This is a genomic window from uncultured Sphingomonas sp. (genome assembly GCF_964237335.1).
Taxonomy (GTDB): domain Bacteria; phylum Pseudomonadota; class Alphaproteobacteria; order Sphingomonadales; family Sphingomonadaceae; genus Sphingomonas.
On sequence record NZ_CAXSHM010000004.1, the window covers coordinates 1 to 56,616 of the forward strand.

The window sequence follows — 56,616 nt, forward strand, 5'->3', positions numbered from 1 at the left end:
CCTTCTCATCGTCAGAGCACGCCTCAACTGGCCTGCTTTTACTCCGCCCCGCTGGTCTGATTTTGCTCCGCCGTTGACAGGGATAGGCCGATATCAAATCCGACGCCCCTGTGGGTGTGGTAGGCTCCCCCGCACCCGCGGGGATAGGCCGGTACGTGCTGTCGCGGACGCTGACGGCCGTAAGGCTCCCCCGCACCCGCGGGGATAGGCCGCTGATCCGCCGCTTCGACACCGCGACCACCAAGGCTCCCCCGCACCCGCGGGGATAGGCCGGTCACAGCGGGGCTCAATCGCCTTGTAGACATGGCTCCCCCGCACCCGCGGGGATAGGCCGCACATCTGCAAATCGACATAGCAGCAAGCCGGCGGCTCCCCCGCACCCGCGGGGATAGGCCGTGTTTTGAGCAAGCTGGCCTTGATCGACACGCGGCTCCCCCGCACCCGCGGGGATAGGCCCTACTTCGATCGTCACGCCGCGCGCGTCGAGCGGGCTCCCCCGCACCCGCGGGGATAGGCCCCTTGCCGAGAGCCTTCAGCTCGGTCGCATACGGGCTCCCCCGCACCCGCGGGGATAGGCCTCAGCTTGCCGAGCGCCAGTTGCGTCAAACCAGGGCTCCCCCGCACCCGCGGGGATAGGCCGGTCACGACCGGGCTGTTCACCGCCGATCGCAAGGCTCCCCCGCACCCGCGGGGATAGGCCTTGTCGGGCGCGGGAGACACGGGTCGCCCCATCGGCTCCCCCGCACCCGCGGGGATAGGCCTCATTTGCGTAGATCATAAGGGGCGCCAGTTTGGGCTCCTGCGCACCCGCGGGGATAAGCCTCGTGAGCTTCGGGCGGGGTTCCTCCCTGCCCCGGCTCCCCCGCACCCGCGGGGATAGGCCCTCGACCTTGCCCGCGTCGACATCGCCGATCGTGGCTCCCCCGCACCCGCGGGGATAGGCCGTGTGACTTTCGCACGAAAGCTACATTCGTTCGGGCTCCCCCGCACCCGCGGGGATAGGCCGCCGAGCACCATCGGTGCCATGATCGCGGGCTGGGCTCCCCCGCACCCGCGGGGATAGGCCGTTGGGGTGATGCTCGTCACCACCGGCGCATCGGGCTCCCCCGCACCCGCGGGGATAGGCCGGGCGTCGCCGGGTTTGGCACGGTCACGCCCGCGGCTCCCCCGCACCCGCGGGGATAGGCCGTCGTTTACCGCGCCGATAACACGCCGATCCGCGGCTCCCCCGCACCCGCGGGGATAGGCCCGTTGGCGAGCGTCACTAGAGCGCCAGTAAGGGGGCTCCCCCGCACCCGCGGGGATAGGCCCAGTTTCGGCAGGCGGTGACCAAGCGCGGTTACGGCTCCCCCGCACCCGCGGGGATAGGCCGCTCGCCGCCTTCGCCGGGTTCATGCGCGGCTCGGCTCCCACGCAACCGCGGGGATAGGCCCGACGCAGGTCCGGCGCAGGTCGCGAAATTGCAGGCTCCCCCGCACCCGCGGTAATAGGCCTTTAATCCGGAGCAAGTCTTTGAGGTGCCCGACGGCTCCCCCGCACCCGCGGGGATAGGCCGGTAGCCCGCAACGTGGACCTCGCCAATCTCATGGCTCCCCCGCACCCGCGGGGATAGGCCGAACTTGGGTGGCATCCATGGCGGTTAGGGATGGGCTCCCCCGCACCCGCGGGGATAGGCCGCAAAACCCCCAGTCCGTCCGCTTGGGCATCCTGGCTCCCCCGCACCCGCGGGGATAGGCCGCTCCCGACCGACCGCACGAACGGCTGGGCCGAGGGCTCCCCCGCACCCGCGGGGATAGGCCCTGGGGCACCGGCATCCAGGAGGTCACGCTCGGGGCTCCCCCGCACCCGCGGGGATAGGCCGCTGGGCCAGCGCGGGCTCGGGTGCGAGCTCAAGGCTCCCCCGCACCCGCGGGGATAGGCCCCACGCAGCCACGCCGGGATCGGCAGGGGCCGAGGCTCCCCCGCACCCGCGGGGATAGGCCTTCTCTGAAGCTTCGCGTTCGGCGCGAACGTAAGGCTCCCCCGCACCCGCGGGGATAGGCCTTATCCTCGTGGCGAGATTTCCGATCGGCAGGGGGCTCCCCCGCACCCGCGGGGATAGGCCGCGCGACAAGGCGCCCTATGATCTCTGGATCAGGGCTCCCCCGCACCCGCGGGGATAGGCCCGCTTTCTTACCGCTGCCTCTTGCCGCCCGTTAGCAGGCCGACATCCGCTGTCCCCAACCCGGCCGCCGCTCAGCCAGCCGCCACGCCATAGTCCATGGCGCGGAGGTCCTCGAGCACGCCTGGCCCGGTCGGCGACCAGCCGAGCCGCTCGCGGGTCCATGCGCCCGACGCCGGCAGGTTCATGCCGACGAACGGGGCCATCGGACCGAAATGGCCGGTAGCTTCCTCGGGCGACAGCGACCGGATCGGGACGCCGAGCCCGGCGCCGATCACCTCGGCGATGGCGCGGACGGGCACGCCTTCCTCGGCGACCGCGTGCCAGCGTGCGCCGGGCTCGTGCCGGTCGAGCGCCAGCCGGTACAGCCGGGCGACGTCAGTGACGTGCGCCGCCGGCCAGCGGTTGGCGCCGTCGCCGACATAGGCCGATACGCCCGTCGCGCGCGCGATCTCGATCAGCGGTGAGATCAGCCCCTGTTTCACCGCGTCGTGGACCTGCGGCAACCGCACCGCCGCGACGGAGACGCCGCGCGCGGCGACCTTCTCGCCGGCCAGCTCCGACGCGCGGCGCGGATTGGGGTTGTTCCGATCGAAGCTTGTCTCGACAGCGATCTGGCCGGGTTCGAGGCTGCCCATGCCGGTGCCCGAGGTGATGATGAACGGTCGGTCCGAGCCCGCCAGCGCGGCGCCGATCGCCTCGATCACGCGGGCATCCTTCTGCGTGTTCTCGACGAAATGCGTGAAGTCGTGGTCGAAGGCGGTGTGGATCACCGCGTCGGCCGCGCCTGCGCCGCTCGCGATGCTGTCCGGCTCCTCGAGCGTGCCGCGATGCGCCTGGGCGCCGGCCCGCTCCAGCGCGCGGGCACCGGCGTCCGAGCGCGTCAGCCCGATCACATGATGGCCCGCGGCGAGCAGTTCGGGCACGATCCGGGAACCGATGAAGCCGGTCGCGCCGGTCAGGAATACGCGCATGGAGGGTCTCCGCTGTTGTCTGGCGGCAGGTATCGGCCTAATCGTCGTCCTGTTAAAGATGTGACCTTATCCAGGTATATTAGTCAACAGGATCGGCGATGACCGCAGACGCCACCACTCTGCTCGGCGCTTATCTGCGGGACCGGCGTACCCGCCTGGATCCCGCCGCGCTCGGCTTTCCGCCCAGCCGTCGCCGCACGCCCGGCCTGCGCCGCGAGGAGGTCGCGAGCCGCGCGAACATCAGCGCGACCTGGTACACCTGGCTGGAGCAGGGCAGAGGCGGCGCGCCGTCCGCCGATGCGCTCGACCGCATCGCCAGCGGGCTGATGCTCACCGAGCCCGAACGCGAGCACCTGTTCATGCTGGGGCTGGGGCGTCCGCCCGACGTCCGCTACCGCCGCGTCGACGGCGTGACGCCGCGGCTCCAGCGCGTGCTGGATGCGCTCACCGTCAGTCCCGCGATCATCAAGACTGCGACCTGGGACGTCGTCGCCTGGAACCGGGCCGCCGCGGCGCTGTTGACCGACTATGCCAGGCTGCCGCGCGAGGAGCGCAACATCATGCGGATGATGTTCGCCGGTCAGGACGTGCGGGCGCGGCAGGGCGACTGGGAGAGCGTCGCGCGGTTCGTCGTGGGCGCGTTCCGGGCCGACGCCACGCGGGCGGGCGCCAGCGCGGAGATCGCGACGCTGGTCGACGAGCTGTCCCGGACGAGCCCCGACTTCCACCGCCTGTGGCGCGAGAACGACGTGGTGGCCCAAGGCGGCGGGCTCAAGCGGCTGCACCATCCGGAGCTGGGCCTGCTCGAACTGGAGTTTTCCGCCTTCGCCGTCGACGGTCGGCCCGAGCTGGGGATGGTCGTATACAATCCTGCGACGGCCGCGGTGGCGGACCGGATCCGCGCACATCTCGATGCGGTTCGGGGTTGAAGGATGGCGGAACTATGCGGATGCCTGGCGCGCCCGGGTGGACTCGAACCACCGACCCCAAGCTTAGAAGGCTCGTGCTCTATCCGACTGAGCTACGGGCGCGCGCTTGGGGACAAATAGCGCGTAATCAGGAACGGCGGAACAGGGGAACGCTTGCCGGGCGCCGATATCGTGGGGGACGGATGAGCGGCGTCGTGCATTGCCCGCGCGCGCGTCCGCCATCATAACCGCGCGATGATCGATGAGGCCCCGCGCGCCGTCACCGCGAACGACGTGCGGCAGTTCCGCCATTACGATGTCGTCATGGCCGCGTTCGTGGCGGTGCTGCTGCTGTCCAACGTGCTCGGCGCAGGGAAGGTCGCGGTGGTGGACCTGCCGGTGATCGGGCCGTGGCCGTTCGGTGCCGGCATCCTGTTCTTCCCGGTCAGCTACGTCATCGGCGACGTACTGACCGAGGTCTACGGCTATGCCCGGGCCAGGCGCGTGGTGTGGACGGGGTTCGCCGCACTGGTGTTCATGGCGGGCATGGCGTGGGTGGTGGTGGCGCTGCCACCCGCGCCCGCCTGGGGGAACCAGGCGGCGTACGAGACGGTGTTTGGCCAGGTCGGCCGGATCGTCGCGGCCAGCATCGTCGCCTTCTGGGCGGGCGAATTCGTCAACTCCTATGTCATGGCGCGGATGAAGCTGTGGACGCGCGGGCGCCACCTGTGGACGCGCACGATCGGATCGACGGTGGTGGCGGAGGGCGTCGACAGCCTGTTGTTCTACCCGCTCGCCTTCTGGCACGCGTCGGGCTTCACCGACGCGCTGGTCGTCCAGGTGCTGCTGACGCAATGGGCGCTGAAGGTCGGGTGGGAGGTGCTGCTGACGCCGGCGACCTATTGGATCGTCGGCTGGCTGAAGCGCGCCGAGGGCGTGGACGTGTTCGACGAGGGCACCGATTTCTCCCCCTTTGCACGCCGCCGCGTCTAAGACCTTCGCATGCTGCACCACCTGTTCCCGTTCGCGCCCGCGAACCAACCTGTCTGGGCGTGGACGAAGGCGTGGTTGGGCCTCACGCTGGGCGCGTCGGACGACACGCTGCACATGACGACCGGGCTGCTGATCCTGACGCTGGCGGCGCTGGTCCTGCGCCGCCCGCCGTGGAGCCTGTTACCTTGGATGGCGGTGCTGATCGCCGAGACGCTGAACGAGGCGTACGACCTGACGCACGGCACCGACGAGGGCAATTGGCGCGACAGCTGGCACGATTTCTGGCTCACATTGCTGTGGCCGACGGTGGTGCTGTTGATATGGCGGCACTTCGCCACGCGGGAGCGGGGCGAGTCTGAAAACTCGCGAAAGAGCGAGTTTTGAAGCGGTACCGGCCCGCTCCCCCTCCCGGCCACCCATCAGGATACCATGTGGACGGCCGGGAGGGAGAGCGGGCCGATACCGCAAGCCTCTCAGGCGACGAGGTCGAGCAGCCCCTCGAATAGCCGCCGACCGTCGTCGCCGCCGTGCGCGGCCTCGATCCGGCGCTCGGGGTGGGGCATCATGCCGAGCACGTTGCCGCCCTCGCTCACCAGCCCGGCGATCGCGCGGGCGGAGCCGTTGACGGGCTCGGCATAGCGGAACGCGATCCGCCCCTCGCCCTCCAGCCGGTCGAGCGTGTCGGGATCGGCGACGTAATTGCCGTCGTGGTGCGCGACCGGCACGCGGATCGTCTCGCCCGCGTCGTAGCGGCGGGTGAAGGCCGAGCGCGCCTCGCCCACGGTCAGCGCGACGTCGCGGCACACGAACGAAAGTCCGGCGTTGCGGATCAGCGCGCCCGGCAGCAGCCCGGCCTCGGCGAGCAACTGGAACCCGTTGCACACGCCCAGCACCGGCAAGCCCCTGCCCGCTCCGTCAGCCACCGCGCGCATGATCGGCGAGCGTGCGGCGATCGCGCCGGTGCGCAGATAGTCGCCATAGGAGAAGCCGCCGGGCAGCCCGACGAGGTCGATCCCGGCGGGCAGCGCCGTCTCGCGGTGCCACACCATCACCGGCGCGGTGCCGGTCACCGCCTCCAGCGCGGTCGCAAGGTCCCGGTCGCAGTTGGAGCCGGGGAAGACGACGACGGCGGTCTTCATTCGGCCTCGATGCGATAGTTCTCGATCACCGGATTGGCGAGCAGCCGGCGGCACATCGCGTCGACCTGCGCCCCCACGTCGTCGGCGGCGACGTCATCGGACAACGTCAGCTCGATCAGCTTGCCGACCCGCGCCTCCTCGACGCTCGCGAACCCCAACCCCCCCAGCGCCTGCGCGATCGCCCGGCCCTGCGGATCGAGCACGCCGGGCTTGAGCGTCACGACCACCCTGACCTTCATGGACGCGCCCTCACGTCACTTCCCCCGCCGCTTGCGATGGCTGTCGAGGTCGAGCACCGAATGGTCGCCGCCTTCGGGCAGCAGCCCCAGCCGCCGCGCGACCTCCTGATACGCCTCCACCTCGCCGCCCAGGTCGCGGCGGAAGCGGTCCTTGTCGAGCTTCTCGTTGGTCTCGGCGTCCCACAGCCGGCAGCCGTCGGGGCTGATCTCGTCCGCCAGGATGATGCGGCCGAAGTCGTTGTCGAAGATGCGCCCGAACTCGAGCTTGAAGTCGACCAGCTTGATGCCGATGCCCGCGAACAGCCCGGACAGGAAATCGTTCACCCGGATCGCGAGATCGGAGATGTCGTGCATCTCCTCCTGGCTCGCCCAGCCGAACGCGGCGATATGCTCGTCCGAGATCATCGGATCGCCGAGCGCATCGTCCTTGTAGTAATATTCGATGATCGTGCGGGGCAGTTTGGTCCCCTCCTCGATCCCCAACCGCTTGGACAGCGATCCCGCGGCGATGTTGCGCACGACGACCTCGATCGGCACGATCTCGACCTGGCGGATCAACTGCTCGCGCATGTTCAGCCGGCGGATGAAGTGGTTGGGCACGCCGATCGCGTCGAGCATCGTGAAGATATGCTCGGAGATGCGGTTGTTGAGCACGCCCTTGCCGTTGATCGTGCCCTTCTTCTGGGCGTTGAACGCGGTCGCGTCGTCCTTGAAATACTGGATCAGCGTGCCGGGTTCGGGCCCCTCGTAGAGGATCTTGGCCTTGCCCTCGTAGATCTGGCGGCGGCGAGCCATGCGGGCATGTCCCTTCGGGAAACAGGAGGCCCCGGCGGCACGCGGGCGAAGGCTCGCGAGCGACGCCGGGGCTGGTCGCCGCGGCTATAGGCGACGGGGGGTGGGGGCGCAATCAGGGGGTGGGGATCAAGTCCGCACGCCGGCGCTGCCGCCGCATCCAGGCCTCTCGCGCCGCTCGCCACGCCAGGAACATAAGTCCTGCCGCGATGGCCGGGGGCCCAAGCACGGCCACGACGGCCAGTACGACGGTGAGCGTCGTCTGAACCGATGCGACCGCCAGGTCGGCCGCGCTGTGGATCGGTGCGCTGGGATCGAACCCGGTGACCGCTGGACCCGACTCATAGGTGAAGGTGACCGGTGTGCTCGCGAGCGACGCGGCCTGCACCGTACCGGCATCGATCGCGGCCGATGCCGTTTCGTTTGCGGTGGTCCGTTGCGCCTCCAGATCGGCGCGGACCGCCGCCGGCCGGCCGGTACGGGCGAGTTCGGCGTCGAGCCGTGCCCGATCGGCGGACGCGCGCGCCTGCGCCACGCCCAGCCGTGCGATCTCGGCCGCGGCATCCGTGCCGGTGATGGTGGCGTCCACCAGCGTGCCGTCTGCCGCCTTCACCGTTGCGATGCCATCACGGCCGAAGCCGCGCGCGAGTTCGGGAAGCAGCTTGAAGGTGATCGTGCCGGAGACGTCATTCTCGCCCGATACGTGGTAGCGCATCCCGGTGATCCGGCAGCGTGCGATGCCCAGGCGCTCACACGTCTGGGCGTGTGCTTCCTGCGTGGCGGCGACCCGTTGCGACGGCATTCGGAAACTATAGCCGTAGTCGAACGCCACACCTGGCGCCGCGGTAACGGCAACGCCGCCGCCATCCGCCACATTGTCGGCGGCAGCCGATGTGTCCTGCCCCCGCTCCTGCATCTTACTGCCGCAAGCCGCCAGCAACAGGCACGCCACACCGACATACAGCCGCCGCATCATCGATCTCCCGCTCCGTTGATTATCCTACCGTAACAGTATGACTTAACAAGGGGCCGTCGGCGATGTCTTGCTGCAGCGGACTTGATGCCTTCTGCTTGATGTTCTGATGACTCACCGTCAGTCGGAACGGTCGGTCGGCCTCACCGCATTCGCGATCACGCGAGTGCGGACCTGCTCGAACAGCCGGGCCGGAACCTGGCCGAAGAAGGGCGCGCCGCTGGGCAATGCGCGAATGTCCGGCCCGACCCAGATGAAGCGGTTCAGATCGTCGCACTTCACGCCGCACTCGCCGCTCAGCCCAAGATGGTGGACGACGCGGGGCGGCAGAGGAACCGTCTGCGCGGCATCGAAGCGACTGGTCGTGATCGGGGCGACGATCACCCGCAGCCCAGCCGGAGCAGCGGTGGCCGCAAGCACGAGGCAAGGCCGATCCTTTCGACCTGCGTCCTCGCCGCGCCGTGCTTCGTGCCGCCAAAGGTAGCTGTACAGGATGACGTCAGTCGGCTGCGGCCTAGTCCAGGAGATGGTCAAGCTCCCGCGCGCTCGCCGGCACCACGGCGTCGCGCAACGCCGACAAGTCCGCTTGTGATAGCTCCTCCGGAAGAAGCGCCATCTGGTCCAGCCTGGCCAGTCGCTCATATTCCGCGGCGGGCAGCATGACGATCCGGGCCGTTCCGTTCCGTTCGACGGCGACGGGATGGGTCATCGCCTCGTCGTAGTAATAGCCGAAGCGCTTCGACACGTCGCTCGACGAGGCACTTGTCAGGGTCGTCATCATCGATCCTCCCCGGCCGCTCGTACGCCACTCCGGATTATCCGTAAAGAGCGGGAGCAGCTGAGAATGGAGTCTTGTGATGTAGGATTGCTCGTGCAACTTTCGGACTCGCTCTTCAACATTTGTATGTCTCCCGTTACTAAGCGGCTCACTTAGTCGCTGTCGCCGCGGCCATGCTTTTGGTGTTACCTACTGTTACCTACTCGTTGGATTTGCCGCCCCGTTGCGTCCCGCCGCGCCGCCGCCTACTCCCCTGCCCCATGCGGCTCATCATCGGCAACAAGGCCTATTCGTCCTGGTCCCTGCGCGGCTGGCTCGCGTGTCGGCAGTCGGGCCTCGTGTTCGAGGAGGTGGTCGTTCCGATGTACGACGCCGATTGGGACCGGCGGCGGCAGGGCGACGAGTTCGCGCCCTCGTCGGGCAAGGTGCCGATCCTGTGGGACGGCGAGGCGGTGGTGTGGGACAGCCTGGCGATCGTCGACTATCTGGCCGACAAGGTAGGCCGCGACCGGTTCTGGCCCGCCGACGACGCCGCGCGCGCGATGGCGCGGTCGATGGCGGCGGAGATGCATTCAAGCTTCACCGCGCTGCGCCGCAAGCATTCGATGAACATCCGCCAGACCTTCCCCCCGGCCCGGCCGGACGACGATTTGCTCGCCGAGCTTTCCCGCATCATGGAACTGTGGGCGCAGGCGCGGGCTCGCTGGGGCGGGACGGGCGATTTCCTGTTCGGGGAGTTCGGCGCGGCCGACATCATGTACGCCCCCGTCTGCACGCGGATCGCGACCTATTCGCTGCCGGTCGCGCGCTTCGCGGTGCCCTATATCGAGGCGGTGCTGGGCCACCCCTTCATGCAGGACTGGATCGCGGGCGCGCAGGAGGAGGAGTGGGTGATCGAGCAGTACGAGCCGCCCGCGGTGACGCAGGGGTGATGCTTTCCGTCGTCACCCCGGGCTCGACCCGGGGCCCCGCTTCTTCGGTGGCCGGAAGCAGAGATTAAGCGGGGTCCCGGCTCAAGGCCGGGATTACGGAATGAGAGAGCCATGACCGATCCCGTCACCCTCACCCGATCGCTGCTCGCCTGCCCAAGCGTCACGCCCGCTGCCGGCGCGGTGTTCGATGTGGTCGCGGCCGCGCTCGCCCCGCTGGGCTTCGCGATCGACCGGTTCGTCACCGGCGAGGCGCCGGACGGTCCGGTCGAGAACCTGATCGCCTGGCGCGACGGACCCGGGCCGCATCTCGCCTTTGCCGGCCACCTCGACGTCGTGCCGCCGGGCGAGGGCTGGACGGGGGGCGGCTGGACGGGCGAGGGGCGCACGGGGGGGGCGTTCGAGCCGGCGGTCCGCGATGGCCTGCTTTACGGGCGGGGCGCGGTGGACATGAAGGGAGCGGTCGCGTGCTTCATCGCGGCGGCGAAGCAGGCGAACGGTGCGACCAGCCTGCTGCTGACCGGCGACGAGGAAGGCCCGGCGACGTACGGCACGCCGCTGATCCTCGAACGGCTCGCCGCCCGTGGCCTGAAGCCCGACCTGTGCCTGGTGGGAGAGCCCACGTCGGTCGCGCGGTTGGGCGACACGATGAAGATCGGCCGGCGCGGATCGGTCAACATAACCATCGACGTGCCCGGGCGGCAGGGCCATGTCGCCTACCCCCACCTCGCCGACAATCCGATCACCCGGCTGGTGGCGGCGCTGGCGGCGATCGACGCGCTGGTGCTGGATGGGGGCACCGACTGGTTCCAGCCGTCCAACATCGAGGTGACGGACCTGACCGTCGGCAACCCCGCCGCCAACGTCATCCCCGGCCAGGCGAGCGCGCGGCTGTCGATCCGCTTCAACGACCGGCATCGCGGGCCCGACCTGATCGAGCGGATCGCTGAGATCGTGCGAACCCACGCGCCCGCCGCCACCGTGACGGGGCGCGTGTCGGGGGAGGCGTTCCTGACCAGGCCCGGCGCCTTCTCCACGCTGGTGGCGGAGGCGGCGGCGGCGGTGACGGGCGTCGTGCCGGAGGCGTCCACCAGCGGCGGCACGTCGGACGCGCGGTTCCTGGCCAGGCTGTGCCCGACCGTCGAGCTGGGACTGGTCAACGCGACGATGCACCAGACGGACGAGGCGGTCGCGGTCGCCGATCTGGGCGCGCTGACCGCGATCTACGCCGGGCTGATCGCCCGCGTCGCCGCCCAGCCATCCGACGCGCCGGCCGCCGCCACGCCGGCCTGAGCGGCGGTCCAGGCGCGGAACGCGACGTCGTCCATCGGCTGGGCGATGCCGAACCCCTGCACCGTGTCGCAGCCGATGACGCGCAGCATCTCGGCCTGCGCCGCGGTCTCGACGCCTTCGCCCACCGCCTCGCAGCCCAATGCGTGGACGAGGGTGATCGTCGCCTGGGCGATGCTGCGCGCGCGGGCATCGTCGACGATGCCCGCGATGATCCGGCGATCGAGCTTGATGCGGTCGATCGGCAGCAGCCGCAGCCGGTGCGGGTTCGAGAAGCCCATGCCGAACCCGTCCACCGCGATCGTGGCGCCTTCGCCCCGCAAGCCACCCAGCGCAACGAGCGCGTCCGGCGACGCCTGCATCGCCAGCGTCTCGTTGATCTCGATCTCCAACAGCCGCGCCGGCGCACCCGCCTCGACCAGCGTCGCCGTCAGCCGTGGGAAGAAGTCCGGCTGGTCGATCTGCCGCCGGCTGAGGTTGATCGACACCCGCTCGTGCCGGCCCTCGCGACCCCAGCGCGCGATCGTTGCCGCCACGTCGGCGATCACCGCCTCGCCGATCGGACCGATCAGTCCGGTCGCCTCCGCCCGGTGCAGGAACGCGGCCGGCAGCAGCGCGCCGTCGACCGGGTGCCGCCAGCGGACGAGCGCCTCGGCGGCGACCGTCCGGCCGTCCCGAAGCGACAGCTGCGGCTGGAACACGAGCGTGAACTCGCGCGCGGCGACCGCGCGGTGGAGGTCGGCGTCGAGGTGATCCTGGTCGGCCAGCCGCCCGGCGAGCGCCTCGGTGTAGGTTTCGACGCGCCCGCGTCCGGCCGCCTTCGCCTCGTACATCGCGGCATCGGCGGCGCGCATCAGCTCGTGCAGCGTGGCGCCATGCGCGGGGCGAAGCGCGACGCCGATCGAGGCGCCGATGCGGACGCAGGCCCCGCCGATCTCGAACGGTTCGCTCAGGGCGTCGAGCACCGCGGCCCCCAGCGCCTGCGCCGCGCGCTCGGTCGCGTCGGGGAGGAACAGCGTGAACTCGTCACCCGCCAGACGGCCCACCAGCACGTCCGCGCCACCGTCCGTCCGATGCTGCGCGCCGCCATGCTCCGCGTCGACGCCGCCCGCCACCGCCCGCAACCGGCCCGCGACCTGTTCGAGCAGCTGGTCGCCCGCCGCATGGCCCCGCGTGTCGTTCACGGCCTTGAATCGATCGAGATCGATGAACAGCAGCGCGGCGGGCTGGTCGTGCGGCATCGCCCCCAGCCGCCGCTCCGCCTGCTGGCGGACCTGCAACCGGTTCGCGAGACCGGTGACCGGATCGTACATCGCAAGCTGCTCGATCTCGTCGATGCTCGCGCGCAATCGGCGGAACAGCGCATCCATCGATCGGGCGAGGGACGGGATGATCCGCTCGATCTCGGGCGGCATCGGACTGTCGAGGTCACCGTCGCCGGCCAGCGCGAGCCGGGCGATCGCCAGGTCCATCGCCGCGGCCGTGGACGATACCGTGCGCTCGGCGGAGGCCCAGCTGAACGCGCCGCAGATGATCGCCAGGATCAGCGCCTGACCGAGCGTGCCCGCGGTCAACGCCTGCGCGGTCACCAGGAAGGCGAGAAAGAAGGCCACCCCGCCGGCGCACAGCGCGAACACCAGCGCGCGTTTCCTGAGCGTCGTGTGCGGCATGGCGGCGGGTCGTCGGCTCCTGCGGCGCCGACTGAAGGCCGGCCTGCCGACAGCTTTGACCCGTTACGGGTTAAGATTTCGGGCAGGTCGGGGCCGCCGGAACACGAGGTACAGCGCGCCCGCGCCGCCGTGCCGCGGATGCGCGCCGCGGACGGCGGCGATCGCGCCGGCATGGCGGGATCCGGCCAGCCAGTCCGCCACCGCGGCGCGGATCGCCCCCCGTGCATGCGGCCGCTCGCTCTCGGGCCGTGGCGGACGCCCGGTCACGAGGAGCAGCACCCGATCCCCGCGGGCGATGGCGCGCTCAAGCCCGGTATCGAGCAGCGAATGTGCCGAGTGGAGCGTGTGGCCGTGCAGATCCAGCGTCGAATCCGGAACTACGACGCCCTTGGCGATCTGCCGGTCCCAGCTGCCGTCCAGCGTCACGCCGGGGGTTGGCGCCGACGATGTCTTTACCGGAACCGCTCGGCGCGGTGGCGGCGCAGGACGAACGGCACGCATCGGTACTGACGGTGGCAGTACGGACTCGGGACGCTCCGGCACCGGTCGGGCCGGCGGAGGGGCGATCGCGCGCAGCGGGCGGACGCTCGCCATCACCCGCGCCCATAGCGCGGCCTCGTCTCCGGTGAGACGGCGTTCCGCCTTCGGCCTATCGGGGCGCCGCTCCGCCATCGACGCTCCCTCCCGGCATGGCCGCGCCGGTGCGGGCCAGCGTGCCCAGCGGCAGCAGCAGGAACGCCGTCCCGTGCGCGCTCATGCCGCCGGCGATGGCGGTCGCCTCGTCGCCCGATCCCCAGAAGATGTCGAACCGGTTCGCGCCCTTGATCGCGCCGCCGGTGTCCTGCGCGATCCACAGCCGGCTGGCGTCGGCGCGGTCCATCGACAGGAAGACGGGCGCGCCGAGCGGCACGAACTTCGGGTCCACCGCCGCGCTGACCCCGCCGATCACCGGCAGGCCTAGCGAGCCGACCGGATCGCCCGTCAACACCCGGAAGAACACGAAGCTGCGGTTCTCGTCCATGATCCGCCGGCCCTCGTCGGGATTGTCGTGGAGGTAGCGGACGATGCCCTGCATACTCGACTGGCCAGGCGCGAGCAGGCCGCGCTGCTTCATCAGCGCGCCGATGCCGGTATAGTCGCGGCCGTTCTGCGTGTCGTAGCCGATCCGCATCACCATGCCGTCGGGCAGCCGCAGCAAGCCCGATCCTTGGACCTGGAGGAAGAACAGCTCGGCCGGGTCGGCCGCCCAGGCGAGCACGCGGGCATGGCCCTCGATCGCGCCGGCCTCGATCGCCGCGCGGTCGTAATAGGGGACGAGCGCGGTGCCGTTGACGCGACCCCTGATCTTCTTGCCTTTCAGCGCGTCCGAGAACTGGCCGAGGTCGACGTCGATCAGGTCGGTGGGCCGGGCATAGATCGGCTGGTCGTAGCCTGCACGGCGATCGAGCGAGGCGGCGATCTCCGGGATGTAATAGCCGGTGGCGAAGGCACGGCCGTCGCCGACCTGCACCGCCTCGAACCAGCGGGCGAAGAAGTCGGCGGCGTCGGCGGGATCGGTGCGCGCGGCCGCGTCGCACGCCGGCTGCCAGTCGGCAGGCTGCGTCAAGCCTGTCGCATCGGTGCGGCGGAGGAGCGAGGGGCAGCTCGCGCGGAACGACGCGAAAGCCGCGCCAGCGCCCGTCATCGCGAGGCTCGTCACGGGCGGGCCGGGCACGATGCCGGCAGCCGCAGCCGTCGTGGCCCCGGGGAGCGGAAGATACGGCGCCGATGCGATCGGTACCGCCGCGACCGGTTGGCGGGCGGGCGAGGGCGTGTGTCGGACCGATGCGGACCGGGGCCGTTCGGGCGCTGCACGGTCAGGCTGTTGGCCGGCCTCGCCTGGCGGGACCAGACGACCGCCACAGGCAGACAACAGTAGCGCCACGACAGCAGGCGCCGCCCGGCGCAGCCACCCGGCCGCTCCGCCTGACACAGGCCTCACGCTTCGTCGGTGTCGGCGAGCTTCCAGTTCGGATCGGCGCTCTTCAGCGTCCGCGCGAACGTCCACACATCGTGCGTCTCCACCGCGTCGGTGATGGAGCCGGCGATCACCTGCGCATCCACGTCCCGGGTCACTGCCGCGATGTCCGCGTCGAAGCGTACGGTGATCCGCGCATCGCGTCCCGACAGCGCGGCGTCGAGGATGGTCGTGCGCTCGATCGAGACGAGCCGGTTGTCGAGCCGATGCCCGGCGGTGTCGCGCGCCTCGATCGCTTGGACGAAGGCCGCCTGCACGTCGGGCTCGACGAGCCAGCCGAGCTGATCCGCATCGCCTTTCCAGAACGCGTCCAGGACCATGCGATAGGCGGACTGCGCGCCGGCGACGAACTGGCCGACGTCGAACGCTGGCTCCGCGGCGACGATCGCGCGCAGGCCCGGCTCGGCCGCCGGATCGATCGGCCGTGCGGCGACATCGCGCTGATCGACGATCGGCTCGGCCGTGCGTGGCACCGCCATCAGCGGCGCCGGCTTGTCCGCGGCCTTGGGCAGCGGCTGCTGTTCGTGGCCGGTACGCTTGCCGAGCACGGCATACAGGCGAAGCGCCGCGAAACCCGCAAGCATCAGGAGCAAGACGACGTAGGGCACCGAGCCTCCGAAATGCATGTTGGTGAAGACGCAACATAGGCACAACGCGACCGGAGTTCAAAGGTCGCACGCGCCGCGCGACATTGAAAGGGGGGGGCGCTCCTGCTAGGCGCGCCCATCGTCCGACGGGCCTTCCGTCGCGCCCTGCCCCATTGTGATCAAGGACCCACCCATGGCCGACGAGGTTTTCTCCCCCGCGATCGACCCGAACGGCTTTGGTCCCGGCAACGGCGAGGATACCGCGCCCGCCGTCGGCCTGATCTCGCAATATGTGAAGGACCTGTCGTTCGAGAACCCGAACGCGCCCGGCGTGTACCAGAACCAGACCGCGCCCGCGATCGACGTGCAGTTCAACATCGGCGCGAACCAGGTCGGCGAGGAAGTGCACGAGGTGTCGCTGAAGGTCGAGATCCGCGCGGAGACGGACGGCACCGTCGCGTTCATCGTCGACCTGACCTACGCAGGACTGTTCGGTTTCCGCAACGTGCCGGCCGAGCAGATCCAGCCCTATCTGCTCACCGAGGGCCCGCGCCTGATCTTCCCGTTCGCGCGCCGGGTCGTCGCCGACACGATCCGCGACGGCGGCTTCCCGCCGCTGTTGCTGGAGCCGATCGACTTCAACCAGTTGTTCCTCCAGCAGAGCCAGGCGCAGCAGGCCAACGTCCCCGACGCCGGCCACGCCTGACCGTTCGACCGCAGCCTCGCGCGGCATGAACGCCACTCCATGACCCTTCGCGCCTCATGAATCTCGGCAAGGCGCTTGGCTCGGTGGGCGGGCTGACGCTCGCCAGCCGAGTGCTGGGTTTGATCCGCGACGCGCTGTTCGCCCGTTTCATCGGCGCGAGCTTCGCGTCGGACGCATTCCTGGTCGCGTTCCGCCTGCCCAACATGTTTCGGGCGCTGTTCGCGGAAGGGGCCTTTTCGGCCGCGTTCATTCCGATGTTCAACCGCAAGGTCGGCGATCCCGAAGGGCGGGGGCTGGTCGACGGTGTCGCGTTCGCCGACGACGCCCTGTCGGTGCTTCTGCCGATACTGTTGCTCATGACGCTCGCCGTCGAACTCGCCGCATGGCCCGTCACTTGGCTGCTCACCTTTGGGTATAGCGACGCGACGCCGGCGCAATTCGCCTTTGTCGTGCAGCTCTGCCGGTGGACGTTTCCCTATCTGCTGCTCATCAGCGTGGTGTCGCTGCTCGGCGGCATCCTCAATTCGATGCATCGCTTCTGGGTCGCGGCAGCGGCGCCGATCCTGCTCAACCTGACGTTGATCGCCGCGCTGCTGTTGTTTCACACCCATGATCCGCAGGCGACGGCGCGCAACCAGGCAATCGCGGTGACCGTGTCGGGAGCGTTCCAGCTTGCTTGGCTTTGGCACAACTGCCGCAGGAACGGCATTCACCTGCGCCTGAAATGGCCGCGCATGAACCCGGACGTGCGCCGCCTGCTGGCGCTCGTCTGGCCCGCCGCCGCAGGCGCGGGCGCGGTGCAGATCAACCTCGTCGTCTCCACCGCGCTTGCCGCCAGCCTGCTGCCGCACGGTTCGGTGACGTACATCTACCTCGCCGATCGGCTGAACCAGTTGCCGCTCGGGCTGATCGGCATCGGGCTCGGCACCGTCCTCCTCCCGACCATCTCCGCGCAGCTCGGACGGGGCGCGCAGGCGGAGGCGATGACGACGCAGAACCGCGGCATGGAGCTTGCACTGCTGCTCACCCTGCCCGCCACCGCCGCGCTGATCACGGCCGGCAGCCCGATCACCGCGGCGCTGTTTCAGCACGGCAAGTTCGATCCGGTCGCCGCGATGAAGACCGCGCAGGCGCTAGCCGGCTACTCCATCGGCCTGCCGTCGTACATCCTCGTCAAGGTGCTCACCCCCGGCTATTACGCGCGCGCCGACACGCGCACGCCGGTGCGTTACGCCACCATCTCGATGGTCGTGAACCTGGTCCTCAACCTCGCCTTCATCGTGCCGCTGAAGCACGTCGGGCCGCCGCTCGCGACCGCGCTCGCCTCCACCGTCAACGTGGTGCTGCTTTATCGCACGCTCGTGAAGCGGGGCCATTTCGTGGCGGACGCGCGGCTGCGACGGCGCACGGTGCGATTGGCGGCGGCGGCGGTGCTGATGGGCGTGGTGCTGTACGTCCTGTCGGACCGATTCGCGCCGCACATGCACGCGATCGGCGCCGTGGAGCGCTGGGGCGCGCTGACCTTGCTCGTCGGGCTCGGCGCCGCCGTCTATGCCGGCGCGGCGCTCGCGTTCGGCGCTTTCCGCCTCGCCGACCTCACCGCGCTGGTGCGTCGGCCGGCGCGTCCCTGATCGCTCGCTAGGACCACTTCATGCGCGTCGTCTCCGGCATCCAGCCCACCGGCAACCTCCACCTCGGCAATTATCTCGGCGCGATCCGGCAATGGGTGGCGATGCAGGACACGATGGAAGCCGGGGACGAGTGCCTGTTCTTCCTCGCCGACCTCCACGCGCTGACCCAGCCCGTCGTGCCCGCCGAGCTGGCGGCGAACACGATCGAGATGGCGGCGACCTTGCTCGCCTGCGGGATCGATCCCGAGCGATCGGTGCTGTTCAACCAGGCGCGGGTGCCCGCGCATTCGGAGCTCGCCTGGCTGCTCGGCGGCACCGCGCGCGTCGGCTGGCTCAATCGCATGACGCAGTGGAAGGACAAGGCCGGCAAGAACCGCGAGGGCCAGTCGATCGGCCTGTTCACCTATCCCGTGCTGCAGGCGGCCGACGTGCTCGTCTACCAGGCGACGCACGTGCCGGTGGGTGACGACCAAAAGCAGCATCTGGAGCTCGCGCGCGACATCGCGGTCAAGTTCAACCAGGATTTCGGGCTAGAGCTGTTCACCGCGCCCGAGCCGTTCGTCTCCGCCGCCGCGCCGCGGATCATGAGCTTGCGCGACGGAACGGCCAAGATGAGCAAGTCCGACCCGTCGGACGCGTCGCGCATCAACCTGATCGACGGCGACGACGCGATCGCGCAGAAACTGCGCCGCGCCCGCACCGATGCCGAGCCGCTGCCCGAGACGATCGAGGGTCTCGCCTATCGAGCGGAGGCGCGCAACCTGGTGACGATCCGGGCCGCGCTCGCGGGCACGACGCCGCAGGCGGTGCTCGACGAGGTCGCGGGCCAGGGCTTCGGCACGTTCAAACCGGCGCTCGCGGACCTCGCCATCGCGGTGCTGGCGCCGATCCGGGACGAGCTGGCGCGCCGGATGGCCGATCGCGACGCGGTGGCGGCGGTGCTGGCGAAGGGGGCGGAGCGGGCACGGACGCTGGCGGCGCCGACGCTGCTGGCGGCACAGCGGGCGGTGGGGTTGCAGGTGTAAACCCCAACCTCCGTTCAGGCTGAGCTTGTCGAAGCCCTGCCTTTACTTGCCAAGAAGGACAGCCCTTCGACGAGCTCAGGGTGAACGGAAGGCGGGGACCGGTGTATTCTACCCCTCCAGCTCCCGCATCAGGACGCGCACCGCGTCGTCGATGTCGCGGTCCGTACCGCGCAGCTCCTCGATCCGGCGCACCGCGTGGATCACGGTCGAATGATCGCGGCCGCCGAACTTGCGGCCGATCTCGGGTAGCGACCGCGTCGTCAGCCGCTTCGCGAGATACATGGCGATCTGGCGAGGCCGCGCGATCGCGCGGGCGCGGCGTTCGGAGACGAGGTCGAGCGGCTTCAGCTCGAAATGGCGCGAGACGAGCTTCTGGATGTCGTCGATCGTCACGCGGCGCTGGCCACCACGCAGCGCCTCGCCCAGCGTGGCGACCGCGAAGTCGAGGTCGATCGGTTCGCCGGTCAGGTGCGAATAGGCGACGACGCGGTTGAGCGCCCCCTCCAGCTCGCGGATGTTGGCGTGGATCCGGTTGGCGAGCAGGTCCAGCACGTCGGCGGGCACACGCGCGTCCGTGCCATCACGTTGCAGGTCCGACAGCTTGCGGTCGAGGATCGTGCGGCGCAGCTCCGCGCTCGGCGCCTTGATGTCGGCGACCAGCCCCACCGCCATCCGGCCGAGGATGCGCGCCTCCACCCCGTCCAGCGCCTGCGGGCAGCGATCAGCGGAGATCACCAGCCGCTTGCCCGCCGCCATGATCTCGTTGACCGTGTGGAAGAACTCCTCCTGCGTCGCGTCCTTGCCGGCGATGAACTGCAGGTCGTCGATCAGCAGCAGGTCCGCCGAGCGCAGCCGCGCCTTGAACGCGAACGTATCGCGCGCGCGCAGGCCCTGGACGAACTCGAACATGAACCGCTCGGCGGACATGACGACGACGCTCGCGCCTGGCTCGGCGGCCAGGAAGGCGTGGCCGATCGCGTGCATCAGGTGGGTCTTGCCCTGCCCCGTGCCCGAATGGAGGAACAACGGGCTGAACCGCGGCACGCCCGGCTCGGCAAGCGCGCGCGCCGCGTTGCAGGCGACGCGGTTGGAGCCATCGACCACGAACCGGTCGAACGTCAGCCGCGCATCGAGCGCGGGACGCTCGGCGCACGGCCTCGCCGGCGACGCCGCGGGATTGACGGCCGCCGCCGCCGGCCGGGCGGGCGCGGGGCTTACGATGGCGGGGGCGGCGGGCTCGATCGCCAGCACCGGCGGTTCGGGAGCGGCGGTGCGGGTCTCGATGCAGACGCTGCGGACGTTGGGGACCAGCTGCCGGAACTCGTGGACCAGCCGGTCGGCGTAATGGTTGCGCACCCAGTTGGTCATGAACGCGGACGGCAGCGCCAGCCGGACGGTGTCGTAACCGCCCCTGCCCTGACCCTGGTCCGCGATCAGCTCGATGGGCTTGAGCCACTGGTCGAACAGCCGAGCGCCGGCGGAGTCGCGCAGGTTGGCGCGGACCTGGTTCCATGCGCGGGCAAGGATGCCGTCGGCGTCGTCCTCCCCTCGCAAAGCATTCACGCACATCTCTCCCGGGGCCGCGAACGCCGTCGTCGCGACCACCCCTGCCAGCGGCACAAACGTCCTCGTTCGCGGCCGAGGCCACGCCGACTCCGTCGATTTCAAAGCGACCGCAGCGGCGGGAGCCGGTGCGATGGGTTGGTTATGAAGCCTTCGGGTAAACGATCAAGGTCGGCCCGCGTCTCATTTTTGAAATAAAGCGGATTGACAGCCATTCAGCCGCAGAAATGCGTCATAATTCTTTTAAGTGGTTGTTATCGTTGAGTTTTGTTGATCCGATTGATGCGGCGGACTCGAATCAAATCAGGAATCGAGCGTTTTCAACGCCGTCGCCGCCCCGTTCACAGGGCACGAAAAAGCCCGCCGGAACCACCGGCGGGCTGGTCGATCGGTACTGAGATCGCCTGGCGTCAGGCCAGCGCGGAGAGCCGCTTGGTCAGGCGCGAGAACTTGCGCGCGGCCGTGTTGCGGTGGAGCACACCCTTGGACACGCCACGCGCCAGCTCGGGCTGGACTGCCAGCAGCGCAGTCTCCGCGGCGGCCTTGTCGCCCGACGCGAGCGCGGCCTCGACCTTCTTCACAAAGGTGCGGATCCGGCCGACTCGCGCGCCATTGACCTCGGCACGACGGTCGTTGCGACGGATTCGCTTCTTCGCTTGCGGCGTATTCGCCATGAAACTGCCTCTGACCTGATGGGACGGAAAAAGGAGCGGCGGAACCTGCCCGCCGCCCTTGCTGGAGCGCGCCTTAGCCAGACGCGCCCGACAGGTCAACCGCCCGTCAGCCGCGCTGGCAGGCCGGGCACCAGAAGGTGGAGCGCCCGCCCTCCGCGCGGCGGCGGACGGGCGAGGCGCACGCCGGGCACGCCTCTCCCTCCCGCCCGTAGACGCGCCACTGTTTCGAAAAATAGCCGAGCTCGCCGTCCGGCCGCGCATAGTCCCGCAACGTCGAGCCGCCCGCCTCGATCGCGGCGAGGAGCACGCTGCGGACGGCATCGACGAGACGATCGAGTCGGAACAGCGATATCCGTCCCGCCGCGCGGGACGGCGCGATCCGCGCGAGGTTCAGCGCCTCGCAGACATAGATGTTGCCCAGCCCCGCCACGATCCGCTGGTCGAGCAGCATCGCCTTGATCGGTGCGCGCCGGCCCTGAAACGCCGCTAGCAGCATCGCCCCGGTGAGACCAAGGCCCAGCGGCTCGGGGCCCAGCGCCCGGAACGCCGGAAAAGTGGCGAGGTCGGCGGTCGGCCACAGGTCCACCGAGCCGAACCGGCGCGGATCGTGCAGCGCGAGCCGCCGCCCCACTCCTGTCTCCAGCACCAGATGGTCGTGCGCCAAGAGCTCGCCCGGATCGACCCGCCAGCGGCCCGACATGCCGAGGTGGAAGATCATCGTGTCGCCGCGGTCGGTATCGATCAGGCCATATTTGGCGCGCCGCGACAGGCCGGTGACGGTCGCGCCGGTCAGCCGCTGGCGCAGGTCGACCGGGAACGCACGGCGCAGGTCCGCACGGCGCGGCTCGACGAGCGCCAGCCGCGCGCCCTCCAGCACGGGGCGCAGGCCGCGCACGGTCGTCTCGACTTCTGGCAGTTCGGGCATCGTATTCAGATAGTGCGAGGGCGGTGGCGTTGCGACCGCCGCACGGGTAGGACGCGCCGATGAGCGATACCGTGTCCTTCGGCTACGAAGACGTCTCCCCCGAGGAGAAGACCGCCCGCGTCGGCGGCGTGTTCAGGAACGTGGCGTCACGCTACGACCTGATGAACGATGCGATGTCGGGCGGCATGCACCGGCTGTGGAAGGACCGGTTCGTGCGCCGCGTGAAGCCACGCGCGGACGAGGCGATCCTCGACATGGCGGGCGGCACCGGCGATGTCGCGTTCCGGCTCGCCGTGTCGGGTGCGCAGGTTACGGTCGCGGACATCAACCCGGCGATGCTCGACGTCGGCGTGGCGCGCGCGGCCAAGCGCGGCGTCACCGGGCTCATCTGGACCGAGCAGAATGCCGAGACGCTGACGTTTCCCGATCGTTCGTTCGATGCGTACACGATCGCGTTCGGCATCCGGAACGTGACCGACATCCCGGCCGCGCTGAAGGAGGCACACCGGGTTCTGCGCCGCGGCGGGCGCTTCTATTGCCTCGAGTTCTCGACCACCCAATGGCCGGGGTTCAAAGAGGTGTACGACGCCTACTCCCACACGGTCGTGCCCAGGCTCGGCCGGATGCTGGCGGGCGACTCGGACAGCTATCGCTACCTGGTCGAGTCGATCCGACGCTTCCCGGACATGGACCGGTTCGAGGCGATGGTCGGCGAGGCAGGGTTCGTGCGGACGTCGGTGGAGCCGCTGCTGGGCGGGCTGGTCGCGATCCACAGCGGCTGGAAGATTTAGTGGTCCGGAGCGGGTAAGCAGATGACCGCGCCCGCCGTCCACCTGTGGCGGCTGATCCGCTGGGGCCGCATCCTCGCCCGCCATGGCGCGCTGCGCGGGATCGAGCGTGACCCGAACACGCCACCTGGCCTGCGCCGGCTCGTGCGGATCGCGCGGATCGGTGCCCGCGTCCCCAAGGTGCCGCGCTACGCCGATGCGCTGCAGGCGATCGGCCCGGCGGCGATCAAGCTCGGCCAGACGCTCGCGACCCGGCCCGACATCGTCGGCGAGGCCGCGGCGCAAGACCTGTTGCGGCTCCAGGACGCGCTGCCGCCCGTTCCCTACGACACGATCCGCGCGGCGATCGAGGCGAGCTTCGGCCGGCCGGTCAGCGAACTATACGCCCAGTTCGACGAGGTGCCGGTCGGCGCCGCCTCGATCGCGCAGGTCCACCGCGCGGTCACGCCCGACGGGCGCCGCGTCGCGGTGAAGGTGCTCCGCCCGCATGTCGAGGAGGAGTTCGCGCGCGACATCGACACCTATGAGTGGGCCGCCGCGCAGGTCGAGGGGATGGGCGGCGAGCTCGCCCGGCTGCGCCCCAGGCTGGTGATGGCGAACTTCCGCCGCTGGACCGCACGCGAGCTCGACCTGCGCCGCGAGGCGGCGTCGGCTTCGGAACTCGCCGAGACGATGGTGGCGGAACCCGGCTTCCACGTCCCCGCAATCGATTGGGCGCGCACCACCGGCAAGGTGCTGACGCTCGAATGGATCGACGGCATCAAGCTGTCGAACCGCGCCGCGCTCGTCGCCGCAGGCTACGACCTGCCCGCGCTCGCGACGACGCTCGTCCACGCGTTCCTGCGCCAGGCGATCGCCGACGGCTTCTTCCATGCCGACATGCACCAGGGCAACCTGTTCGCGGTCGCCGGCGCGAACGGCAGCGGTCGGATCGCCGCGATCGACTTCGGCATCATGGGCCGGATCGACCGGCGCGCGCGGCTGTGGCTGGCGGAGATCCTCTATGGGCTCATCACCGGCGACTACCGCCGCGTCGCCGAAATCCATTTCGAGGCGCAATACGTCCCCGCGCATCACAGCGTCGAGGAGTTCGCGACCGCCTTGCGCGCGGTCGGCGAGCCGATGCGCGGGCTGCCGGTGAAGGAGATGTCGATCGGAACGATGCTCGACTCGCTGTTCTCGATCACCCGCGACTTTGAGATGGAGACGCAGCCGCATCTGCTGCTGCTCCAGAAGACGATGGTGATGGTGGAGGGCGTCGCGACCACGCTCGATCCCGACATCAACCTGTGGGACGTCGCGCAGCCGTTCGTCGGCGAATGGATCAGGACCGAGCTGGGCCCGGAGGCAGCGCTGGCGGACGGCATCCGCGAGAACCTGCGCACGCTCGCCCGGCTGCCCGAGCTGGTGCGGCGGATCGAGGACCGCTTCCCCGCCCCGGGCGGCGCTCCGCCCGCGCCGCCGCTGCGCCAGATCGCGCTGCTGCGGCCCGGGAGCGGCTGGCGCACCGCGCTGATCGCGGCGGTGGGCGCCGCCGTCGGCGTGCTGGCGACCTGGGCGACGCTGCACCCATGACCACCGCCGTGCCCGCGACGCCTAGGCGTAAGGGACGGCCATGGCTCGCGTCGCCGGGCCGCTTCGCCGGCCTCGGTCGTCGTTCCGCGCAAGCCTGGCTCGCGATCGTCGCCGTGCTGATGCTGGTCGCGCTGATCGCAGCACGGGCGCCGACGGCGGACCCGATCGACGCCGCAGTGGACAGCGCGCTCGCGGACGGCGTTCGGCACGGCGGCGACTTCTACGCGGTCGCGACGGACACGGCCCAGGGTAGTGGGCTGCCCGCGTCGGTGCGGACGATACCGCTGCCCACCCTGTCGGTGATCGAAGGTCAAGCACCGGCGCCGCTCGCATCCGCGGCGATGATGCTGCTGGCGGTGCTCGTCGTCCTCGCCTGGTACGCCGGGTTCGGTGACAGGCTGACCGGCCGGCGCGCACGGGCCGGCGCGCTGCTGCTGATGCTTCTCGGCATGGCGATCACCCTGCGACCGGCGCTGGTGGCCGTGCCCGAGGGTTGGGCGGGGTTGCTCGTCGCGCTGTCGCTCGCCAGGGCGGCGCCGGGCCGCACGGTCGAGCCGGCGGCGCTGGGCCTCGCGGCGACGATGCTTACGCCGGCCGCGCTGCCCTATGCGCTCGTCATGCTGCTGGCCGCGTGGCGCACGCGGTCGAGGCAAGCGGCGGCTGGCTGGGCCGTCGTGATCCTGGCGGGCGTCGTCGCGGTCGCGCTAAACGCTCGGGCGTTGGGCATCGTCGTCCCGGCTGGAGCCGATCATGCCGCTCCCGACGGCCTCGGCGTGTACGCGTCGCTCGCGTCGTTCGGCTGGGCGACCGGCCTGCGTGCCCTGCCGTCAGGCCTCGCACTGCCGCTGGTCGTGCTGGCGATTGCCGGCTGGGCGACCCGCCGCGAGCCCGTCGCCCTGAGTGTGCTGGCACTGATCGTCCTCGAAGCGGCGCTGATCGCCGCGCTCGAAGCGCCGAACGCGGCGCTGATCGTTGCGCCGCTGCTGCCGCTCGGCCTGCTCGCCGTGCCGGACGCACTGCGCGCCCTGTCGACGGCCGCGCTCGACAGGCGGCGCATCACCGTGACAAGGGTCGAGCGGGGAGGACTGGTCCGATGAAGCGCATCCTGCTGATCGTCGGCGGCGGTATCGCGGCGTACAAGGCGTGCGAGCTGATCCGGCTGCTGCGGCGCGCCGGCCACGCCGTGCGCTGCGTGCTGACCGACGGCGGCGCGCGGTTCGTCACGCCGATGACGCTCGCGGCGCTCAGCGAGGATCAGGTGTTCACGAGCCTCTGGGATCTGAAGGACGAGGCGGAGATGGGCCATATCCAGCTCAGCCGCGAGGCGGACCTGGTGGTGGTCGCTCCCGCCACCGCGGACCTGATGGCGCGCATGGTGGCGGGCCTCGCCGGCGATCTCGCGACGACGCTGCTGCTCGCGACCGACAAGCCGGTGCTCGCTGCGCCGGCGATGAATGTGCGGATGTGGCGGCATCCCGCCACCGTCCGCAACGTCGCCCGGCTGCGCGCCGACGGCGTCACGGTCCTGGAACCCGACGACGGCGCGATGGCATGCGGCGAGTTCGGCCCGGGCCGCCTGCCCGAGCCCGCCGCCATCGCCGCCGCGATCGAGCGGATGCTCGCGCCCGCCGCTGCCTTTGTGGCGCAGGACCTCGTCGGCCGGCACGCGATCGTCACCGCCGGGCCGACGCACGAGCCGATCGATCCGGTCCGCTATCTCGCCAACCGCTCGTCGGGCAAGCAAGGCTTCGCGATCGCCGCCGAGCTTGCCAAACGCGGCGCGCGGGTGACGCTGGTGGCGGGGCCGGTGACACTGCCCACGCCTGGTGGCGTCGAGCGGATCGAGGTCGAGACCGCGCTCCAGATGGCCGCCGCCGTCGATGCCGCGCTACCCGCCGACATCGCGGTGCTGGTCGCCGCCGTCGCCGACTGGCGCGTCGAGACGGTCGGCCAAAAGATCAAGAAGGATGCCGCCAGCGCGCCCGAGCTGCGACTGATCGAGAATCCGGACATCCTCGCGCGCCTCGCCGCCGACCCGCGGCGGCCATCGCTGCTGATCGGGTTCGCGGCCGAGACCGAGCAGGTGATGGAACACGCCGTCGCCAAGCGGAGTCGCAAGGCCGTCGACTGGATCGTCGCCAACGACGTGTCCGGCCCCCCAGGTTCTGGCGTGATGGGCGGCGAGTGCAATGCCGTCCACCTCGTCACTTCCGCAGGCGTGGAGACCTGGGCGTCGCTGCCCAAGGCCGAGGTCGCCAACCGCCTCGCCGCCCGCATCGCCGCCGTCTTCGCCGGGCCTCGACCATGACCGGTTCCCTGCCCCCGATCCGCATCGCCGTTCTCCGCCTCGCGCACGGCGTGGACCTGCCGCTGCCCGGCTATGCCACCACCGGCGCGGCCGGGATGGACGTGGTCGCGGCCGAGGCCGTCACGATCCCGTCCGGCGCGCGTCATGCCGTCGCGACCGGCTTGTCGTTCGCGATCCCGGAGGGTTGGGAGGTGCAGGTCCGCCCGCGCTCGGGCCTCGCGCTGCGCCACGGCGTCACCTGCCTCAACACGCCGGGAACGATCGACAGCGACTATCGCGGCGAGGTGAAGGTTATCCTCATCAACCTGGGCGCCGAGCCGTTCGCGGTGCAGCGCGGCGAGCGCATCGCCCAGCTTGTTCCGGCCCCGGTCCAGCGCGCGACGCTGGACGAGGTCGACGCGCTGGATGACACGGAACGCGGTCTCAACGGATTCGGATCGACCGGTCGATGATCGCCGCCCTGCTGCTGACGCTCGCCACCACCCAGGCCGGGATCGCTTCGCCTCCGCTGCCCAGCGACTGGGCCGTGCTTCCGCCGCTCCGCTACGACCGGCGACCCGATCCACCTGCGGGCCTCGACGAGTTCGTCCGCGGCGAGGTGTCCGCGGGTCGCTGCGTGTTGGCCCATGGCGCGACGACGCTGCGCGTCGACTTGGTGGTGCTAGTCGACGGTGGCGTCGCCGTGCGCGTCGTGCCCCGCGCGATCGGGTGCGCGACGGTGGAGCAGTTCGCCGCGGGTCTGTTGTCGCGGCTGGCGCGCGATCACCTCGATCCTGCCAGTGCGGACGGCTGGTACCGCACGACGCTCAGCATCGCGTGGGCCGGGCCGAACCACGGGTGAGCTTTTCGGACGACGAGCTGAACCGCTATGCCAGGCAGATCGTGCTGCCGGACTTGGGCGGTGCCGGGCAGGCGCGTCTGGCGCGAGGCAGCGTCGGCATCGTCGGCGCGGGCGGGATCGGGTCGCCGGCGATCCAGTATCTCGCCGCCGCGGGCATCGGCCGGCTCGTGCTGATCGACGATGACCGGGTCGAGACCTCGAACCTCCAGCGCCAGACGATCTTCGCGACGAGCGACGAGGGCGCCGGCAAGGCGGCGGCAGCGGCGGCGGCGGTCGCGCGCCTGAACCCGCACGTGACGGTCGAGGCGCGCCATGATCGGCTGACCGCCGACAATGCGCGCGCGTTGCTGGCCGATGTCGACGTGATCCTCGACGGCAGCGACAGTTTCGCGACCCGGCTGGCGGTGTCGAATGCTTCCGTGTCGTTGCGGCTGCCGCTGGTTTCCGCCTCGGTGGCCCAGTTCGAGGGCCAGCTCGGCGTCTATCGCGGATGGCAGGGGGACCAGCCGTGCTACCGCTGCCTGGTCGGCGATCCGATCGACGAGCCGGGCCGCAGTTGCGCGGAGGCGGGCGTGCTTGGGGCCGTCGCCGGCGTCATGGGCAGCCTTGCGGCGGCCGAGACGATCCGCGCCCTCGCGCCGTTCGGCAGCGATCCCGTTGGGTCGCTGTTAATCGTCGATGTGGCAATGTTTCGGTTCAAGACGCTCAAACTGCCGAAAGACCCGACATGCTCCGGCTGTTCGGGCGTAATCTCGACCCGGTGACACACAGGTGCATTGAACCATGTTGCAATGCAATATAGAACCAATGTCAAGACGACCAGGCGATATGGATCATCGTGAGGGAGCGATGATATGGCACATAAGTTAGTTGTCATGACTGCGACGAACACGCCGGGGGGAGCGGTGCCAGCACCGATCCTTCCGCTTCCGACTGTTCCGGCACCGCGAACGCGCTGGCGCCCGCGCAGCTCAGTGTTGCGGGTGCGCTCCTTCGCGTACCTGCTGATGCTGGATTGTCTGGTGATCGCCGGCAGTTTCGTCGTCGCGGTGTTCGTGCGGCGGGGCGTCGCCTTCGACGACGAATGGTTCTCGGTCGTGTCCTGGCTGCTGCCGATCTATGCGCTGGTCGCGCTCAACATCCACGCCTATGCGCCTGTCGTGCTGCAGGATCCGTTCGCCGCGATCCGTCGGGGCGTGAAGGCGCTGGCCGCATCCTTGTGCGCGCTCCTGATTCTCGGCTTCTACCTGAAGACGAGCGACCGGTTTTCGCGTCTCGAGTTCGCGGCGGCCTCCAGCGCGGCCATCTTGCTGCTGGCCATCTGTCGGTACGCGTTCGTGCGCCACCTGCCCGCGATTGTCGGCGGCAATCCGTTCAGCAGCATCCTGATCATCGACGGCGACGAACCGCGTCCTGCCGGCGAGTTCTCGGTGGTGATGGCGGCGGACACCTATTTCGATCCCGATGGCCACGATCCCGTCATGTACGACCGGCTCGCCAAGTCCCTCGAAATGGCGGATCGCGTGGTGATCTCGTGTGCGCCCGAGCGGCGCGCGGCGTGGGCAGGCGCACTGCGCGGCGCGAACATCCAGGGAGAGATCGTCATCCCGGAGCTCGCCGATCTCGCGCCGGTGGGGCTCGGCGCGCGTGACGGCACGCCCTCGGTGATCGTCGCCACCGGTCCACTGAACCTCACCGATCGGTGCATCAAGCGTGTCTTCGACGTCGTGCTAGCCGGCAGCGTGCTGCTCTGCATCGCGCCGCTGATGGCGATCGTCGCCTTGTGGGTCCGGCTCGACAGCCCGGGACCGGTCCTGTTCCGGCAGACGCGGATCGGGCGCGGCAACCAGATGTTCAAGGTGCTCAAGTTCCGCAGCATGTCGGTCAGCGGGTCGGACGGCGCCGGCAATCGATCCGCTTCGCGCGACGATGACCGGATCACGCGCTGCGGACGCTTCATCCGCAAGACCAGCATCGACGAGTTGCCGCAGTTGCTCAACGTCCTGAAGGGCGACATGAGCATCGTCGGCCCACGCCCCCATGCGCTCGGATCGCGTGCGGCGGACAAGCTGTTCTGGGAAGTGGATCAGCGCTACTGGAACCGCCACGCCGCCAAGCCGGGGCTGACGGGCCTCGCACAGGTGCGCGGGTTCCGCGGCGCGACGCTGGTTGAGGACGATCTGCGCAACCGGCTGCACGCGGACCTGGAGTATCTCGAAAGCTGGTCGATCTGGCGCGATCTGAAGATCATCTTCCTGACCGTGCGCGTCATCTGGCACCGCAACGCGTTCTAGGGACTTCGGCCGCGATCTCAGCGGGGTACGGTCATAGTCGCGGATGGCCGGCCCGACATCGCCGCGGGCTAGCACCATTACCAAGCCCGCCTGAGCATACACCGTCTTGCCCCGGTAGTCGAAGCTATGGCAGCCGATGCTCGACCACCCGCCGACACACCACTCGCAAGGCGGAGCGCGATTGACCGGCCATTAATCGCATCAGGCTATCAGTCCATCATGTCCGATGCACGCCCAACCATCCTCGTCGTCTTTGGCACCCGGCCGGAGGCGATCAAGCTGTTCCCCGTCGTTCGCGCGCTGGCGGAACGGCCCGGCCTTCGTGTCCGCACCTGCGTCACCGCGCAGCACCGCGGCCTGCTCGATCAGGTGCTCGGCATCGCCGGGCTGACGCCCGACATCGACCTCGATCTGATGGAGCCCGGCCAGTCGCTCGACCGGCTCACCGCCCGGCTGCTAACCGGGCTCGGCGAGGTGATCGACGCGGAGGCGCCGGCCCGCGTCGTCGTCCAGGGCGATACGGCCACGGCGATGGCCGGCGCGCTCGCCGCTTATTACCGGCGCGTGCCGGTCGCGCATGTCGAGGCGGGGCTGCGATCGGGCGACATCTACCATCCCTGGCCCGAGGAGGTGAACCGCCGCATCGTCGCGCCGATCGCCGACCTGCACTTCGCTCCCACCGACACCGCGGCGGCGGCGCTCGCGCGCGAGAACGTGACAGCGGGCGTCCACGTCACCGGCAACACGGTCATCGACGCGCTGCACTGGACGCAGGCCCGCATCGCCGAGGACCCGGCGCTGGCAGTGGGCCTCGATCCGGTCGCCGAGCGGTTCGCCGGCAAGCGGATCGTGCTCGTCACCACCCATCGGCGCGAGAACTTCGGCGGCGGCATGGCGGCGATCGCGCGGGCGATCGCGCGGATCGCCGATCGACCGGACGTCGCGGTGCTGTTCCCGGTCCATCCCAACCCCAATGTTGGCCCCGTGATGGATTCGATCCTCAGCGGTTGCCCGAACGTCGCCCAAGTCGCGCCGCTCGACTATCCGCATTTCGTCCGTGCGCTGGGCCTGTGCCACCTCGCGCTGACCGACTCGGGCGGCGTGCAGGAGGAGGCGCCCGCGCTCGCCAAGCCGGTGCTGGTGATGCGCGAGACGACCGAGCGGCCCGAAGGCATCGCGGCGGGAACCGCGAAGCTGATCGGCGCGGACGAAGAGCGCATCGTTTCCGAAGTCTTCACCCTTCTGGACGACAAGGCCGCCTACGCCGCCATGGCCCGCGCCCATAATCCCTATGGCGACGGCCATGCCGCGGCACGGATAGCCGGGGTGATCGCGGATGCTGTCGGACGCTAGTCAAAAGGCCGTTGACCTGAAGGTCGTCGTGGTTGGCCTGGGCTATATCGGCCTGCCCACCGCCGCCGTGATCGCGCGCACGGGCGCGAGCGTGCTCGGCGTCGACGTGACGGCCTCGGTGGTCGACACCGTCAATTCGGGCCGCGTCCACATCGAGGAGGTCGATCTCGACGGCCTCGTCTCGGGCGTCGTCGCGCGCGGCTCGCTGCGCGCGTCGCTGCAGATCGAGCCCGCCGACGTCTTCGTCATCGCGGTGCCGACGCCGTTCGCGGACGATCACGCGCCCAACATCGGCTACGTCCTGCGCGCCGCCACGACGGTCGCAGCGGTGCTGAAGCCCGGCGACACCGTGATCCTCGAGTCGACGTCGCCTGTCGGCACCACCGAGAAGGTGCGCGATCTGCTCGCGAGCCTGCGCCCCGACCTGAAGGTGCCGGGTCGCGTCGCGGGCGGCGAGCAGGCGGACATCGCCATCGCCTATTGCCCCGAGCGCGTGCTGCCCGGCCGCATCCTGGTCGAACTGATCGACAACGACCGGGTGATCGGCGGCATCACGCCTCGCTGCGCGCGCAAGGCGCTGAGCTTCTATCGACGCTTCGTGCGCGGCGCCTGCGTGACGACCACCGCGCGCGCGGCCGAGATGACGAAGCTGACCGAGAACGCGTTCCGCGACGTCAACATCGCCTTCGCCAACGAACTGTCGCTGCTTGCCGACACGATGGGCGTCGACGTCTGGGAGGTGATCCGCCTCGCCAACCGTCATCCGCGCGTCAACATCCTGCAGCCGGGACCAGGCGTCGGCGGCCATTGCATCGCCGTCGATCCTTGGTTCCTCGTCCACGCCGATCCCGAGCACTCGCCGCTGATCCGCACCGCGCGCGAGGTCAACGACGGCAAGACTGACCATGTCGTGGCGCAGGCCACGGCGCTGGTGACGGCGGCACCGCCCGGCGCGCCGGTCGCGTGCCTGGGGCTCGCGTTCAAGGCAAACATCGACGACTTCCGCGAGAGCCCGGCGCTGCGGGTCGCAGAAACGCTCGCGGCGCGGTTCGGCGACCGGGTCCGGATCGTCGAACCCTACGCCCCCGCCCTACCCAAGACGCTTGCCGATGCGGGCGCGCGGCTGATCGACATCGACACCGCGCTCGAAACCTGTCCGGTGATGATCGTGCTGGTGGATCACGACGTCTTCCGCTCGGTCCCACTCGACGAGCGCGCCGGCAAGCGCGTGCTCGACACGCGCGGCATCTGGCCGGACCAGCCGCGCAGCATCGCCGGGCGCGAGCCGTTGCGGATGGCGAGCTGATCGCCGCAGGGAACCGCCTCCTCGCGATCGGGTCGTCGATCGCGAGGCAAGCGACCGGACGCCGATCTCGCGGGGTTACGGGCTCAAAAGTACCACTGACGCCGCGGAAATGCCATGCTACGGCGGGTGCCTTCATCGCTGAAGGTGTAGTTGCGTTTTCATGTTCAACCCGTTCAAATCCCGTCTGAAACCGTCGTCGGTATCGTTGCCGACCGGAGTGTCGGTCTATGCGGTCGGAGACGTCCACGGACGTATCGACCTGCTCGACCGGCTGATCGCGTCCATCGACGATGATGCCGAGGAGCGACGCATCCATGCCCCCACCATCATCTTCACCGGCGACCTGATCGATCGCGGTCCGGCATCGGCGGCGGTGGTCGCGCGGCTGCATGACTTGAAGGCGGCGCGCCCGGAAACCCGCTTTCTGATGGGCAATCACGAGGAGGTGTTCCTGGCAGCCCTCGAAGGCGGCTCCCGCGCCATGCGCGGCTTCTGCCGCATCGGCGGGCGCGAGACGGCGATCAGCTATGGCATCGAACCGGAATGCTACGAACGGATGGACTATGACGAACTTCGCGACGCACTCGTCGCGGCGGTCCCCGACTGCCATCGCCGGTTCCTGGCGAGCTTCGAGGACATGGTGGTGCTCGGGGATTATGCCTTCGTCCATGCCGGCGTTCATCCCGAGCGGTCGCTCGACGCGCAACGGCCCGAGGACCTGCGCTGGATCCGCACGCCGTTCCTCGATCACCGCGGCACATTGGAGAAGACGATCGTACACGGTCATACCGCAACGGACGAGGTGGAGTGGCGGCCGCACCGGATCGGCGTCGACACCGGCGCGTACCGGACGGGGCGGCTGACCGCGGTCGGCCTTCAGGACGACCGGCGCTGGCTGGTCCAGACCTGACCGGCGCCCGCGACGGTAGCGGGATGATGGCCTGACGCTGAGACGATCAAGGCACGTTACCGCGCAGCGCGAGGAGTTGTGCGGCGGTCGCGGCGGCGATCACCTCCGGCTCCTTGCCGACGATCCCGGGCAGCCCGATCGGGCAGGTCAACCGCGCCGCATCGACGCCCTCCCGCGCCAGCCGTGCGATGAACCGCGCGCGCTTGGTCGCCGATCCGATCAGCCCAACGAACGACGCACGGCTCTGCAGCGCGGCCAGCACCAGCGCATAGTCGAGCGCATGATCGTGGGTGAGGACCAGGACCGCCGCGCCCGCCGGCACGTCGCCGATACAGGCGGCGAGGTCATCCACCGGAGCGTGGACCGCGCCCGCGAGCGCCGCCTGATCCTCGCGCGTGTCGAACCAGGCGAGCGTGAACGGCAGCGCCGCCACCGCGGCCGCAATCGCCTTGCCGACATGCCCGGCGCCGAACAGGTAGAGCGGCCGCCGGTGCTCGCCGATCCGCTCGACGAGCACGGTGCCGATCGCGGGCCGCTCGCCCTGCGCCGCGAGCCGCACCGGCGCGGCCTCGTCCGTCACCGATCGCGCCACCCGGTCGTGGTCGAACCGGGAGATCAGCATCCGGCCGCTCGCCGCCCGGTCCAGCCAGCCGGCGTCGCCTGCGTCGACATGCTCGACCATCAGCCGCACCCGGCCGCCGCAGCATTGTCCCAGCATCGGGCCGAGCGGATAGTCCTGGATGCGCCAGCTACCCGCCGGTCGGGCAAGGATGGCGCGCGCCTGGTCGCTGGCCAGCAGCTCCAGCCGACCGCCGCCGATCGTCCCGTGCTGGCCTGTTGCCGTCACCAGCATCCGGGTGCCCGCCCCACGCGGCGCCGAGCCTTGCGTCGCGAGCACGCCGACCATCGCCACCGGCCCGGCGGTCAGCGCCGAGCGGAGCTCGCCGATCCAGTCAGGCGCCCCAATCAGACGACACGTCCGCGCAAGGCTCCGATCGCCGCGAGGATGCGCTCGGGCGTCGCCGGAGCATCGAGCGCAGGCAGGCCCACCCCGGGCACGGCGGCGGCCACCGCCTGTGTCAGCGCCGAGAACACCGAGATTGCCAGCATGAACGGCGGCTCGCCGACCGCCTTTGACCGGTGGATCGTCGGCTCGGCATTGCGGCCGGGTGTCCACAGCCGCACGTCCATCCGCGCCGGCCGGTCGCTCGCGGTCGGGATCTTGTAGGTGGACGGCGCGTGGGTCAGCAGGCGGCCGGCCGCGTCGAACACCAGTTCCTCGGTCGTCAGCCAGCCCATGCCCTGGATAAAGCCGCCCTCGATCTGGCCGAGGTCGATCGCCGGGTTGAGCGAGCGGCCGACATCGTGGAGGATGTCGACGCCAAACACCTTGTGCTCGCCGGTCAGCATGTCGATCGCGACCTCCGACACCGCCGCGCCATAGGCGAAGTAGAAGAACGGCCGCCCGGTGTGGCTCGCGCGATCATAGGCGATGCCCGGCGTCGCATAGAAGCCGGTGGCGCTGAGCGACACCCGGCCCAGATGCGCCAGCCGGCACAGATGCGCGAACGGCACCAGCTCCGCGCTGGCGAACACACCGTCGGGCGTGAACCGCACCGCCGCTTCGGCCACGCCGAAATGCCCCGCGGCGAAGGCGACAAGGCGCGCGCGGATCGTCTCTGCGGCATTATGGGCCGCCATGCCGTTGAGGTCGGTGCCCGACGAGGCGGCGGTGGCGGACGTGTTGGGCACCTTGTCCGTCCGCGTCGCGGTGATCCGGACGGTGTCGGTGGGCACGGCGAACACGTCGGCAACGATCTGCGCCACCTTGATGTACAGCCCCTGCCCCATCTCCGTCCCGCCATGGTTGAGCTGGATCGAGCCGTCCGCATATACCAGCACCAGCGCGCCTGCCTGGTTGAGGTGGGTGGTGGTGAAACTGATCCCGAACTTCACCGGGGTCAGAGCGATGCCCTTTTTAATGACGCAATGCGCGGTGTTCCAGGTCGCGATCTCGGCGCGACGCTCGGCATAGCGGCTGCGGGTCGCGAGTTCGGCGATCAGCTCGGGCGCGACATTGTCGGCGACCGTCATGCCATAGGGCGTCACGTCGCGACCAGGACCGTAGAGGTTCGCCGTCCGTACCGCGAGCGGGTCTACGCCCAAGTGCGCGGCGATCGCATCCATCGCGCGCTCGATCACCATCATCCCCTGCGGGCCGCCGAAGCCGCGAAAGGCGGTGTTCGACACGGTGTTGGTCCGCAGCCGATGCGAGACGATCTCGACCGCCGGCAAATGGTAGCAATTGTCGGCGTGGAACATCGCCCGGTCGTTGATCGCCGGCGACAGGTCGACGGTCGCGCCGCAGCGCGACGCGAGCTCCAGCCGGATGCCCGCGATCCGTCCCGCGCCGTCGAAGCCGACGTCGTACCGCGTCGCGAAATCGTGGCGCTTGCCGGTCATCACCATGTCGTCGTCGCGATCGACGCGGCATTTGGCGGCACGGCCGGTCTTCGCCGCGACGAGCGCCGCGCCGGCGGCGAACAGCGAGGCCTGCGTCTCCTTGCCGCCAAACCCGCCGCCCATCCGGCGAACCTCGACGGTCACGGCGGCGTGGTTCACCCCCAGAACGCGCGCGACGAGGTGCTGGATCTCGCTTGGATGCTGCGTCGAGGACAGGATGTGGACCTGGCCATCCTCGCCCGGCGTCGCGACCGCGATCTGGCCTTCCAGGTAGAAATGGTCCTGCCCGCCCATCTCGAGCGTGCCCGACAGGCGGTGCGGGGAGGCGGCGAGCGCGGCCTTCGCGTCGCCGCGCGCCATCCGCTGGCTCGCCTCGATCAGCGAGCCCGCGGCCTGCGCGTCGGCAATCGTGACGACATGCGGCAGCGGCTCGTAGTCGACGACGGCGAGCAGCGCCGCCCGGCGCGCGGCGATCGCGCTGGTCGCGGCGACGAGGAACAGCGACTGGCCGACGCACACCACCTCGCCGTCCGCGAACAGGCGATCGTCGTGCGCGACGGGGCTGACGTCGTTGTCGCCGGGGATGTCGCCGGCCGCGAACACCGCGACGACGCCGGGGGCGGCGCGCACCGGGGCGAGGTCGATCGATGCGACTCGCGCGTGCGCCATGACGCTCTGACCGAACGCGCAATGGAGCATCCCGGCGGGCTCCGACAGATCGTCGGCATAGCGGGCGAGGCCGGCGACATGGCCCTCCGCGCTGTCGTGCGGCAGCGAGCGCGAGACGGCGCGCGAGCGTCGCGGATCGCGGTCAGCCACCGGCCAGCGCCAGCACGCTGATCGGCTCGCCGGCCTGTTCCAGCCAAAGCCGCCTCAGCAGATTGCCGGCGACATCGCGTCGATAGCCCGCACTGCCGCGCACGTCGGTGAGCGGCCGATAATCGTCGGCGAGCGCCGCCACGGCCGCCTCGACCGTCGCCTCGTTCCAGCGCCGGCCGATCAGCGCCGTCTCGCAGGCGCGCGCCCGCTGCGGCGTGCCCGCCATGCCGCCGAACGCGATGCGGGCGCCGGCCACCCGTCCCTCCTCGATCCGCAGCGCGAACGCGCCGCAGACGGCGGAGATGTCGCTGTCGAACCGCTTCGACAGCTTGTCGACGCGGATCAGCGCGCCAGACGCCGGACGGGGGACGAAGACGCTCTCCACGAACTCGCCCGGACGGCGGTCCTGCCGGCCATAGGCGAGGAAGAAGTCCTCCAGCGGCAGCGTCCGACCTGCGTCGCCGCATCGCAGCGTCAGCTCCGCGCCGAGCGCAATCAGCGCGGGCGGCATGTCGCCGATCGGCGAGCCGTTGGCGATGTTGCCGCCGATCGTGCCGCTGTTGCGGACCTGCGTGCCGCCAATGCGGCGGACGAGCTCGCCGAGCGCGGGGTGTAGGCGGGCCAGCGCCGGCCATGCCTCGGAATAGCGGACACCCGCGCCCAGTCGCAGGCCCGCGTCGGTCTCCTCGATGCCGCGGAGATCGGCGACGTCGCCGATGAAGATGACCGTCGGCAGCACGCGGTGCTGCTTGGTCACCCACAGGCCGACGTCGGTCGCACCAGCGACGAGGCGCGCGTCCGGGTGATCGACCAGCAGCGCGGCGAGTTGGCCCTCCGTCCGCGCGACGAAGCCCAGGCGGGTCGTGCCCGACAGCGGGTCGGCATAGGACAGCGCCAGCGGCTCCGTCCGGGCGATCGCCCTCAGCGCCGCGATCGTCGCGCCGTCATCGCGCGGGGTCATCGGCACCGCCTCGCCGGCCGCCAGGATCGGGCCATAGCCGGTGCAGCGGCACAGATTGCCGGCGATCACGTCGGCGACCGGCAGGCCTTGCGTCCCCAGCGCGCCCATCGAGCGGCCGACCAGCGACATGACAATGCCGGGCGTGCAGAAGCCGCATTGCGAGCCGTGCCGTTCCACCATCTCGTGCTGGACCTGGTGGCTGCCGCCCAGGCTCTCGACGGTGAGCAGTGCCTTGCCGTCCAGCATCGGCACGAACAGGATGCACGCGTTGACCGCGCGCCAGACGACCGCGTTTCCAGCGAGCGCGCCGATGAGTACCGTGCAGGCGCCGCAGTCGCCCTCCGCGCATCCCTCTTTCGTCCCGGTGCGGCGCAGGCGATAGCGCAACAGTTCCAGGACCGTCATCGTCGGGTCGATGCCGGTCAGATCATGGACCTCACCGTCCAAAACAAAGCGCACGCCCACCCGTCAGCTTCCCCGGTAGGTCGAATAGGCGAACGGCGTCACGAGCAGCGGGACATGATAGTGGCCGGCGGGCTCTGCGATCCCGAAGTCGATCGTCACCTCGTCGAGGAACGGCGGGTCCGGCAAGTCATGCCCCTGCGCGTGGAAATAAGCCGCGACGCCGAACCGCAGCCGGTACCGGCCGGTCGCCCCGGCCAGGTCCTTTAGGGCCGGACAGCGGCCGTCGTCGTCGGTCACGCCGTCGAACAGCGTAACGCCGCCCTGCTCCAGAGCCAAGCGCAGCCCGGCCGCCGGGCGACCGACGGTGAGGTCCAGCGCGTGGGTCGACAGGCTCATGCGGCGGCCTCCGCCGGCTCGGTCAGCCCGACGAACTCGGGCTCGGCATAGGCCTCATAGGCGTCGAGCATTGCCGACTGATCGTCCCGAAACAGCTGCGCGGCCACCGCGTGCGCCAGCCTCGGCAACGCGAACCGCAGCCCGGACAGCGCCGCCGCGGCAAGCCCGAGCGAGATCAGTCCCGAATAGTTGAACGCGAACAGCCCATGCAGCCGCGCCGCGCCCGCCGCGTCTCGCGCCTGCAGCTCGAACCCGGCGCCAAGGTAGGGATGTGCGTCGATCACCGGATTGGCCTGCTCGGCGGGCACCGCCTGCCGCTCGCCCCAGCGCACGATATCGCCCGCGACCAGCCGCAGCTCCGGCCGAAGCGCGGGATCGGTCACCAGCCCGGTCGAGAGCACCAGGAAATCGAACAGATGCCGTCCCTGCGGCGTCGTCACCGCCACGCCGTCGCCCGTCTCCTCTACCCCTAGCCACGGCGCGCCCAAATGCAGGCGGAAGCCGGGCCAGGCGGCCGCGCGCCGGAACGTGTCGTTGGTGGGCGGCTGCACGCGCGCGAAAAAGCTCGCCATCACGCGGTACTTGGCCGCATCGTCCAGCCCGGCGAAGCGCCCGATCAGGCCCGACGTCTCCATGAAGCGGATCGGGTTCACCACCGGCAGCGTAGGCCGCCGCACGAACACATGCGCCTCCGCTACGCCCTGCCCAAGGACATGTTGCGCATTGTCGAACGACGACGCGCCGGCGCCGAGGATCGCGATCCGCTTGCCGGCATGCGCGGCATAGTCGATCGGCTCGGCGGTATGCGCATAGCGGGCCTTGGGCAGCGCCTTGACCATCTCGGGCACATGCCACCCGCCGCCACCCTGGATGCCGGTCGCCAGCACCACCTTGCGCGCCAGCAGCACGCCGGACGCTGGCGCGCCGTCACCCTCGACGTGGAGCCGGTGGAGGCCGTCCGCCGCCGGTTCGACCAGCGTCACCCTGGTGTCGTTGACCACCGGCAGGTCGAGCACGCGGCGATACCAGCGCAGATACGCCATCCAGTCGGCACGCGGGATCTTGTCGATCGCGTCCCACCCCTCGGGGCCATGCTGCGCCTCCCAATATTGGCGGAACGTCAGGCTGGGGATGCCGAGGTCGATCGAGATGACGCCCTTGGGCGTGCGCAGCGTGATCATCCGGGCATAGGTATCCCACGGCCCCTCATAGCCGGCCGGGTTCTCGTCGATGACCAGGATGTTGGTCACCCGCTCGCGCTGAAGCGCGAACGCCGCGCCCAGCCCGCTCTGCCCGCCGCCGACGATCACGACGTCGTATACGGCAGCTTCCGCATGGGCCCGGGGCGTGACCCAGGTCGCGGCCCCGTGGCCGATGCAGGCAAGGTCGTGCGCCACCCGCGCCTCGTGCTCCGTCAGCGTCATGCCTGCGCCTCCAACCTCAAGCGGACGATCCTGCCGATCTCGGCGAGCGCGGCCGCGATCTCCGTCTCGCGATCGTGGGTCAGGCGGATGCGCATCGCCGCCAATATGCCCGCCTTGTCGGTCAGCCGCACGCAGATGATGAACGGAAAGCCGAACCGCTCGCGATAGGCGGCGTTGAGCGCGTGGAACGCCGCGAACTCCTCGAGCGCCAGCCGGTCGAGCCCCGCCGACGCCTGCTCGGTCGCCGACGCCTCGGTCAGCGTGCGGTCGATCGCCGCCTTGCCGGCAAGTTCGGGATGCGCGCGGATCAGCGCGAGTCGCTCCTCGGGCGTAGCCTCCGCCACGACCGCCATCAGGTCGGCATGGCGATCGCCTGACGACGGCCGCGCATCGGCGCGCGCCTCGATCCAGGGGGAGTGTTCGAACAGCGCGATCGCCGTGGAGTCGTCGAGCGTCATGCGGGATGCTTCGCCAGCCAGTGGTGTGCGATGTCGATTCGGCGCGCGATCCACGCGTCCCCGCTCGCGAGCACGTGATCGACAAAGCGCGCGACCGCGGCAGCGCGCGCGGGGCGGCCGGCGATGCGGGCGTGGAGGCCGATCGACATCATCCGGCCGCCCTCCTGGCGCAACTGCTCGAACGTGTCGCGCAGATAGCGGAAGAACTGGTCGCCCTCGGTGAAGCCGTTGAGCGCGACGAACTTCATGTCGTTGGCATCGAGGCTGTAGGGCACGACGAGCTGCGCGCGCCCATGACGCCGGTCATAGTAAGGCAGGTCGTCGGCATAGCTGTCGGCATCGTACACGAACCCGCCCTCCTCCGCGACCAGCCGCGCGGTGCTGGGCGATGTGCGGCCCTGATACCAGCCGAGCGGGCGAGCCCCAGTCACCCGTTCGTGCAGCGCGATCGCCTCGCCGATGTGCGCACGCTCGGTATCCTCCGGGACCGCCTGGTAATCGATCCAGCGCAGGCCGTGGCTCGCGATCTCCCACCCCGCCGCCTGCATGGCCGCGACCGCGTCGGGATTGGCTTCCAGCGCCCGGGCGACGCCGAACACCGTCACCGGCACCCCGCGCCCGGTGAACAGCCGGTGCAGCCGCCAGAACCCCGCGCGCGAGCCATATTCGTAGAGGCTCTCCATCGCCATCGACCGCGCTCCGGCGTGGCTCTGCGCGCCGACCATCTCGGACAGGAACGCCTCCGATCCCGCGTCGCCGTTGAGGACGCTGTTCTCCGCGCCCTCCTCATAGTTGATGACGAACTGCACCGCGACGTGCGCGCCGCCCGGCCAGCGCGGATCGGGCGGGACGGCGCCGTAGCCGACCAGATCGCGCGGCGCCGTCACGCGGCCCAAGCCGCCAGCGCCGCGTCGACGCCCGCGCCCGCCGGCGTCCGGAAGCCCTCCGCCCGCAACACCGCCTCCAGCGCGCCCAGCGTCAGCAGCACCTTATGCTTGCGCGCGTTGTAGCCCATCGCGCCGAGCCGCCAGATACGCCCCGCCAGCGGGCCGAAGGCGGTGCCGATCTCGATCTCGAAATCGTCGCGCATCCGGCCACGGACCGACTCGCCGTCGACGCCGTCCGGGATGTGGACGCCGGTGACGTTGGTCATCCGATGCGCGTCGTCGCCAAAGACAATCAGTCCCATCGCACGCAGCCCCGCCGTCATCGCGCGACCCGCCGCCGCATGCCGGGCGAAGCATGCCGTCAGCCCCTCGCCCAGCACGACGCGCGCGCACTCGCGGGCGCCGTAGAGCATCGTGGTCGCCTCGGTATGATGGTTGAGGCGCTTGTCCGACCAATAGTCCATCACCATCGCAAGGTCGAAATAGTTGGAACCGATCCTCGCGGCCGCGCCGTCGGCTATGTCGTCGCGCCGGATGCCGCGCTCGACATGGCGGCGCGCAAAGATGCGCTCGGCGGCGACGTCGGAGATGGTGATCGGCGCCGATCCCGACGGGCCGCCTAGGCACTTCTGCAGGCCGGCGGTGACGACGTCCGCGTCCCAGCGATCCGCGGCGATCTCCATGCCGCCGACCGTCGCGGTCGCATCGACATAGAGCAGCGCGCCGGCGGCGTGGCACGACGCGCCCACGCCGTCGAGGGGCTGAGCCATCGTCGTGGACGTATCGCCGTGCACCGTCGCGACGAGGCTTGGGGAACAGCGCGCGATCGCCGCCGCGATCGCCTCCGGCGGCACGACTTCGCCCCAGGGCGCGTCAACCGTCTCGACGCTCGCGCCGATCCGCTCCAGTATCTCGGTCAGCAACAGCCCGAATCGGCCGAAGTTGACGACCAGCACCGTGTCGCCGGGCGCGACCAGCGATACGAGCGCCGCCTCGATCCCCGCGCGCGCGGTGCCGTCGACCAGGAACGTCCACGCGTTGCGCGTGCCGAAGATGGGCCGATACAGCGCCATCACCTGGTTCATATAGGCGGTCATCTCGGGATCGAACTGCCCGAGCAGATCTGCGGACATCGCGCGCAGCACGCGCGGGTGCGCGTTGACCGGCCCCGGCCCCATCAGCAGCCGCTGCGGCGGATCGATCTCGCCGAACAGATCGGGCAGGGGCAGGTCAGGCAACGGTTTCTTCCATAAGCTCGATGAAGCGCAGCATGGCGCGCGCTGCAAGCTCCACGTCGTTTGGATCGACCGACTCCGCCGGATTATGGCTGATGCCGCCCTTGCAACGAATGAACAGCATCGCGGTCGGGCAGAGCGCCGCCATCGCCATCGCGTCATGCCCCGCGCCGCTCGCGAGGCGGCGGACGGGCTGGCCGGTGGCGGTGACGGCACGGGCGAGCAGGTCCACGAGGGCGGGGTCACAGGGGCTGGCGGGCAGGTCGTGGACGCGCTCGATCGCGAGGTCGATCCCGCGCCTGTCGGCGATCGCGGCGATCTCGGCCAGAACGGTCTCCGCTACTCCATCGCGCGTCGCGTCGTCGGGCGCGCGCACGTCGAGGCTGAAGTTGGCGCGGCCGGGTATGACGTTGGCGACGCCGGGCCCGACGTCCAGCTTGCCGACGGTCGCGACGACCTCCCCGCCCGCGTCCCGCGCGATCCGCTCGACCGCCAGCACCGCCTCGGCCGCCGCGGCGAGCGCATCGCGGCGCAGGGTCATCGCGGTGGTGCCCGCGTGGCCGGCGGCGCCGGTGAGGGAGACGGCGTAGCGCAGTTGCGCGGCGATGCCGGTCACGATGCCGAGTGCCAGCCCTTCAGCCTCGAGCGCCGGCCCCTGCTCGATATGCGCTTCGAGATAGGCGAGAACGCTGCCGGGTGCGCGAGCGGCCTGCCCAAACGCCGTCACCCCAGCGAACGCTGTGGTCGCTTCGTTGGCGGCGGAAGCGCTTGCATCTGGGAGATGCCAGCGTCCGCTGGCATGACGGTGGTGCATTAGGGCTTCCGCCAGCGTCACGCCCTCCGCATCCGCCACATCCAGCGCCGCCGGATCGAGCGTCCCGGCCACCGCGCGGCTGGTCAGCATCGCGGCCGGGAAGCGCGAGCCCTCCTCGTCGCCGAACGCGATCACCTCGATCGGGAATCGCATCCGCCTTCCGGCAACCCGGAGCGCGGCGACGCATTCGATCCCCAGCATCACGCCGAGCGGCCCGTCGTACCGGCCCGCATCGCGCACCGAATCGAGATGGCTGCCGATCATCAGCACCGGGGCATCCGGCTCCGTCCCCTCGTAGCGGCCGACTAGGTTCGCCGCCGCATCGAGCCGCGCCGTCATCCCCGCCTCGACCATCCAGGCGCCGACCTGCTCCTGCGTGCGGGCGAAACCGGGGGTGAGATAGCCGCGGTACAGGCCATCCGCGGTATCGCTAAACGGCGGCAAGCCCAGCGCGTCGCAGCGCGTGACGGCCCGCGCCTCCGCGCCCGCGCTCACCACGCCGCCACCGCGCCGTCGCTGCGCGGATCGGTCGCGCCCTCGATCAGCCCCGACACATGGCGGACGATCGCGCCGGCATGGCCGACCGTGGAGGAGAAGGCAGGCAGCAGTTCGACGTCATGCCCCGCCGCCCGCAACGCCTCGATCAGCGCAGGGGGAAAGCGATCCTCCAGCTTCAGGCTGACGCTGTCCTCGCCCCATGTCCGCCCGAGCAGCCAGCGCGGCCGCGTTATCGCCTCCTGCAACGGCACACCGTAGCGCGCGTAGCGGGTGAGGATCGCCGCCTGCGTCTGCGGCTGCCCCTCGCCGCCCATCGTGCCATAGGCCATCACCCGCCCGTCGTCGAAGCGCGCGAGCGCCGGGTTGAGCGTGTGGAACGGCTTGCGCCCCGGCTCCAGCGCGTTCCAGCCGTCGCGCAGGCGGAAGCTCGCGCCGCGGTTCTGCCAGGTGATCCCGGTGCCGGGCAGGACGAGGCCCGAGCCGAACTCGAAATAGGTCGACTGGATGCAGCTGACGATCTGTCCTCGCGCATCGGCGGCGCCGAACCATACCGTATCGCCAGGCGCGTCGACATGCGGCCAGGCGAACGCGCGGGTCGGCGATATTCGCACGGCCATCGCATCGAGCGCAGTCGCATCATCGAGCAGCGCCTGCGGATCGATCGTCATCCAGGCGGGATCGCCGACATGCGCGTCGCGGACGAGGAACGCCTGTTTGGTCGCCTCGACCAGGCCGTGGACGTGGTCGAAGCCGTCGACCTCCCCTACCGCCAGCCGGTCGAACAGCGCGAGGATCAGCAGCGAGGCGAGGCCCTGCGTCGGTGGCGCGGTGTTGAACAGTTGTGCCCCGTGCACCCGAACCGTCAGCGGCGGCGGGGTGGTGGCGCGGTGGGCGGCGAGGTCTTGCCCCGTAATCGGGCTGCCAAGCGCAGCCAGATCGGCGGCGATCCCGGCGGCAAGCGTGCCGGTGTAGAAGTCGTCCAGGCCATCGTCGGCCAGCCGTTCCAGCGTGCGGGCGAGCGCGGGTTGGCGGAGGATGTCGCCCTCCGCCAGCGGACGACCTGCCGGTTCGAAGGTCGCCGCATAGCTTCCCGGCTGTGCGCAGAGCTCGGCGGACTTGGCCGCCGCGATCGCCGCGCCGCCCGCCGTCACCGCCACGCCGTGTCGCGCATGGTGGATGGCGTCGCGCAGCAGGCGCGCCAGCGGCGTACGGCTGCCGTCCCGTTCCAGCGCGATACGCCAGCCCGAGATGGTGCCGGCCACCGTGTTCGCCGCGAGCGGCCCGCGCCATGGAATGGTGTCGCTGTCGCCATAGAGCGAGCGGTCCGCATGCGCAGCCGCCGCCCCGCACGCATCGATCGCGTGGACGCGCCCGTCGGGCTCCGCGACGATCCAGAAGCCGTCGCCGCCGATCCCGGTCATGTGCGGATAGACGACCGCCAGTGCCGCCGCGGTCGCGACGCAGGCCTCGACCGCGCTGCCGCCGTCGGCGAGCACGTCGCGGCCGGCCTGCGCTGCCAGGTGGTGCGGCGCCGTCACCATGCCGCGGAGCGATCGGGCAGTGTACAGCATCAGCGTGGCCCCGGCGCGCTCACGCCGGTCAGCCCGGCCGTCTCCAGCCGCTCGGCGACTGCGAACAGCCGGTCCTCGCGCCCGGGTGCCGCGACGAGCTGGATGCCGAGCGGCAGCCGGCCGGGTCGGAGGAGGGGAACGGCCAGCACCGGGCAGCCCGCCAGGCTGATCGGCTGGGTAAACAGGCCGAGCTGCGCGCGCGCCGACATCATCGCGCCGTCGATCTCGATCAGCCCCTCGTCGATCCGCGGCGCGACGCAGGGCACGGTAGGCGCGATCGCCACGTCCACCGTGTCCCAGAACGCCGCCATCGCCCCCGAGAACCAGCCGGCGAAGCGCTGCGCCGCAACCAGCGCCGCCGCCGGCGTCGCGGCGCCCGCCAGCAGCCGATCGCGCACCGCCGGATCAAACGCATCGGGCTGCGCCCGCAAGTCGGCCAGGTGGCGCGCGCCGCCTTCCGCCGCCGTCAGGACATAGGCCGCCGAGCGCGCGCGCTCCGCCTCGGGCCAGGTCGCGACACCCGTGGCGCCCAGTTCAGCCGCGACCGCATCGATACCGCTCGCGAGCGCCGGGTCGACGTTGCGCGCAAACCAGCCGCCCAGCCGCGCGATACGAAGTCCGGCGACGTCGATCCGGCGCATCGTCCTGTCCGCCATCACCTCATAGGCCGTCCGCAACAGCGCGAGCGAGTCGGCCAACGGCCCCGGCACGTCCAGCGCATCGACGAACGGGAACACACCCTCGATCGGCAGCTCGCCATGCGTCGGGCGCAGCCCATAGGCGCCGCACAGCGCGGCCGGCACCCGGATCGACCCGTTGGTGTCCGATCCCAGCGCGAGCGGCACGAGCCCCGCCGCCACCGCCGCCGCCGAGCCGCCCGACGATCCCCCGGCGAGTCGTTCCAGGTCATGCGGGTTGCGCGTCGTGCCGTAATGCGCGTTGACCGTCGCGAAGCCGTAGGCGAACTCGTCCATGTTGCAGGTGCCGACCAGCACGGCTCCTGCGGCTCGAAGCCGCGCGACGACGGTGGCGTCGGTATGCGCCAGCGGCACGTTGCGGCGCAGCGCGGCACCGGCCGTCGTGGGGTAGCCGGCGACGTCGAACAGGTCCTTCACCGCGAAAGGCACACCGGCCAGTCTGGCGGTGTCGTCCAAGCCCTGCGTTCCGCCAAGAGGCGGGTCGAACAACCGCGTGAAGCTGCCGATCGGCGCATCGCGATCGGCGATCGCTCGGATCAGGTCCGGTGCGACAAGGGCAGGGCGCGGCGGAGCCGGCGTCGCTTCATCGTCCGGGAGCGGGAAGTCGAGCAGCCGAGCCGCATGGCCGTGCAGGATGGCGGCCTGAACCGCACGCTCGTCATCGATCCCGGTCACGCGGGCAGTAGAGCGCCTTCGCGGATGCGACGCAATGCCGCGCATCGTGGGGACCGCGCCCGCCTAGGCTGGGGCCGATCCGCCCAGCGCGCGGAACGTATCCGTCGCGATCGCGAGCTGCTGGCTGCGCACGTCCAGCAGCGCCCGCTCCGCGTCGAGCGCCGACGTCTGCGCGGTCACGACCTCCAGATAATCCGCCGCGCCGTCGCGATAGCGGATCAGCGCCAGGTCCCGCGTCCGCTCGGCGGCGGTGGCGGCGTCCAACTGGTCGCGCTGCTGCGCGACCAGCAGTCGTTGCGCGGCAAGGTCGTCCTCCACCTCGCGGAACGCGACGAGCACCGTCTGGCGGTAGTTGGCGGCGGCCTCGTCGAACTGCGCCCGCGCGATCCGGACACCCGCCCGCCGCCGGCCGCCGTCGAGGACCGTCAGGGCGATCTCCGCCGGGCCCAGCGCCCAGAAGCCGTTGGCCGCGCTTAGCAACGCGCCGCTCGCCGCCTCGAAGCCACCCGATGCGCCGAGCGTGAGGCTGGGGAACAGCGCCGCGCGCGCGACGCCGATGTTCGCGTTGGCGGCGGCGACGCGGCGCTCGGCGGCGGCGATGTCGGGGCGGCGCTGCAACAGCGTCGAGGGGATACCGGCGGGGATCGCGGGCGGCGCCTGCTGCCGGTCGACCACCGCGATCGAGAAGCCGGACGGCGCCACGCCCACCAGCACCGCGATCGCATGCTCGTCACGCTGGCGGTCGATCGCCACCGAGGACAGTTCGGACTTGGCGCTCGACAACAGGTTCTGCGCGCGGCTGACGTCGATGCCCGACGCGATGCCGCCGGTGTGACGCGTATCGGTCAGCGCATAGGCGCGGCCATAGGCCTCCACCGTCTCGCGCAGCAGCACGATCCGCGCGTCGAGGCCGCGCATGTCGAAATAGGCGGACGCGAGTTGCGCCTGCAGCCCCAGACGGACTCCGGCGACGTCGGACGCGCTCGCCTGCGCCGCCGCCTCGTTGGCGCGCACCGAGTTGCGCACGCGCCCGAACAGATCGACCTCATAGGCGACCGACGCGCTCACCGAGCCGAGCGTATAGGTGTCGGCGAAACCGTTGGTCAGCGGCCGGCCGGCGGAGACGCGCTGCCGACTGACATCGGCGCCGACGCCGACCTGCACCGCCCGGTCCGCGCGCGCCTGGCGCACGAGCCCGCGCGCCTGCTCGTAACGCGCAGCCGCCGCGGCCAGGCTGAAGTCGCCGGCGTCGATCCGCTGTTCGAGCGTGTCCAGCGTCGCATCATTCAGCGCCAGCCACCATCGGCCCTCCGCCGGCACGTCGAGGCCTGCGGGCTGCCAGCCAGCCGCCTCCTTGTACGCGGCCGGCGTCGGGATCGCCGGCGGCCGATAGGCGGGGGCCAGCGAGCAGGCACCGGTCGCCAGCGCCGCGACTAGGCCGATCAGCGCCCTACCCCGCCGCATGGTTGCTTCCCGACGCGGTGGCTCTCGCATGGCCGCTGGTCACGTCCACGGCGTCGCCGGTCTGGAGCGAGTCGGGCGGGTTGTCGATCACGCGGTCGGCCGACGTCACGCCCGTGCCGACCTCCACCGTGTCGCCGCGATCCTGCGCGATCGTTATCGTCTTCAGATGCGCCTTGCCGTCGTTGCCGACCAGCGCGACCTGCGTACCGTGTTCGCCGGTGATGAGCGCGCTCGCCGGCAGGACGACCGCGTTGCCGGCGGCCGCGAGCGGGAAGCTCGCCTGGGCATAGGCGCCCGGCTTCAGCGCCCGGTCGCCGTTCGCCGCCTGCAACTCGATCAGCACGGTGCCCGATCGCGGATCGACCGCGTCGGCGGTGCGGGTCAGCACCGCGTCGAACGTGCGCCCGGCATATTCAGGCAGCGCCAGCGTCACGTGCATGCCGGGGTGTATCTGCGCCGAATAGGATTGCGGCACCCGCACGAACACACGCATCCGGGTCACGTCCGACACGGTGAACAGCGGCGTCGACGCGGCGGTGCCGGCGGTGACGAGGCTGCCGATGTCGGTCGACCGGCTGGTCACCACGCCCGAGAACGGCGCGATCAGCCGCGTAAACCCTTGCGTGAACTGCAACCGGTTGACGTTGGCGCGCGCGGCATTGCTCAGCGCCGTCTTCGCCGCGAGGTCGCCGACCTTCTCGTCCGTCTCCTGCTTGGACACCGCGTCCTTGGACAGCATGTTCTGCCAGCGCGAGGCGGTGGAGGCGGCGAGCTGCTGGTTCGCCTGCGCGGTCTGCAGGTCCGCGCGCGCGGCGAGCAACTGCTGGTCCACCTCCGGCGCGTCCAGCACCGCGAGCGTCTGGCCCGAGCGGACGTCGTCGCCGATGTCGACATACCATTTGCGGACATAGCCGCTGGTACGCGCGTAGATCGGCGCGCTGTTGAGCGCCTGGAGGTTGGCCGGCAGCGTCAGCGCGGAGCCGGACACCGCCGGCTTGGGGTGGATCACCGTGACCGTCGGCGTCTCCTGCGCCGCCGTCCATCCCGCCAGTCGATGCTCGGACCGTGACCGCGTCGCGATGCCGGCCCCGACGACCGCGATCGCGATCGCTCCGGCGACGAACGCGATGCGCTTGGGGGAGCCCTTCGGCCCGACGTCAGACATGCGCTTTCCCCAGGATAGGATCTTCGTGCGGCGCAGCGGATCGCACCGCGCCGGCGTGGCGGCGATGCACCAGGCTGAAGATGACGGGCACAAACATCAGCGTCGCGAAGGTCGCGACGATCAGCCCGCCGATCACCGCGCGGCCGAGCGGCGCGTTCTGCTCACCGCCCTCGCCCAGCCCCAGCGCCATCGGCAACATGCCGATGATCATCGCGAGTGCCGTCATCAGCACCGGGCGGAAGCGCGTCATCCCCGCCTCCAGCGCCGCGCGCACTCCCTCGCCGTGCTCCGCGAGCCGCTCGCGCGCGAAGCTGACGACCAGGATGGCGTTGGCGGTTGCGACGCCCATGCACATGATCGCGCCCGTCAGCGCCGGCACCGACAGGGTGGTGCCGGTGATGAACAACATCCACACAATCCCCGCGAGCGCGCCCGGCAACGCGGTGATGATGACGAACGGGTCGAGCCAGCTCTGGAAGTTGACGACGATCAGCAGGTAGATCAGCACGATCGCGCCGACGAGGCCGAAGCCAAGGCCCGAGAAGGCGCTGTTCATGGTCGCGTATTGGCCGCGCAGCGCGACGGTCACGCCCTTGGGCGCCTGCGACTTCAGGTCGGCCATCACCTTCTTGATGTCGCCCGCGACCGCGCCGAGGTCACGGCCGTTGGGCGTCGCATAGATGTCGATCACCGGCGCGATGTTGTAGTGCGACACGACGGCAGGCGCGTCGGACCGTACGATGGTGCCAAGCCCGCCCAGCACCTGCTCTCCGCCCGTGCTTCCCGTCACGGGGATGCTCGACAGGTCGCTCATCGAGCCAACGCGATATTCGGGCGTCTGCGCGACCACCGGATAGGATACGCCGTTCTCCGGGTTGAGGAAGAAGACGGGCGCGGTCTGCGATGTGCCGGCGAGCGAGTTGGCGAGACTGGTCGTCACGTCGCGCTCCGTCAGGCCATATTGGCCGATCCGGCCGCGATCCACCGCGATGTTCAACTGCGGGTAGCGGGCGGATTGCTGGATGCGCGCGTCGGCGATGCCGGGGATCGCGTTGATGCGGCGCAGCAGCAGGCGCGCATAGGCGGCGTTGGCGACGGCGTCCTTGCCCGCGACCTGAACGTCGATCGGTGCGGGCGCGCCGAAGTTCAGGATCTGGCTGGTGATGTCCGCCGGCAGGAACGAGAAGGTCGATCCCGGGAAGGCGCGCGGCAGCACCTCGCGCAACGGGCGGACGTAGTCGGCGGTCGGTGCATGGCCCTCGCCCAGCTGGATCAGGATGTCGCCATCCTGCGGTCCGGTGGTGCCGGAGTTGTTGTACGTCGTGTTGATCGCGCTGACCGGCAGGCCGATGTTGTCGACCACCGACACCAGTTCGTCCGCAGGGATGATGCGGCGGATGCGCTGCTCGACCCGGTCGAACTCCGCCGACGTCTCCTCGACGCGGCTGCCGACCGGCGCGCGGACGTGGAGCGCCATCTGCCCCGCGTCGACGGTGGGAAAGAAGTTCTCGCCCAGGAACCCGACGAGCCCGAACGACAGCGCGACGGCGACGAGGAAGCCGATGACGAACGGCCGCGGCGTCGCCAGCGCCCGCTCGAGCAGGCTCCCGTAGCGGGTGCGGAACGCCTCGAACCTGACCTCGAACCCGCGCTGGAACCGCACCAGCGGGTTGCGCGACGCGGGGCTGCCCGCCGAATGCTGGTCGTGATCGTCGACGTGCGCGCCTGCAGTGACGTGGGGCTTCAGCAGATACATCGCCATCGTCGGCACCAGCGTGCGCGACAGGATGAAGCTCGCGATCATCGCGAACACCACCGCCAGCGCCAGCGGCACGAACAGGAAGCCGGCGACGCCCGGGAGGAAGAACATCGGCACGAACACGATGCAGATACATAGGAGCGACACGAACGCCGGCGTCACGATCTGCGCCGCGCCGTCCAGGATCGCGCTCGTTACCGACTTGCCCTGTTCGAGATGCCAGTTGATGTTCTCGATCGTGACGGTCGCGTCGTCCACCAGGATGCCGACCGCGAGGCTCAAGCCCCCCAGCGTCATCGTGTTGAGCGTGTTGCCCGTGATCGCGAGGCCGATGATCGCCGCCAGGATGGCGAGCGGGATCGAGATCGCGATGATGACGGTCGACCGCCATGAGCCGAGGAACAGCAGGATCATCAGCGAGGTCAGCGCTGCGGCGATCGCGCCTTCCTTCACCACGCCCGTCACCGCCGCCTTCACGAACAGCGACTGGTCGCCGATCGGCACGATCTTGAGCGTGGACGGCAGCGTCTGCTGGATCGCGGGCAGTGCGTCCTTGATCCCCTGCACGATCGACAGCGTCGAGGTCGCGCCGTTCTTCAGGATCGTCATCAGCACCGATCGCGAGCCGTCGACATGGACGACGTTGGTCTGCGGCGCGCTGCCGTCGCGCACATGCGCCACGTCGCGCATCGTGATCGTCGCGCCGTCCACCACCTTGACGGGCAGGTTGTTGAGCTCCGCGACGCTGCCCGGCGCGTTGTTGAGGCGGACGCTGTACTGGAAGCCGCCGATCTTGGCGAAGCCGGCCGGATTGATCTGGTTCTGCGCCGCGATCGCGTTGCCGACGTCCTGCGCCGACAAACCCTTGGATTGCAGCGCCTGCGGATCGAGATCGATCTGAATCTGCCGCGTACGCCCGCCCGACGCGGTCGGGATCGCCGCGCCCGGCACGGTGACGAGCCCCGGGCGTATCTGGTTCTGCGCCAGATCGAGCATCCTGCCCTCCGACAGTCCCTTGCCCGACAGCGCGAGTTGCAGGATCGGCACGGTCGACGCGCTGTAGTTCAGGATCTGCGGTGGCGTGACGCCCGGCGGCAACTGCTTCAGCACGGATTGCGATATGCTGGTCACCTGCGCGGTCGCGATGCGAACATCGGCGCCAGGCTGGAGGTAGATTTTCACCACGCCGATGCCCGGCATCGACTGGCTCTCGATATGGGCGATGTTGTTGACCGTCGTGGTCAGCGTCCGCTCGAAGGGCGTGATGATCCGGCCCGACATCTCGTCGGGCGACAGGCCGCTATACTGCCAGGCGGTGGCGATCACGGGGACGCGGATGTCGGGGAAGATGTCCACCGGCGTCTGCACCGCCGCGAGCACGCCGATGATGGCGATCAGGATCGCCATGACGATGAAGGTCAGCGGCCGCGCGAGCGCGATTCGGACGATCCCGATCATGGCTGTACCCCAAATTGGCCGCCGTCGCCGAGCGGCGAACGACCGTAAGAACAAACAAGCACCACTCTGGAAGCAATCCCATGGTGCTGCGGTGCGCCGTGTGGGCCTGTCATCCGTTTGTGTCCAATAGGGTTTCAGTGCCCATTGATAGGCTTTAGGTATCGATCATGGAGCTCAGGCATCTCCGCTACTTCGTCCTGCTCGCCGAGGAGCTGCATTTTGGCCGCGCTGCGGATCGCCTGGGCATCTCCCAGCCGCCGCTCAGCCAGCAGATCCGCGCGCTGGAGGCGGAACTGGGCGTGCGGCTGTTCGACCGGACCAGCCGCCGCGTCGCGCTGACGCCCGCGGGCACGCTGTTCCTGCCTGCCGCGCAGCGGACGCTGGACGAGGCGCAGCGTGCGGTCGCGATCGCGCTGCGCGCCGCGCACGGGGATCTCGGCGATCTCAGGGTCGGATTCAACGCGTCCGCGCCGTTCATCCCGCGCGTCGCGACCGCGATCCACGATTACCGCCAGCGCTACCCCGACGTGCGGCTGTCGCTGACGGAGTTCGCCGGCCCCGCCCCGGTCGACGCGATCGCCGCGGGCACGCTGGACGTGGGCTTCGTGCGGGCGTCCCGGCCGCCCGTCCTGCCCGCCGCCCTGACCGCGACGCTGCTGCTGGAGGAGCAGTTGTTCATCGGGATGCGCCCCGACCACCGCCTGGCCCGCGGCGACGGTGTGCGCCTGGTGCAGATGGGGGGCGAACCGATGGTCGTATATGCCAACGAGCGCAGCGGCGGTTCCACGGACGAGTTCTTCCGGCTGATGCGGCAGGCGTCGATGGAACCCGTCGTCGCGCAGAAGGTACACGAGGTCTCGACGTTGCTCGGCCTCGCGGCGGCCGGCGTCGGCATGGTGGTGGTCGCCGCGTCGCTTCGGGCGATCCAGTCGGCGGGGCTCATCTATCAGCCGATCCTCGACGAGGGCGCGGTCTCGTCGATGTGGCTCGTACGGCGGCGCGACGGCGTCACCGCGCCCTGCGCCAACTTCCTGGCGCTCATGGACGTCTGCCCGGCGGACGGCTGATCGCGCCTCATCCCGCGAACAGCGCCGCTCCCGGCGTCGACACCGTCGCGGCGGCCAGCGCGCGGTCGAGATACAGGTTGCGCGCCTCGCAGCTCGTCTCTGCCACCAGCAGGCAGCTGTGGCAGGCCGCGCCGCTCAGCGCGCGCTCGTCGGCATGCGCGTCGGGGTCGTGCTCGGCGCAGATCGGGTCGCCCGAGCATAGCGCCAGCCGGTCGAGCGCGCGCTCGACGATTGCGCCGAGCCGCGGCAGCGTCGCGATCAGCCCGCCGAGCGTGCCCTGCGCGCCGGTCGTCGCGGTGTACACCAGCAGCCCGAACCGGTCTCCGTCGGCATCGGAGATCGCGTACAGCCGCTCCTTCAGCGCGGTCGCCGGATAGCCGCAATCGAGCGCGATCTCGTTCATCAGCGCATGGGAGAAGCCGTGCATCGCGTGATAACCGGGCCCGGGCCAGCGCAGCTTGTCGCCATAGGGCTGACTGTCGCGCCAGCGTCCCCACCCGCGCTCCAGCGCATCCAGGCGCGCCGCGACCGCCGGCCGGGCCACCCAGGCGCGCAACGCGTCGACGTCGAAGCGCAGGAACACGCCCTCGCCGCGCTGTTCGACGGCCGGCAGCCACTCCAGGTCGGCGGCGAGCGCGGCACCCTCGACCGCCAGGTAAAGCTCTTCGAGGTTGCCGTCGATCGCGGTCGGCGCCGCCTCGAACCGGGTGAAGCCATAGAGGCACGACACCTCGCGCAGCCGGTGCACCGCCACGACGGAGGCGATCGGCGCCAGCCTCGGGCGATCTCCGCCCCAGTCGCCGCGCACCAGCGTCTGCGCGTGCAGTTTCGCGTCCGGCGCATCCGAGCCGATCTCCGCCAGGCCCGAGGCGAGCAGGTCGTATTCGGCGACCTTCGGCGCCTTTTCGAGGTTCTGGTGCCCGACGAGCCGAAGCTGGCGCACGCGAGCGAGCACGTCCTCGTCGCCCCATCCCTCCAACGCCGCGCGCAAGGCCGGATTGGACTTGCGCGCGGCGGCGACGTCCGCCGCCGTCTCCGTCCAGCCCAGCGCGTCCATATGCCCCTCGACCAGCCGGGTCAGCAGATCCTCGGCGGCGGGGAGCGAGATGACCGTCAGCACCTGCGGGAAATAGGCGTTGGTCGCGGTGCGGGTCAGGAAGCGGAGGTTCTCGTCGCACCCGCCCGGCTCGTCGGTATGCAGCCAGGGTCTCCGGCCGCGGCATTTGCCGAAGCGACCGTCGGCCTGCGCATCGCGCAGCGACAGCGCGGCGCCGCAGCCGCACACGACGCGCGTCGACTGCGGATCGCCCGACGTGCCGCGCTCCTCCAGCCACAGCGGCTGGGCGCATCGCTCCTTGCTGCCCGCGTGGACGGCGTAGCTCCAGTCGACGTCCTGCAGATGCCCCTTGCGGCAGCCGGCGACGAAGCGGATCGGCGTGACGCCCAACCGCCGGCCGTCGTCGTCGACCAGGTCGACGCGGCCGCGCGGATCGAGGTCGCGCCACCGCGCCAGACGCCGCCGGCGCAGCCCGTCCGCCTCCACCGCCTCCCGCGCGACGAACCAGGTCGGGAAGATGCGCGCCTCGACGCCCGGTGGCTCGCCGGTCCCGCGACGCCCCTCGTCGTCCACCGGCGGCGTGCGCAGGGTCAGCGCGACGCCGTCGTCGAGCCGGCGGTTGGCACGCAGCAGCGCTTCCAGCACCGCGACCGCGCGCGGCTCGTGGACCGGCTGCCAACTGCCGCGCTCGCGCATGTGCCACAGGTCGAGCCCGCCCATGATGACCGATCGCGTCGGCAGGTCCACCATCGCGCCCGGGCCGAAGCTGGTGACGAGCTGCGACTGGCGCAGCGTGACGCGCCGGGAGGAGTTCATGTTCGGTTGCCCATGTCGTCCGCTCCGTCCCGGCTCATCCAAGGTCCCCCGCGCCGGGCACGCGCTCGCCGTCCGGGCCGCGCGGCTTGACGAGGATGCCAGGCTCCACGTCGCGCATGCTCCAGCCGACCTCGAAACGGGCGTGGGCGGGGGCGAGCGTCGCGAGCGCGGGATCGAGCGGCGGGTGGAGCAGGCGCTGGGGGCGATCCTCGTAGCTGAACGTGCCGCCCGCCGCCGTCTGCTCCGCCGCGACCGCGACCCAGTCGTCGAGCAGGCCCTCGACCATCGCCGCGAGCCGCGCCTTGCCGCCGATCATGTCGCCGGGCGCGCGATCGACGAGGTGGCGGATCACCGCCGCGCGGGTCGCGGGTGAGCGCTCCAGCGCCGTCACCGCCGCGGACGGCGTCAGCGCCGGATCGAGGTGCCGCGCGATCGCGACCACTACCGCGGCCAGCGCGCGATCGAGCGCGCGCGGCGACCAGGGGGTGACGCTGGTCGCCTCCACCGCGCGGTAGAAGGTGTCGTGGAAATGGCCGAACTGCTCGAAGTGCATCCGGTCGCGGGGCTTGTGGACGTTGAGCACGACGACGACGAGCCCCGGGCGCGCGGGGTGGCGGCCGACGCGGCTGGTCGCCTGAATATATTCGGCCGCGGTCTTGGGCTGGCCCTGGACGAGCATCAGCCCCAGCCGCTCGATGTCGAGGCCGACCGAGATCATGTTGGTCGCGAGCGCGACATCGACGGGCGCTACGTCCGCGCCGCCCTGTCTCGCACCGCCGAACGTCGCCTCCAGCCGCTGCTTCGCCGCCGCCACCTGGTCGGTCGACACGCGCGAGGTGAGCTCGATCGGCTCGGCGAGCTGGCGGTCGGCGAAGGGCCGGTCGGGCGGTTCCAGCCGGCGTCGCTCGCTGCCGTAATGCGCGGCGCGCGCGGACACCTCGTCCTCGACGATGCGCCGCGCTCCCCCCAGCTCGCGCAGCGCATTGAAATAGCAGAGCGCGGTCAGGTAGGCGTCCGCCTTCCCTCTTGTCTCTGGGCCACCCTCCTCCGCCAGCCCTTGAGCGCCCGCGAGCAGCGTGACGAGCGCCTGGAGGAACACGAGCTTGGGCCCCCGCCCGGCCGCCGCCAGCCCGACGTACCAGCGCGCCGGGTCGCCCTCGCTCTCGGCCCGGGTCAG

At 70.5% G+C, this 56,616-nt stretch carries 50 protein-coding genes, 1 tRNA gene and 1 CRISPR repeat array (1 of these 52 only partly in view); of the genes, 20 read left to right on the plus strand and 31 right to left on the minus strand.

The features are described from left to right. Window positions 1-61: 61 nt before the first annotated feature. A CRISPR array of direct repeats spans window positions 62-2,165; the repeat unit is 28 nt; unit sequence GGCTCCCCCGCACCCGCGGGGATAGGCC. Window positions 2,166-2,235: 70 nt separating this feature from the next. Continuing rightward, on the minus strand, window positions 2,236-3,135 hold the full coding sequence (locus ACFE65_RS03425; protein ID WP_375380941.1) for an SDR family oxidoreductase: 900 nt from the start codon (window positions 3,133-3,135) through the stop codon (window positions 2,236-2,238). A 98-nt stretch (window positions 3,136-3,233) separates the two neighbouring features. On the opposite strand from ACFE65_RS03425, the gene ACFE65_RS03430 reads away from it, so the two are divergent. Then, the gene (locus tag ACFE65_RS03430; RefSeq protein ID WP_375380942.1) at window positions 3,234-4,064 is read left to right on the plus strand and encodes a helix-turn-helix transcriptional regulator; all 831 of its coding nucleotides are present in this window, start codon (window positions 3,234-3,236) and stop codon (window positions 4,062-4,064) included. Window positions 4,065-4,089: 25 nt separating this feature from the next. Here ACFE65_RS03430 and ACFE65_RS03435 read toward each other — a convergent pair. Continuing rightward, window positions 4,090-4,166 (minus strand) — tRNA-Arg (locus tag ACFE65_RS03435). Window positions 4,167-4,298: 132 nt separating this feature from the next. Between ACFE65_RS03435 and ACFE65_RS03440 the strand changes: the two genes are divergently transcribed. Together ACFE65_RS03440 and ACFE65_RS03445 are read left to right on the plus strand one after the other, a co-directional pair. Then, complete coding sequence (locus ACFE65_RS03440) at window positions 4,299-5,036, plus strand: queuosine precursor transporter (RefSeq protein WP_375380943.1); 738 nt, start codon at window positions 4,299-4,301, stop codon at window positions 5,034-5,036. A 9-nt stretch (window positions 5,037-5,045) separates the two neighbouring features. Next, the gene (locus tag ACFE65_RS03445) at window positions 5,046-5,420 is read left to right on the plus strand and encodes a hypothetical protein (RefSeq protein WP_375380944.1); all 375 of its coding nucleotides are present in this window, start codon (window positions 5,046-5,048) and stop codon (window positions 5,418-5,420) included. Between the two features lie 89 nt (window positions 5,421-5,509). Here the strand turns inward: ACFE65_RS03445 and purQ are convergent, their stop codons facing one another. The 6 genes from purQ to ACFE65_RS03475 form a co-directional block, all read right to left on the minus strand. Continuing rightward, entirely contained in the window at window positions 5,510-6,175 is a 666-nt protein-coding gene (gene purQ, locus ACFE65_RS03450; RefSeq protein ID WP_375380945.1) for a phosphoribosylformylglycinamidine synthase subunit PurQ, read from the minus strand. Beyond that, on the minus strand, window positions 6,172-6,414 hold the full coding sequence (purS, locus tag ACFE65_RS03455) for a phosphoribosylformylglycinamidine synthase subunit PurS (RefSeq protein ID WP_375380946.1): 243 nt from the start codon (window positions 6,412-6,414) through the stop codon (window positions 6,172-6,174). The genes purQ and purS overlap by 4 nt, the downstream gene beginning before the upstream one ends. A gap of 15 nt (window positions 6,415-6,429) precedes the next feature. Beyond that, entirely contained in the window at window positions 6,430-7,209 is a 780-nt protein-coding gene (gene purC, locus ACFE65_RS03460; protein WP_375380947.1) for a phosphoribosylaminoimidazolesuccinocarboxamide synthase, read from the minus strand. A gap of 112 nt (window positions 7,210-7,321) precedes the next feature. After that, window positions 7,322-8,182, minus strand: coding sequence for a hypothetical protein (locus ACFE65_RS03465; RefSeq protein WP_375380948.1), 861 nt, complete (start codon window positions 8,180-8,182; stop codon window positions 7,322-7,324). 117 nt (window positions 8,183-8,299) lie between these two features. Beyond that, complete coding sequence (locus tag ACFE65_RS03470; RefSeq protein ID WP_375380949.1) at window positions 8,300-8,713, minus strand: type II toxin-antitoxin system PemK/MazF family toxin; 414 nt, start codon at window positions 8,711-8,713, stop codon at window positions 8,300-8,302. Then, window positions 8,694-8,957 (minus strand): type II toxin-antitoxin system Phd/YefM family antitoxin, encoded by a 264-nt coding sequence (locus ACFE65_RS03475; RefSeq protein ID WP_375380950.1) that lies wholly within the window; start codon window positions 8,955-8,957, stop codon window positions 8,694-8,696. Before ACFE65_RS03475 ends, ACFE65_RS03470 begins: the two co-directional genes overlap by 20 nt. 260 nt (window positions 8,958-9,217) lie before the next feature. Between ACFE65_RS03475 and ACFE65_RS03480 the strand changes: the two genes are divergently transcribed. Then, window positions 9,218-9,889 carry a glutathione S-transferase family protein gene (locus ACFE65_RS03480; RefSeq protein ID WP_375380951.1) on the plus strand — a complete coding sequence of 224 codons (672 nt, stop codon included), beginning with the start codon at window positions 9,218-9,220 and terminating at the stop codon, window positions 9,887-9,889. A 111-nt stretch (window positions 9,890-10,000) separates the two neighbouring features. Further along, a complete protein-coding gene (dapE, locus tag ACFE65_RS03485; RefSeq protein ID WP_375380952.1) occupies window positions 10,001-11,179 on the plus strand; it encodes a succinyl-diaminopimelate desuccinylase in 1,179 nt (392 codons plus the stop codon). Here the strand turns inward: dapE and ACFE65_RS03490 are convergent. From ACFE65_RS03490 to ACFE65_RS03505, 4 genes are all read right to left on the minus strand, one after another. Beyond that, the gene (locus ACFE65_RS03490; protein ID WP_375380953.1) at window positions 11,110-12,846 is read right to left on the minus strand and encodes a putative bifunctional diguanylate cyclase/phosphodiesterase; all 1,737 of its coding nucleotides are present in this window, start codon (window positions 12,844-12,846) and stop codon (window positions 11,110-11,112) included. The two genes, dapE and ACFE65_RS03490, sit on opposite strands and share 70 nt — an antisense overlap. 63 nt (window positions 12,847-12,909) lie before the next feature. Further along, complete coding sequence (locus ACFE65_RS03495; RefSeq protein ID WP_375381076.1) at window positions 12,910-13,440, minus strand: Smr/MutS family protein; 531 nt, start codon at window positions 13,438-13,440, stop codon at window positions 12,910-12,912. Window positions 13,441-13,495: 55 nt separating this feature from the next. Then, entirely contained in the window at window positions 13,496-14,827 is a 1,332-nt protein-coding gene (locus ACFE65_RS03500; protein ID WP_375380954.1) for an MltA domain-containing protein, read from the minus strand. After that, window positions 14,824-15,471 (minus strand): Tim44/TimA family putative adaptor protein, encoded by a 648-nt coding sequence (locus ACFE65_RS03505; RefSeq protein ID WP_375380955.1) that lies wholly within the window; start codon window positions 15,469-15,471, stop codon window positions 14,824-14,826. Before ACFE65_RS03505 ends, ACFE65_RS03500 begins: the two co-directional genes overlap by 4 nt. Before the next feature lie 172 nt (window positions 15,472-15,643). Here ACFE65_RS03505 and secB point away from each other — a divergent pair, with 172 nt between their 5' ends. From secB to trpS, 3 genes are read left to right on the plus strand one after another with little or no spacing between them, the layout of a single operon-like run. Beyond that, on the plus strand, window positions 15,644-16,156 hold the full coding sequence (secB, locus tag ACFE65_RS03510; RefSeq protein WP_375380956.1) for a protein-export chaperone SecB: 513 nt from the start codon (window positions 15,644-15,646) through the stop codon (window positions 16,154-16,156). Between the two features lie 56 nt (window positions 16,157-16,212). After that, on the plus strand, window positions 16,213-17,787 hold the full coding sequence (gene murJ / locus ACFE65_RS03515; RefSeq protein WP_375380957.1) for a murein biosynthesis integral membrane protein MurJ: 1,575 nt from the start codon (window positions 16,213-16,215) through the stop codon (window positions 17,785-17,787). 20 nt (window positions 17,788-17,807) lie between these two features. Beyond that, on the plus strand, window positions 17,808-18,812 hold the full coding sequence (trpS, locus tag ACFE65_RS03520) for a tryptophan--tRNA ligase (protein ID WP_375380958.1): 1,005 nt from the start codon (window positions 17,808-17,810) through the stop codon (window positions 18,810-18,812). Between the two features lie 108 nt (window positions 18,813-18,920). Here trpS and dnaA read toward each other — a convergent pair whose 3' ends face one another. The 3 genes from dnaA to mutM form a co-directional block, all read right to left on the minus strand. Beyond that, window positions 18,921-20,381, minus strand: coding sequence for a chromosomal replication initiator protein DnaA (gene dnaA / locus ACFE65_RS03525; RefSeq protein ID WP_375380959.1), 1,461 nt, complete (start codon window positions 20,379-20,381; stop codon window positions 18,921-18,923). A 404-nt stretch (window positions 20,382-20,785) separates the two neighbouring features. Next, window positions 20,786-21,049 carry a 30S ribosomal protein S20 gene (gene rpsT, locus ACFE65_RS03530; RefSeq protein WP_375380960.1) on the minus strand — a complete coding sequence of 88 codons (264 nt, stop codon included), beginning with the start codon at window positions 21,047-21,049 and terminating at the stop codon, window positions 20,786-20,788. A 106-nt stretch (window positions 21,050-21,155) separates the two neighbouring features. Further along, on the minus strand, window positions 21,156-21,974 hold the full coding sequence (gene mutM, locus ACFE65_RS03535) for a bifunctional DNA-formamidopyrimidine glycosylase/DNA-(apurinic or apyrimidinic site) lyase (protein WP_375380961.1): 819 nt from the start codon (window positions 21,972-21,974) through the stop codon (window positions 21,156-21,158). 59 nt (window positions 21,975-22,033) lie between these two features. On the opposite strand from mutM, the gene ACFE65_RS03540 reads away from it, so the two are divergent. The 11 genes from ACFE65_RS03540 to ACFE65_RS03590 all read left to right on the plus strand — a co-directional run bounded on the left by ACFE65_RS03540 (window position 22,034) and on the right by ACFE65_RS03590 (window position 33,349). Next, complete coding sequence (locus ACFE65_RS03540; protein ID WP_375380962.1) at window positions 22,034-22,765, plus strand: class I SAM-dependent methyltransferase; 732 nt, start codon at window positions 22,034-22,036, stop codon at window positions 22,763-22,765. Between the two features lie 21 nt (window positions 22,766-22,786). Beyond that, the gene (gene ubiB / locus ACFE65_RS03545; protein ID WP_375380963.1) at window positions 22,787-24,337 is read left to right on the plus strand and encodes a 2-polyprenylphenol 6-hydroxylase; all 1,551 of its coding nucleotides are present in this window, start codon (window positions 22,787-22,789) and stop codon (window positions 24,335-24,337) included. Continuing rightward, window positions 24,334-25,434 (plus strand): hypothetical protein, encoded by a 1,101-nt coding sequence (locus tag ACFE65_RS03550; RefSeq protein WP_375380964.1) that lies wholly within the window; start codon window positions 24,334-24,336, stop codon window positions 25,432-25,434. Before ubiB ends, ACFE65_RS03550 begins: the two co-directional genes overlap by 4 nt. Beyond that, window positions 25,431-26,645 carry a bifunctional phosphopantothenoylcysteine decarboxylase/phosphopantothenate--cysteine ligase CoaBC gene (gene coaBC, locus ACFE65_RS03555; RefSeq protein ID WP_375380965.1) on the plus strand — a complete coding sequence of 405 codons (1,215 nt, stop codon included), beginning with the start codon at window positions 25,431-25,433 and terminating at the stop codon, window positions 26,643-26,645. The genes ACFE65_RS03550 and coaBC overlap by 4 nt, the downstream gene beginning before the upstream one ends. Next, the gene (dut, locus tag ACFE65_RS03560; RefSeq protein ID WP_375380966.1) at window positions 26,642-27,097 is read left to right on the plus strand and encodes a dUTP diphosphatase; all 456 of its coding nucleotides are present in this window, start codon (window positions 26,642-26,644) and stop codon (window positions 27,095-27,097) included. The genes coaBC and dut overlap by 4 nt, the downstream gene beginning before the upstream one ends. Continuing rightward, window positions 27,094-27,486 carry a hypothetical protein gene (locus tag ACFE65_RS03565; protein WP_375380967.1) on the plus strand — a complete coding sequence of 131 codons (393 nt, stop codon included), beginning with the start codon at window positions 27,094-27,096 and terminating at the stop codon, window positions 27,484-27,486. The genes dut and ACFE65_RS03565 overlap by 4 nt, the downstream gene beginning before the upstream one ends. Then, window positions 27,483-28,250 (plus strand): ThiF family adenylyltransferase, encoded by a 768-nt coding sequence (locus ACFE65_RS03570; protein ID WP_375380968.1) that lies wholly within the window; start codon window positions 27,483-27,485, stop codon window positions 28,248-28,250. The genes ACFE65_RS03565 and ACFE65_RS03570 overlap by 4 nt, the downstream gene beginning before the upstream one ends. Window positions 28,251-28,469: 219 nt before the next feature. Then, the gene (locus ACFE65_RS03575; RefSeq protein WP_375380969.1) at window positions 28,470-29,780 is read left to right on the plus strand and encodes a sugar transferase; all 1,311 of its coding nucleotides are present in this window, start codon (window positions 28,470-28,472) and stop codon (window positions 29,778-29,780) included. A 219-nt stretch (window positions 29,781-29,999) separates the two neighbouring features. Further along, window positions 30,000-31,133: a non-hydrolyzing UDP-N-acetylglucosamine 2-epimerase gene (wecB, locus tag ACFE65_RS03580; RefSeq protein ID WP_375380970.1), complete on the plus strand. Its 1,134-nt coding sequence runs from the start codon at window positions 30,000-30,002 to the stop codon at window positions 31,131-31,133. Continuing rightward, a complete protein-coding gene (gene wecC, locus ACFE65_RS03585; protein WP_375380971.1) occupies window positions 31,117-32,439 on the plus strand; it encodes a UDP-N-acetyl-D-mannosamine dehydrogenase in 1,323 nt (440 codons plus the stop codon). The genes wecB and wecC overlap by 17 nt, the downstream gene beginning before the upstream one ends. Before the next feature lie 160 nt (window positions 32,440-32,599). Further along, the gene (locus tag ACFE65_RS03590) at window positions 32,600-33,349 is read left to right on the plus strand and encodes a metallophosphoesterase family protein (protein WP_375380972.1); all 750 of its coding nucleotides are present in this window, start codon (window positions 32,600-32,602) and stop codon (window positions 33,347-33,349) included. Between the two features lie 46 nt (window positions 33,350-33,395). Here ACFE65_RS03590 and xdhC read toward each other — a convergent pair whose 3' ends face one another. From xdhC to ACFE65_RS03660, 14 genes are all read right to left on the minus strand, one after another. Next, window positions 33,396-34,256 (minus strand): xanthine dehydrogenase accessory protein XdhC, encoded by an 861-nt coding sequence (xdhC, locus tag ACFE65_RS03595; protein WP_375381077.1) that lies wholly within the window; start codon window positions 34,254-34,256, stop codon window positions 33,396-33,398. A 59-nt stretch (window positions 34,257-34,315) separates the two neighbouring features. After that, window positions 34,316-36,631: a xanthine dehydrogenase molybdopterin binding subunit gene (gene xdhB / locus ACFE65_RS03600; protein ID WP_375380973.1), complete on the minus strand. Its 2,316-nt coding sequence runs from the start codon at window positions 36,629-36,631 to the stop codon at window positions 34,316-34,318. Beyond that, a complete protein-coding gene (gene xdhA / locus ACFE65_RS03605; protein WP_375380974.1) occupies window positions 36,624-38,051 on the minus strand; it encodes a xanthine dehydrogenase small subunit in 1,428 nt (475 codons plus the stop codon). The genes xdhB and xdhA overlap by 8 nt, the downstream gene beginning before the upstream one ends. A gap of 9 nt (window positions 38,052-38,060) precedes the next feature. After that, a complete protein-coding gene (gene uraH, locus ACFE65_RS03610; protein WP_375380975.1) occupies window positions 38,061-38,393 on the minus strand; it encodes a hydroxyisourate hydrolase in 333 nt (110 codons plus the stop codon). Further along, window positions 38,390-39,817, minus strand: a complete 1,428-nt coding sequence (locus ACFE65_RS03615; protein ID WP_375380976.1) for an FAD/NAD(P)-binding protein — start codon at window positions 39,815-39,817, stop codon at window positions 38,390-38,392. Before ACFE65_RS03615 ends, uraH begins: the two co-directional genes overlap by 4 nt. Next, window positions 39,814-40,275, minus strand: a complete 462-nt coding sequence (gene uraD / locus ACFE65_RS03620) for a 2-oxo-4-hydroxy-4-carboxy-5-ureidoimidazoline decarboxylase (RefSeq protein WP_375380977.1) — start codon at window positions 40,273-40,275, stop codon at window positions 39,814-39,816. Before uraD ends, ACFE65_RS03615 begins: the two co-directional genes overlap by 4 nt. Continuing rightward, window positions 40,272-41,162, minus strand: coding sequence for an allantoinase PuuE (gene puuE / locus ACFE65_RS03625; protein WP_375380978.1), 891 nt, complete (start codon window positions 41,160-41,162; stop codon window positions 40,272-40,274). The genes uraD and puuE overlap by 4 nt, the downstream gene beginning before the upstream one ends. Beyond that, on the minus strand, window positions 41,159-42,340 hold the full coding sequence (locus ACFE65_RS03630) for a pyridoxal-phosphate-dependent aminotransferase family protein (protein WP_375381078.1): 1,182 nt from the start codon (window positions 42,338-42,340) through the stop codon (window positions 41,159-41,161). The genes puuE and ACFE65_RS03630 overlap by 4 nt, the downstream gene beginning before the upstream one ends. 52 nt (window positions 42,341-42,392) lie before the next feature. Beyond that, complete coding sequence (locus tag ACFE65_RS03635) at window positions 42,393-43,709, minus strand: Zn-dependent hydrolase (protein WP_375380979.1); 1,317 nt, start codon at window positions 43,707-43,709, stop codon at window positions 42,393-42,395. Then, window positions 43,703-45,280: a gamma-glutamyltransferase family protein gene (locus tag ACFE65_RS03640; RefSeq protein ID WP_375380980.1), complete on the minus strand. Its 1,578-nt coding sequence runs from the start codon at window positions 45,278-45,280 to the stop codon at window positions 43,703-43,705. The genes ACFE65_RS03635 and ACFE65_RS03640 overlap by 7 nt, the downstream gene beginning before the upstream one ends. Next, complete coding sequence (locus tag ACFE65_RS03645; protein WP_375380981.1) at window positions 45,280-46,653, minus strand: AtzE family amidohydrolase; 1,374 nt, start codon at window positions 46,651-46,653, stop codon at window positions 45,280-45,282. The genes ACFE65_RS03640 and ACFE65_RS03645 overlap by 1 nt, the downstream gene beginning before the upstream one ends. Window positions 46,654-46,716: 63 nt before the next feature. Further along, on the minus strand, window positions 46,717-48,117 hold the full coding sequence (locus tag ACFE65_RS03650; protein ID WP_375380982.1) for an efflux transporter outer membrane subunit: 1,401 nt from the start codon (window positions 48,115-48,117) through the stop codon (window positions 46,717-46,719). Further along, a complete protein-coding gene (locus ACFE65_RS03655; protein WP_375380983.1) occupies window positions 48,104-49,282 on the minus strand; it encodes an efflux RND transporter periplasmic adaptor subunit in 1,179 nt (392 codons plus the stop codon). The genes ACFE65_RS03650 and ACFE65_RS03655 overlap by 14 nt, the downstream gene beginning before the upstream one ends. Beyond that, window positions 49,275-52,499 carry an efflux RND transporter permease subunit gene (locus ACFE65_RS03660; protein WP_375380984.1) on the minus strand — a complete coding sequence of 1,075 codons (3,225 nt, stop codon included), beginning with the start codon at window positions 52,497-52,499 and terminating at the stop codon, window positions 49,275-49,277. The genes ACFE65_RS03655 and ACFE65_RS03660 overlap by 8 nt, the downstream gene beginning before the upstream one ends. A 167-nt stretch (window positions 52,500-52,666) precedes the next feature. On the opposite strand from ACFE65_RS03660, the gene ACFE65_RS03665 reads away from it, so the two are divergent. Then, window positions 52,667-53,566, plus strand: a complete 900-nt coding sequence (locus tag ACFE65_RS03665) for a LysR family transcriptional regulator (protein ID WP_375380985.1) — start codon at window positions 52,667-52,669, stop codon at window positions 53,564-53,566. Window positions 53,567-53,573: 7 nt separating this feature from the next. Here the strand turns inward: ACFE65_RS03665 and drmB are convergent, their stop codons facing one another. After that, window positions 53,574-55,439 carry a DrmB family protein gene (gene drmB / locus ACFE65_RS03670; protein ID WP_375380986.1) on the minus strand — a complete coding sequence of 622 codons (1,866 nt, stop codon included), beginning with the start codon at window positions 55,437-55,439 and terminating at the stop codon, window positions 53,574-53,576. Between the two features lie 34 nt (window positions 55,440-55,473). After that, window positions 55,474-56,616 carry the 3' portion of a DISARM system helicase DrmA gene (drmA, locus tag ACFE65_RS03675; protein WP_375380987.1) on the minus strand. The gene runs 2,385 nt beyond the window's last position, so the window shows 1,143 of its 3,528 coding nt (coding positions 2,386-3,528); its start codon lies off the right edge, out of view — the gene reads right to left on this strand; its stop codon occupies window positions 55,474-55,476.

What these genes read in the sequence shown, in the direction of transcription:
- ACFE65_RS03425 (WP_375380941.1), bottom strand. Translation starts at nt 3,135, where the DNA reads ATGCGCGTATTCCTGACCGGCGCGACCGGCTTCATCGGTTCCCGGATC.
- ACFE65_RS03430 (WP_375380942.1), top strand. Translation starts at nt 3,234, where the DNA reads ATGACCGCAGACGCCACCACTCTGCTCGGCGCTTATCTGCGGGACCGG.
- ACFE65_RS03440 (WP_375380943.1), top strand. Translation starts at nt 4,299, where the DNA reads ATGATCGATGAGGCCCCGCGCGCCGTCACCGCGAACGACGTGCGGCAG.
- ACFE65_RS03445 (WP_375380944.1), top strand. Translation starts at nt 5,046, where the DNA reads ATGCTGCACCACCTGTTCCCGTTCGCGCCCGCGAACCAACCTGTCTGG.
- purQ (WP_375380945.1), bottom strand. Translation starts at nt 6,175, where the DNA reads ATGAAGACCGCCGTCGTCGTCTTCCCCGGCTCCAACTGCGACCGGGAC.
- purS (WP_375380946.1), bottom strand. Translation starts at nt 6,414, where the DNA reads ATGAAGGTCAGGGTGGTCGTGACGCTCAAGCCCGGCGTGCTCGATCCG.
- purC (WP_375380947.1), bottom strand. Translation starts at nt 7,209, where the DNA reads ATGGCTCGCCGCCGCCAGATCTACGAGGGCAAGGCCAAGATCCTCTAC.
- ACFE65_RS03465 (WP_375380948.1), bottom strand. Translation starts at nt 8,182, where the DNA reads ATGATGCGGCGGCTGTATGTCGGTGTGGCGTGCCTGTTGCTGGCGGCT.
- ACFE65_RS03475 (WP_375380950.1), bottom strand. Translation starts at nt 8,957, where the DNA reads ATGACGACCCTGACAAGTGCCTCGTCGAGCGACGTGTCGAAGCGCTTC.
- ACFE65_RS03480 (WP_375380951.1), top strand. Translation starts at nt 9,218, where the DNA reads ATGCGGCTCATCATCGGCAACAAGGCCTATTCGTCCTGGTCCCTGCGC.
- dapE (WP_375380952.1), top strand. Translation starts at nt 10,001, where the DNA reads ATGACCGATCCCGTCACCCTCACCCGATCGCTGCTCGCCTGCCCAAGC.
- ACFE65_RS03490 (WP_375380953.1), bottom strand. Translation starts at nt 12,846, where the DNA reads ATGCCGCACACGACGCTCAGGAAACGCGCGCTGGTGTTCGCGCTGTGC.
- ACFE65_RS03495 (WP_375381076.1), bottom strand. Translation starts at nt 13,440, where the DNA reads ATGGCGAGCGTCCGCCCGCTGCGCGCGATCGCCCCTCCGCCGGCCCGA.
- secB (WP_375380956.1), top strand. Translation starts at nt 15,644, where the DNA reads ATGGCCGACGAGGTTTTCTCCCCCGCGATCGACCCGAACGGCTTTGGT.
- murJ (WP_375380957.1), top strand. Translation starts at nt 16,213, where the DNA reads ATGAATCTCGGCAAGGCGCTTGGCTCGGTGGGCGGGCTGACGCTCGCC.
- trpS (WP_375380958.1), top strand. Translation starts at nt 17,808, where the DNA reads ATGCGCGTCGTCTCCGGCATCCAGCCCACCGGCAACCTCCACCTCGGC.
- dnaA (WP_375380959.1), bottom strand. Translation starts at nt 20,381, where the DNA reads ATGTGCGTGAATGCTTTGCGAGGGGAGGACGACGCCGACGGCATCCTT.
- rpsT (WP_375380960.1), bottom strand. Translation starts at nt 21,049, where the DNA reads ATGGCGAATACGCCGCAAGCGAAGAAGCGAATCCGTCGCAACGACCGT.
- mutM (WP_375380961.1), bottom strand. Translation starts at nt 21,974, where the DNA reads ATGCCCGAACTGCCAGAAGTCGAGACGACCGTGCGCGGCCTGCGCCCC.
- ACFE65_RS03540 (WP_375380962.1), top strand. Translation starts at nt 22,034, where the DNA reads ATGAGCGATACCGTGTCCTTCGGCTACGAAGACGTCTCCCCCGAGGAG.
- ubiB (WP_375380963.1), top strand. Translation starts at nt 22,787, where the DNA reads ATGACCGCGCCCGCCGTCCACCTGTGGCGGCTGATCCGCTGGGGCCGC.
- ACFE65_RS03550 (WP_375380964.1), top strand. Translation starts at nt 24,334, where the DNA reads ATGACCACCGCCGTGCCCGCGACGCCTAGGCGTAAGGGACGGCCATGG.
- coaBC (WP_375380965.1), top strand. Translation starts at nt 25,431, where the DNA reads ATGAAGCGCATCCTGCTGATCGTCGGCGGCGGTATCGCGGCGTACAAG.
- dut (WP_375380966.1), top strand. Translation starts at nt 26,642, where the DNA reads ATGACCGGTTCCCTGCCCCCGATCCGCATCGCCGTTCTCCGCCTCGCG.
- ACFE65_RS03565 (WP_375380967.1), top strand. Translation starts at nt 27,094, where the DNA reads ATGATCGCCGCCCTGCTGCTGACGCTCGCCACCACCCAGGCCGGGATC.
- wecB (WP_375380970.1), top strand. Translation starts at nt 30,000, where the DNA reads ATGTCCGATGCACGCCCAACCATCCTCGTCGTCTTTGGCACCCGGCCG.
- wecC (WP_375380971.1), top strand. Translation starts at nt 31,117, where the DNA reads ATGCTGTCGGACGCTAGTCAAAAGGCCGTTGACCTGAAGGTCGTCGTG.
- ACFE65_RS03590 (WP_375380972.1), top strand. Translation starts at nt 32,600, where the DNA reads ATGTTCAACCCGTTCAAATCCCGTCTGAAACCGTCGTCGGTATCGTTG.
- xdhC (WP_375381077.1), bottom strand. Translation starts at nt 34,256, where the DNA reads ATGGTCGGCGTGCTCGCGACGCAAGGCTCGGCGCCGCGTGGGGCGGGC.
- uraH (WP_375380975.1), bottom strand. Translation starts at nt 38,393, where the DNA reads ATGAGCCTGTCGACCCACGCGCTGGACCTCACCGTCGGTCGCCCGGCG.
- ACFE65_RS03615 (WP_375380976.1), bottom strand. Translation starts at nt 39,817, where the DNA reads ATGACGCTGACGGAGCACGAGGCGCGGGTGGCGCACGACCTTGCCTGC.
- uraD (WP_375380977.1), bottom strand. Translation starts at nt 40,275, where the DNA reads ATGACGCTCGACGACTCCACGGCGATCGCGCTGTTCGAACACTCCCCC.
- ACFE65_RS03630 (WP_375381078.1), bottom strand. Translation starts at nt 42,340, where the DNA reads ATGGGGCCGGGGCCGGTCAACGCGCACCCGCGCGTGCTGCGCGCGATG.
- ACFE65_RS03640 (WP_375380980.1), bottom strand. Translation starts at nt 45,280, where the DNA reads ATGCTGTACACTGCCCGATCGCTCCGCGGCATGGTGACGGCGCCGCAC.
- ACFE65_RS03650 (WP_375380982.1), bottom strand. Translation starts at nt 48,117, where the DNA reads ATGCGGCGGGGTAGGGCGCTGATCGGCCTAGTCGCGGCGCTGGCGACC.
- ACFE65_RS03655 (WP_375380983.1), bottom strand. Translation starts at nt 49,282, where the DNA reads ATGTCTGACGTCGGGCCGAAGGGCTCCCCCAAGCGCATCGCGTTCGTC.
- ACFE65_RS03660 (WP_375380984.1), bottom strand. Translation starts at nt 52,499, where the DNA reads ATGATCGGGATCGTCCGAATCGCGCTCGCGCGGCCGCTGACCTTCATC.
- ACFE65_RS03665 (WP_375380985.1), top strand. Translation starts at nt 52,667, where the DNA reads ATGGAGCTCAGGCATCTCCGCTACTTCGTCCTGCTCGCCGAGGAGCTG.
- drmB (WP_375380986.1), bottom strand. Translation starts at nt 55,439, where the DNA reads ATGAACTCCTCCCGGCGCGTCACGCTGCGCCAGTCGCAGCTCGTCACC.